Origin of the sequence: Pantoea pleuroti, assembly GCF_014156615.1 — a bacterium.
GTDB classification, from domain to species: domain Bacteria; phylum Pseudomonadota; class Gammaproteobacteria; order Enterobacterales; family Enterobacteriaceae; genus Pantoea; species Pantoea agglomerans.
In genome coordinates this window covers 1-57,671 of the sequence record NZ_SBFD01000011.1, presented here as the reverse complement: position 1 = coordinate 57,671, position 57,671 = coordinate 1, and the positions used below count along the sequence as shown (strand labels likewise).

At 55.0% G+C, this 57,671-nt stretch carries 50 protein-coding genes and 1 CRISPR repeat array (1 of these 51 running past the window's edge); of the genes, 16 read left to right on the top strand and 34 right to left on the bottom strand.

Annotation, left to right across the window (positions count from 1 at the left end):
- The 3 genes from acnB to EPG66_RS19825 form a co-directional block, all read right to left on the bottom strand.
- A protein-coding gene (acnB, locus tag EPG66_RS19835; protein WP_115064838.1) for a bifunctional aconitate hydratase 2/2-methylisocitrate dehydratase crosses the window boundary here: on the bottom strand, window positions 1–1,540 show its 5' portion. 1,058 nt of this gene lie to the left of the window's left edge; the window shows 1,540 of its 2,598 coding nt (coding positions 1–1,540); it begins with the start codon at window positions 1,538–1,540; the stop codon falls past the left edge of the window.
- Between the two features lie 425 nt (window positions 1,541–1,965).
- Window positions 1,966–2,823, bottom strand: a complete 858-nt coding sequence (locus EPG66_RS19830) for an MBL fold metallo-hydrolase (protein ID WP_064703404.1) — start codon at window positions 2,821–2,823, stop codon at window positions 1,966–1,968.
- A gap of 86 nt (window positions 2,824–2,909) precedes the next feature.
- A complete protein-coding gene (locus EPG66_RS19825) occupies window positions 2,910–3,419 on the bottom strand; it encodes a phenolic acid decarboxylase (protein ID WP_039391324.1) in 510 nt (169 codons plus the stop codon).
- A gap of 105 nt (window positions 3,420–3,524) precedes the next feature.
- Here EPG66_RS19825 and EPG66_RS19820 point away from each other — a divergent pair, with 105 nt between their 5' ends.
- Window positions 3,525–4,424 carry a LysR family transcriptional regulator gene (locus EPG66_RS19820; RefSeq protein WP_031593562.1) on the top strand — a complete coding sequence of 300 codons (900 nt, stop codon included), beginning with the start codon at window positions 3,525–3,527 and terminating at the stop codon, window positions 4,422–4,424.
- Between the two features lie 130 nt (window positions 4,425–4,554).
- Window positions 4,555–4,828: a CRISPR direct-repeat array (repeat unit 29 nt; unit sequence CGGTTTATCCCCGCTGGCGCGGGGAACAC).
- Window positions 4,829–5,133: 305 nt separating this feature from the next.
- Here EPG66_RS19820 and EPG66_RS19815 read toward each other — a convergent pair.
- From EPG66_RS19815 to pdhR, 6 genes are all read right to left on the bottom strand, one after another.
- A complete protein-coding gene (locus EPG66_RS19815) occupies window positions 5,134–5,559 on the bottom strand; it encodes a type II toxin-antitoxin system HicB family antitoxin (protein WP_083070549.1) in 426 nt (141 codons plus the stop codon).
- A gap of 26 nt (window positions 5,560–5,585) precedes the next feature.
- The gene (locus EPG66_RS19810) at window positions 5,586–5,765 is read right to left on the bottom strand and encodes a type II toxin-antitoxin system HicA family toxin (RefSeq protein WP_083070550.1); all 180 of its coding nucleotides are present in this window, start codon (window positions 5,763–5,765) and stop codon (window positions 5,586–5,588) included.
- Window positions 5,766–5,947: 182 nt separating this feature from the next.
- Entirely contained in the window at window positions 5,948–7,372 is a 1,425-nt protein-coding gene (gene lpdA, locus EPG66_RS19805) for a dihydrolipoyl dehydrogenase (protein WP_182687927.1), read from the bottom strand.
- 160 nt (window positions 7,373–7,532) lie between these two features.
- Window positions 7,533–9,434, bottom strand: a complete 1,902-nt coding sequence (gene aceF / locus EPG66_RS19800) for a pyruvate dehydrogenase complex dihydrolipoyllysine-residue acetyltransferase (RefSeq protein ID WP_039386527.1) — start codon at window positions 9,432–9,434, stop codon at window positions 7,533–7,535.
- Between the two features lie 14 nt (window positions 9,435–9,448).
- A complete protein-coding gene (aceE, locus tag EPG66_RS19795; RefSeq protein ID WP_010253944.1) occupies window positions 9,449–12,115 on the bottom strand; it encodes a pyruvate dehydrogenase (acetyl-transferring), homodimeric type in 2,667 nt (888 codons plus the stop codon).
- A gap of 103 nt (window positions 12,116–12,218) precedes the next feature.
- Entirely contained in the window at window positions 12,219–12,983 is a 765-nt protein-coding gene (pdhR, locus tag EPG66_RS19790; RefSeq protein ID WP_010253942.1) for a pyruvate dehydrogenase complex transcriptional repressor PdhR, read from the bottom strand.
- 515 nt (window positions 12,984–13,498) lie between these two features.
- On the opposite strand from pdhR, the gene aroP reads away from it, so the two are divergent.
- The 3 genes from aroP to EPG66_RS19775 all read left to right on the top strand — a co-directional run bounded on the left by aroP (window position 13,499) and on the right by EPG66_RS19775 (window position 17,421).
- Window positions 13,499–14,854 (top strand): aromatic amino acid transporter AroP, encoded by a 1,356-nt coding sequence (gene aroP / locus EPG66_RS19785; RefSeq protein WP_010253939.1) that lies wholly within the window; start codon window positions 13,499–13,501, stop codon window positions 14,852–14,854.
- Window positions 14,855–15,052: 198 nt separating this feature from the next.
- Complete coding sequence (locus EPG66_RS19780) at window positions 15,053–16,465, top strand: glycoside-pentoside-hexuronide (GPH):cation symporter (protein WP_010253935.1); 1,413 nt, start codon at window positions 15,053–15,055, stop codon at window positions 16,463–16,465.
- Window positions 16,462–17,421, top strand: a complete 960-nt coding sequence (locus tag EPG66_RS19775; protein WP_039386521.1) for a glycoside hydrolase family 43 protein — start codon at window positions 16,462–16,464, stop codon at window positions 17,419–17,421. The genes EPG66_RS19780 and EPG66_RS19775 overlap by 4 nt, the downstream gene beginning before the upstream one ends.
- On the opposite strand, the gene ampE is transcribed toward EPG66_RS19775, so the two are convergent.
- Together ampE and ampD are read right to left on the bottom strand one after the other, a co-directional pair.
- Window positions 17,403–18,257, bottom strand: coding sequence for a beta-lactamase regulator AmpE (ampE, locus tag EPG66_RS19770; protein WP_031593556.1), 855 nt, complete (start codon window positions 18,255–18,257; stop codon window positions 17,403–17,405). The genes EPG66_RS19775 and ampE overlap by 19 nt on opposite strands.
- A 16-nt stretch (window positions 18,258–18,273) precedes the next feature.
- Window positions 18,274–18,825 (bottom strand): 1,6-anhydro-N-acetylmuramyl-L-alanine amidase AmpD, encoded by a 552-nt coding sequence (ampD, locus tag EPG66_RS19765; RefSeq protein WP_010671836.1) that lies wholly within the window; start codon window positions 18,823–18,825, stop codon window positions 18,274–18,276.
- Window positions 18,826–19,021: 196 nt separating this feature from the next.
- On the opposite strand from ampD, the gene nadC reads away from it, so the two are divergent.
- From nadC to hofC, 4 genes are all read left to right on the top strand, one after another.
- Complete coding sequence (gene nadC, locus EPG66_RS19760; RefSeq protein ID WP_182687904.1) at window positions 19,022–19,918, top strand: carboxylating nicotinate-nucleotide diphosphorylase; 897 nt, start codon at window positions 19,022–19,024, stop codon at window positions 19,916–19,918.
- Window positions 19,919–20,092: 174 nt separating this feature from the next.
- Window positions 20,093–20,548 carry a prepilin peptidase-dependent pilin gene (gene ppdD / locus EPG66_RS19755; RefSeq protein ID WP_083070554.1) on the top strand — a complete coding sequence of 152 codons (456 nt, stop codon included), beginning with the start codon at window positions 20,093–20,095 and terminating at the stop codon, window positions 20,546–20,548.
- A complete protein-coding gene (gene gspE, locus EPG66_RS19750; RefSeq protein ID WP_182687902.1) occupies window positions 20,535–21,920 on the top strand; it encodes a type II secretion system protein GspE in 1,386 nt (461 codons plus the stop codon). The genes ppdD and gspE overlap by 14 nt, the downstream gene beginning before the upstream one ends.
- Window positions 21,913–23,112 carry a protein transport protein HofC gene (gene hofC / locus EPG66_RS19745; RefSeq protein ID WP_143991231.1) on the top strand — a complete coding sequence of 400 codons (1,200 nt, stop codon included), beginning with the start codon at window positions 21,913–21,915 and terminating at the stop codon, window positions 23,110–23,112. The genes gspE and hofC overlap by 8 nt, the downstream gene beginning before the upstream one ends.
- 25 nt (window positions 23,113–23,137) lie before the next feature.
- On the opposite strand, the gene EPG66_RS19740 is transcribed toward hofC, so the two are convergent.
- Window positions 23,138–24,178 carry a GMP reductase gene (locus EPG66_RS19740; RefSeq protein ID WP_182687900.1) on the bottom strand — a complete coding sequence of 347 codons (1,041 nt, stop codon included), beginning with the start codon at window positions 24,176–24,178 and terminating at the stop codon, window positions 23,138–23,140.
- Window positions 24,179–24,412: 234 nt separating this feature from the next.
- Here EPG66_RS19740 and coaE point away from each other — a divergent pair, with 234 nt between their 5' ends.
- From coaE to yacG, 3 genes are read left to right on the top strand one after another with little or no spacing between them, the layout of a single operon-like run.
- The gene (gene coaE, locus EPG66_RS19735; protein WP_031594288.1) at window positions 24,413–25,021 is read left to right on the top strand and encodes a dephospho-CoA kinase; all 609 of its coding nucleotides are present in this window, start codon (window positions 24,413–24,415) and stop codon (window positions 25,019–25,021) included.
- 4 nt (window positions 25,022–25,025) lie between these two features.
- Complete coding sequence (gene zapD / locus EPG66_RS19730) at window positions 25,026–25,769, top strand: cell division protein ZapD (protein WP_010671830.1); 744 nt, start codon at window positions 25,026–25,028, stop codon at window positions 25,767–25,769.
- 9 nt (window positions 25,770–25,778) lie between these two features.
- The gene (yacG, locus tag EPG66_RS19725) at window positions 25,779–25,976 is read left to right on the top strand and encodes a DNA gyrase inhibitor YacG (protein WP_010253903.1); all 198 of its coding nucleotides are present in this window, start codon (window positions 25,779–25,781) and stop codon (window positions 25,974–25,976) included.
- A gap of 35 nt (window positions 25,977–26,011) precedes the next feature.
- Here the strand turns inward: yacG and mutT are convergent, their stop codons facing one another.
- The 22 genes from mutT to ilvI all read right to left on the bottom strand — a co-directional run bounded on the left by mutT (window position 26,012) and on the right by ilvI (window position 51,861).
- Window positions 26,012–26,407 (bottom strand): 8-oxo-dGTP diphosphatase MutT, encoded by a 396-nt coding sequence (mutT, locus tag EPG66_RS19720; protein WP_031594287.1) that lies wholly within the window; start codon window positions 26,405–26,407, stop codon window positions 26,012–26,014.
- Between the two features lie 154 nt (window positions 26,408–26,561).
- Window positions 26,562–29,270: a preprotein translocase subunit SecA gene (secA, locus tag EPG66_RS19715; RefSeq protein WP_022625411.1), complete on the bottom strand. Its 2,709-nt coding sequence runs from the start codon at window positions 29,268–29,270 to the stop codon at window positions 26,562–26,564.
- A gap of 74 nt (window positions 29,271–29,344) precedes the next feature.
- Window positions 29,345–29,851 (bottom strand): secA translation cis-regulator SecM, encoded by a 507-nt coding sequence (gene secM, locus EPG66_RS19710; protein WP_329608306.1) that lies wholly within the window; start codon window positions 29,849–29,851, stop codon window positions 29,345–29,347.
- Between the two features lie 300 nt (window positions 29,852–30,151).
- Window positions 30,152–31,069, bottom strand: coding sequence for a UDP-3-O-acyl-N-acetylglucosamine deacetylase (gene lpxC / locus EPG66_RS19705; protein WP_010253894.1), 918 nt, complete (start codon window positions 31,067–31,069; stop codon window positions 30,152–30,154).
- 101 nt (window positions 31,070–31,170) lie between these two features.
- Entirely contained in the window at window positions 31,171–32,325 is a 1,155-nt protein-coding gene (gene ftsZ / locus EPG66_RS19700; protein ID WP_010253892.1) for a cell division protein FtsZ, read from the bottom strand.
- Between the two features lie 71 nt (window positions 32,326–32,396).
- Window positions 32,397–33,653, bottom strand: coding sequence for a cell division protein FtsA (gene ftsA / locus EPG66_RS19695; RefSeq protein WP_010253890.1), 1,257 nt, complete (start codon window positions 33,651–33,653; stop codon window positions 32,397–32,399).
- Entirely contained in the window at window positions 33,650–34,489 is an 840-nt protein-coding gene (gene ftsQ, locus EPG66_RS19690) for a cell division protein FtsQ (RefSeq protein ID WP_039386502.1), read from the bottom strand. Before ftsQ ends, ftsA begins: the two co-directional genes overlap by 4 nt.
- Window position 34,490: 1 nt before the next feature.
- Complete coding sequence (locus EPG66_RS19685) at window positions 34,491–35,411, bottom strand: D-alanine--D-alanine ligase (RefSeq protein ID WP_010253885.1); 921 nt, start codon at window positions 35,409–35,411, stop codon at window positions 34,491–34,493.
- Entirely contained in the window at window positions 35,401–36,879 is a 1,479-nt protein-coding gene (murC, locus tag EPG66_RS19680; protein ID WP_083070557.1) for a UDP-N-acetylmuramate--L-alanine ligase, read from the bottom strand. The genes EPG66_RS19685 and murC overlap by 11 nt, the downstream gene beginning before the upstream one ends.
- A gap of 70 nt (window positions 36,880–36,949) precedes the next feature.
- Window positions 36,950–38,008 (bottom strand): undecaprenyldiphospho-muramoylpentapeptide beta-N-acetylglucosaminyltransferase, encoded by a 1,059-nt coding sequence (murG, locus tag EPG66_RS19675; RefSeq protein ID WP_064703397.1) that lies wholly within the window; start codon window positions 38,006–38,008, stop codon window positions 36,950–36,952.
- Entirely contained in the window at window positions 38,005–39,219 is a 1,215-nt protein-coding gene (gene ftsW / locus EPG66_RS19670; RefSeq protein ID WP_010253879.1) for a cell division protein FtsW, read from the bottom strand. Before ftsW ends, murG begins: the two co-directional genes overlap by 4 nt.
- Window positions 39,219–40,535, bottom strand: a complete 1,317-nt coding sequence (murD, locus tag EPG66_RS19665) for a UDP-N-acetylmuramoyl-L-alanine--D-glutamate ligase (RefSeq protein ID WP_039386495.1) — start codon at window positions 40,533–40,535, stop codon at window positions 39,219–39,221. Before murD ends, ftsW begins: the two co-directional genes overlap by 1 nt.
- Window positions 40,536–40,537: 2 nt before the next feature.
- Entirely contained in the window at window positions 40,538–41,620 is a 1,083-nt protein-coding gene (gene mraY, locus EPG66_RS19660; RefSeq protein ID WP_003854755.1) for a phospho-N-acetylmuramoyl-pentapeptide-transferase, read from the bottom strand.
- Window positions 41,614–42,972 (bottom strand): UDP-N-acetylmuramoyl-tripeptide--D-alanyl-D-alanine ligase, encoded by a 1,359-nt coding sequence (gene murF / locus EPG66_RS19655; protein ID WP_083070559.1) that lies wholly within the window; start codon window positions 42,970–42,972, stop codon window positions 41,614–41,616. The genes mraY and murF overlap by 7 nt, the downstream gene beginning before the upstream one ends.
- Window positions 42,969–44,456, bottom strand: a complete 1,488-nt coding sequence (gene murE / locus EPG66_RS19650; protein WP_182687898.1) for a UDP-N-acetylmuramoyl-L-alanyl-D-glutamate--2,6-diaminopimelate ligase — start codon at window positions 44,454–44,456, stop codon at window positions 42,969–42,971. Before murE ends, murF begins: the two co-directional genes overlap by 4 nt.
- A complete protein-coding gene (locus EPG66_RS19645) occupies window positions 44,443–46,209 on the bottom strand; it encodes a peptidoglycan glycosyltransferase FtsI (protein WP_010671821.1) in 1,767 nt (588 codons plus the stop codon). Before EPG66_RS19645 ends, murE begins: the two co-directional genes overlap by 14 nt.
- A gap of 16 nt (window positions 46,210–46,225) precedes the next feature.
- Complete coding sequence (gene ftsL / locus EPG66_RS19640; RefSeq protein WP_003854764.1) at window positions 46,226–46,546, bottom strand: cell division protein FtsL; 321 nt, start codon at window positions 46,544–46,546, stop codon at window positions 46,226–46,228.
- Window positions 46,543–47,484: a 16S rRNA (cytosine(1402)-N(4))-methyltransferase RsmH gene (gene rsmH / locus EPG66_RS19635; RefSeq protein ID WP_010253859.1), complete on the bottom strand. Its 942-nt coding sequence runs from the start codon at window positions 47,482–47,484 to the stop codon at window positions 46,543–46,545. The genes ftsL and rsmH overlap by 4 nt, the downstream gene beginning before the upstream one ends.
- Window positions 47,485–47,486: 2 nt before the next feature.
- Complete coding sequence (mraZ, locus tag EPG66_RS19630) at window positions 47,487–47,945, bottom strand: division/cell wall cluster transcriptional repressor MraZ (RefSeq protein ID WP_009092149.1); 459 nt, start codon at window positions 47,943–47,945, stop codon at window positions 47,487–47,489.
- Between the two features lie 494 nt (window positions 47,946–48,439).
- Window positions 48,440–49,450 (bottom strand): catabolite repressor/activator, encoded by a 1,011-nt coding sequence (gene cra / locus EPG66_RS19625; protein WP_031594409.1) that lies wholly within the window; start codon window positions 49,448–49,450, stop codon window positions 48,440–48,442.
- Window positions 49,451–49,645: 195 nt separating this feature from the next.
- On the bottom strand, window positions 49,646–50,137 hold the full coding sequence (gene ilvN, locus EPG66_RS19620; RefSeq protein ID WP_003854770.1) for an acetolactate synthase small subunit: 492 nt from the start codon (window positions 50,135–50,137) through the stop codon (window positions 49,646–49,648).
- 2 nt (window positions 50,138–50,139) lie between these two features.
- A complete protein-coding gene (gene ilvI, locus EPG66_RS19615; RefSeq protein WP_031594410.1) occupies window positions 50,140–51,861 on the bottom strand; it encodes an acetolactate synthase 3 large subunit in 1,722 nt (573 codons plus the stop codon).
- 731 nt (window positions 51,862–52,592) lie between these two features.
- Here ilvI and leuL point away from each other — a divergent pair.
- From leuL to leuD, 5 genes are all read left to right on the top strand, one after another.
- Entirely contained in the window at window positions 52,593–52,676 is an 84-nt protein-coding gene (gene leuL, locus EPG66_RS23290; protein ID WP_099257765.1) for a leu operon leader peptide, read from the top strand.
- Window positions 52,677–52,765: 89 nt separating this feature from the next.
- On the top strand, window positions 52,766–54,328 hold the full coding sequence (leuA, locus tag EPG66_RS19605) for a 2-isopropylmalate synthase (RefSeq protein WP_031594411.1): 1,563 nt from the start codon (window positions 52,766–52,768) through the stop codon (window positions 54,326–54,328).
- A gap of 2 nt (window positions 54,329–54,330) precedes the next feature.
- Window positions 54,331–55,422, top strand: a complete 1,092-nt coding sequence (gene leuB, locus EPG66_RS19600) for a 3-isopropylmalate dehydrogenase (protein WP_182687896.1) — start codon at window positions 54,331–54,333, stop codon at window positions 55,420–55,422.
- 4 nt (window positions 55,423–55,426) lie between these two features.
- On the top strand, window positions 55,427–56,833 hold the full coding sequence (leuC, locus tag EPG66_RS19595; protein WP_010671818.1) for a 3-isopropylmalate dehydratase large subunit: 1,407 nt from the start codon (window positions 55,427–55,429) through the stop codon (window positions 56,831–56,833).
- Window positions 56,834–56,836: 3 nt separating this feature from the next.
- Window positions 56,837–57,442 (top strand): 3-isopropylmalate dehydratase small subunit, encoded by a 606-nt coding sequence (leuD, locus tag EPG66_RS19590; RefSeq protein WP_010253835.1) that lies wholly within the window; start codon window positions 56,837–56,839, stop codon window positions 57,440–57,442.
- The last annotated feature ends 229 nt before the right edge of the window (window positions 57,443–57,671 follow it).

Below are 57,671 nucleotides of genomic sequence, written 5' to 3'. Positions count from 1 at the left end.
GGCCTGAACCCGCCGGGAAAGAGATGCCGATAGGGAAACGGGTGTGCGAGTCACCACCGGTACCAACGGTATCCGGCAGCAGCATACGGTTCAGCCAGCTGTGGATGATGCCGTCACCCGGACGCAGTGACACACCACCGCGGTTCATGATGAAGTCTGGCAGCGTATGGTGCGTGCTCACATCCACCGGCTTAGGATACGCGGCGGTGTGACAGAACGACTGCATCACCAGATCGGTAGAGAAGCCCAGGCAAGCCAGATCTTTCAGCTCGTCACGGGTCATCGGGCCGGTGGTATCCTGCGAGCCAACCGAGGTCATCTTAGGTTCGCAATAGGCACCCGGACGAACGCCGGTAACGCCACAGGCGCGGCCAACCATTTTCTGCGCCAGTGAGAAACCACGGGTGCTCTCCGCGACATCTTTCGCCTGACGGAATACGGTGCTGTGCGGCAGACCCAGCGACTCGCGCGCTTTAGTAGTCAGACCGCGACCGATGATCAGCGGAATACGGCCACCGGCGCGCACTTCGTCAATCACTACTTCGGTTTTGAGTTCGAAGCTGGCCAGCAGCTCATTGGTTTCATGGTTGCGGACTTCGCCTTTGAATGGATAGATGTCGATCACATCGCCCATGTTCAGGTTGTTTACGTCCACTTCAATGGGCAGTGCGCCCGCATCTTCCATGGTGTTGAAGAAGATGGGTGCAATTTTGCTGCCCAGCACCACGCCGCCGCCTTTTTTATTTGGCACGTTCGGGATGTCGTCGCCCATAAACCACAGCACCGAGTTGGTGGCGGATTTACGTGAAGAACCGGTTCCGACAACATCACCGACATACGCCAGCGGGAAACCTTTGGTCTTCAGAGCTTCGATCTGTTTGATCGGACCGATATTGCCCGCTTCATCAGGCTCAATGCCTTCACGGGCATTTTTCAGCATCGCCAGGGCGTGCAGAGGAATGTCTGGACGTGACCAGGCATCCTGGGCCGGAGAGAGATCGTCGGTGTTGGTTTCGCCAGTGACTTTAAACACGGTAACCGTGATCTTCTCTGCCAGTTCAGGCCGTGACAGATACCATTCTGCATCTGCCCAGGATTGCATCACCTGCTTCGCGTATTCATTACCCGCTTTCGCTTTCTCTTCGACATCATAGAAGTTGTCGAACATCAGCAGCGTGTGTGAAAGGGCTTTAGCGGCAATAGGAGCCAGTTTGCTATCGTCCAGTGCCTCAATCAGCGGATGAATATTGTAACCGCCCTGCATGGTGCCAAGCAGTTCAACCGCTTTTTCAGAAGATATCAGAGGAGAGGTTGCTTCGCCTTTAGCGACAGCCGCCAGGAAACCAGCTTTGACATACGCCGCTTCATCGACGCCAGGTGGGACGCGGTTGACCAATAAATCGATCAAAAATTCTTCTTCACCCGCAGGTGGATTTTTTAGCAGTTCAACCAGCGCGGCCATTTGGGAAGCCTCTAAAGGCTTAGGTACAATTCCCTGGGCAGCACGCTCGGCAACGTGCTTACGGTATTCTTCTAGCACGACGTTATCCTCGCTCTCATTATGTAGGGCTTTCCGACCACCTTGCTCACTTATGGAGAACAATCTTCCCTTTCTCGTCCAGGTTGAGGTGCCCGGTTTCGCGGAGGGCAGAATAGCAGTATTTCGTCTGTTTGTTAATCTGTTTACAAAAATACAACATAATCCACTACGGCCATTCTGCCCGCTTAACTCCCCGCATCAGCCAGCTGAGTCGGCTGAATGGGTCTCTCTGCAGCGTACCGCATTCCGCACAAATGGCTGCAGGTTTACGTCAGCTTTGCCGTGACTTTAGCGAAGTGATTCAGTGAAATAGATAACTGACAGGAATAGAAGCCGGCGCGCATCGGGTTTATAGCGGAGGTGAGCTCAGGAGGATAACAACACCAGGCCGGAAATCAGCCTGGTCTGTTTTGCGCTTAAGAGGATTACAGCGTCGTTTTCATTTCCCGCAGGGATTCCGGCCAGTCACCCGGCCAGACGTAGTGATCTTTCAGAATCCGGGCGCTGTAGTCGAGACAGATTTTCACTGGCAGGTTGGGATAAATTCGCTCCATCTCCTGCACCAGCTCTTCGCTGTTATTGACCTTATGCAGCGTCTTAATGAAATCTTTGATATAGGTGCGGGTAAAGCCAATTGCCGACGGGCTAAGGCTTGGCGTGGTTCGCGAGTGCCCGGGAATCAGCACTTTCGGCTCCAGCGCTTCGAGCGTATCCAGACTTTCCATCCATTTCGCCATACGCTCCGGCGTACGCATATCGGCAATCCAGACGTGTGCGTCAGCGAAGACCACATCTGAGGCAATCAGCGTTTTGGTCGAGGGGATCCAGAGCGGTGTGACCCGGATACAATCGCCGCTGAGATCGCTCAGAATTTTAATCTGCTGCCCTTCCAGCCAGATTGTATCCTCTTCCAGTTCAGTAATCGGAAAGGTGGTGCGGGCACCATTCTCTTTTAATACCTGTTTACCCCAGTAATCAATTTTGAAGTCGAAGGCATCATTAACGTCTTCGGCGACCTGCTTATAAGAGAAAATTTCGGCATCCGGAAAGACGGATTTAATCACTTCAAGACCCAGAAAATGATCGGGGTGCAGATGCGTAATAAAAATGCGTTTCAGGTCGAGACCAGTTTCGATAATTTCAGCGACTAACCGATGCGCATTCGCCAGCGTAAACTGGGCATCAACTAACATCGCCTCTTTCTCGCCCATGATGAGGGTGGAACTGACACCGAAACCGTCGTGCTGGTCACTACTGATAAAAACCTTCGTCGATAAATCCATTTTTCGTCCTCGCAAGTTACACGTCAGAAGCTACAAGACAGAAACTGCTATTCAGAAGAGGTCGTCATGACCTCTTCTGTGCATGCTTAATTTTTCAGATTGTCCGGAAAATTGGCGGGCAGCTGGTCTGGCGGACAGTCGATCACGCTTTCGTTATTTTCACCCACATCGCGGATTACGGTCAGCGTCGCGAACTCATCAATCACTTCGGTTGGATAAGCCGGGCCCGCTTCGCGGAATTTTGCCATCTCTTCCAGATGATCATTCTGGAAGCAGACGGTTTTCTCCGGATTATTCATTACCCAGCGCGGGAAGAAGATGGTGCCGTGGAAAATTTTATCAGCCAGATTAACGGCCAGGCTGACATCGGTACCGGTTGGTTCAGTCCAGGAAACTTTATAGACATCCTGCGCCAGACGAACGACATAGACATGCTGATTTTTAACCCAGCGATTACCGACCATACCGCTGTGAATGCGATAGTCGATGGTGCTGGCGTTTTTAATGTAGAGCTCGTAATTCCAGCCGTTGTCATAGGTGTAAACCAGATGTTTGCCGACGATGCCAGACAGGTCATGTTTATCGAAAGTGCTCATAGTTAATTCCTCATTTGTTTTCCTTGAGAAGATTATTGCGCGTTACAAAACCGATTAATAACGCTATTTTTAGCACTAAATCATTTAATTTTTAGATGAGTTATCATGTACAAGACAACACTCGAACAGTGGTATCTGCTTGATGCCGTAGTGAATGAAGGGAGTTTTGCGCTGGCAGCGGAGAAGAACAATCGCAGCCAGTCATCACTGAGTTATCAGCTGAGCCTGTTACAACAGCGACTGGGTTTGACACTGTTACAGCAGGAGGGCCGCCGCGCTGTTCTGAGTGCAGAGGGACATCAGTTGCTCGCGCAGGTGCGTCCGCTGCTGGAGGGATTCGGCGCGCTTGAGGCGCAGGCCAGTGCACTGCAACGCGGCGAACGGTCGCGCATCGATCTGATGGTCGATGCGACGCTGCCCAAACCCTTGCTGTTTGATGTGCTTCAGACCTTTCAGCAACGCTATCCGCATGTCCGCATCTGGTTTAGCGAAATCGTCCGAAGCGAAACGCCTGACAGACTGGCGGAAAATCAGGCTGATCTCTGGCTGGTGGCACAATATGGCGACACGCCGTTAGCAGGCGAAAGCCTGATGAGTGTCGATTTCGTCGCCGTCGCCCATCGCGACCACCCGCTGCATCGTGAATCCGCCCCGCTTAGTGCTGCTACGCTGGCACGCTGGCCCTGCATTACCATTCTGGATCGTCAGCAACAGCAGCAGTCAGAGGTCAATGGCGATCAGGCGGAAAACTGGTCCTTCACGACGCTGTCGGCAGCCATTGAAGCGGTCCAGCATCAGTTAGGTTATGGCTGGCTGCCGGAACAGAATATCGCCGCACTGTTAGAGAGCGGTGAGCTCCGTCCACTGCCGCTGTTACAGGGCCGCCGACGCAGTAGTTCGCTGGTGATGCATATGAACGAAGAGAGACTGCCCGGCAACAGCGCCATTGCTGCACTGGCACAGATGTTTATTGAACGGGTGGCTGCATGGGAGATGCGTGGTTAGATGAAGGTTTAGTCGTGATTTGTGAAGGATACACTGGGCATTGAAAAATAATATCGGCGGGGAACTGCCGGTGTATTCCCCTCTGGCGTGGGGAATACCAACATGTCACAGCAGAACGCCAACACCACGGCGGTTTATCCCCGCTGACGCGGGGAACACACAGATTACGACGCTGCCGAACAATTGAGACTCGGTTTATCCCCGCTGGCGCGGGGAACACGCAAATGTCCTACCTGTCACCTGCTGAAATAGCGGTTTATCCCCGCTGGCGCGGGGAACACACATGGAATCCCTCCAGTGCATCAGTAATGGCCGGTTTATCCCCGCTAGCGCGGGGAACACGCAGTTTCAGCAGCATCGGCTGCTGCTGCCAGGCGGTTTACCCCCGCTAGCGCGGGGAACACTCTTAACATATATAGCTGTAAAATATGATGATTTTACCCTCATAAAAAATCACCACTAAATTCACGTATTTAAAGATCAGTAACTCACTGATTTATAAGAGTCAGGAAGAGAATCAGCCGCAGTCCATCCAGATTCACCGGAATATGCATTCTTACACCGGTTTTATCAATCAGGATAAAGCATCATTAAAGACATTAACCTGACCATACGTGAGAAAGATCATGGCAGCGGCTGAAGGGGTAAAAACTCATAAACTGTGCCTTTTGATTCTTCTGCCACCAATAAATTTAGCTATCGCGCAGACTTACTTTTGAGGCCTGTTAATCGGAGCAGTAATACGCTCAAGCGCTATCTGAGCCAGAAAGCCCGAGCGACTTTTGTATTCCGGGTGTGAAGCCACACAACGATCAATCCGATCAATTAGCGACCTGGGTAAAGTGACATTGATTTTTTCAGAGCCGCCCAGCAAGCGAATGACATCAACATCAACCAATGCCCAGATATAACCCTGATAGTCAGGATTCGTGGCCAGAGCCTCAATGGTGGACACGGCAGGGATCTCATGACCGAGCTCTACACATAATTCGATATGCCCCGTGATAGCCTCTTTGGCGTTTTTGATGGCTTCATCAAGAGTATCTGCGGCAGAGAAACACCCTGGTAAATCGGGAACGATTACGCCGTATGCGTGTTCGTGATCACCCGCTTCAATCGCGATTGGATAAAACATATTCATACCTCTACGGGCAAGCGGGATTAAATTCTCGCTTGTTTCCTGATGCTCTTTACCGTACCGACCGGTAAGTCTTTTTTAGGATGGGGTACTGTAACCAGCCCCGGTTTTGTCGGATGTGTGAAATGGTGATGGCTACCGTTTATCCTTGTCAGAACCCAGCCATCAGCCTTCATTTCGGAAATTAACGTGCTGCTATCCATCCCTGTGTCCTGTCGCGTCCCGATGAAAGTACGATAACTCTAATAACTCTCACAGGCAACGTTTTCAGGGTTATTGGGGTTACCTTTAATGTTAACCCAAATCGATTCTTGCCATACAGCACCAGAATCCAGGCGAAAAAAAAGCCCCCAAAACGGGAGCTTTTTTCTTTAGTAGCAGAAACTTATTTCTTCTTCGCTTTCGCGTTAGGCAGATCGGTGATGCTGCCTTCGAAGATTTCTGCCGCCAGACCGACTGACTCATGCAGGGTCGGGTGAGCGTGGATAGTCAGCGCAATATCTTCCGCATCACAACCCATCTCAATCGCCAGACCGATTTCGCCTAACAGCTCGCCGCCGTTAGTACCGACAATCGCGCCACCAATAATCCGGTGCGTCTCTTTATCGAAAATCAGTTTGGTCATACCATCTGCACAATCAGAAGCGATAGCACGGCCTGAGGCTGCCCACGGGAAGGTGGAGGTCTCGTAGCTGATGCCTTTCTCTTTCGCTTCTTTCTCGGTCAGACCGACCCAGGCAACTTCTGGCTCAGTATAGGCAATTGAAGGGATCACTTTAGGATCGAAGTAGTGCTTCAGACCGGAGATCACTTCTGCCGCTACATGGCCTTCGTGCACGCCTTTGTGCGCCAGCATTGGCTGACCGACGATGTCACCGATAGCATAGATGTGTGGCACGTTGGTACGCATCTGCTTGTCGACGCGAATGAAGCCGCGATCGTCCACTTCCACGCCCGCTTTACCGGCATCCAGACCTTTACCGTTCGGCACACGACCAATCGCAACCAGCACCGCGTCATAACGCTGCGCTTCGCCTGGTGCTTTTTTACCTTCCATTGAAACGTAAATGCCATCGTCTTTTGCTTCAACGGCGGTCACTTTGGTTTCCAGCATCAGGTTAAATTTCTTGCTGATTTTTTTGGTAAAGACTTTCACCACGTCTTTATCTGCAGCCGGGATAACCTGGTCGAACATCTCAACCACATCGATCTCTGAACCCAGCGCATGATAAACCGTCGCCATTTCCAGACCGATGATGCCGCCGCCCATGACCAGCAAGCGCTTCGGCACTTCTTTCAGTTCCAGCGCATCGGTAGAGTCCCAGACGCGTGGATCTTCATGTGGAATGAATGGCAGTTCGATTGGACGTGAACCCGCAGCGATAATGGCATTATCGAAGTTGATGGTGGTCACGCCGCCTTCACCTTCAACCACCAGGGTGTTAGCACCGGTGAATTTGCCGAGGCCGTTAACCACGGTGACTTTACGACCTTTTGCCATTCCTGACAGGCCGCCAGTCAACTGGTTGATAACCTTTTCTTTCCAGCTGCGAATCTTGTTGATATCAGTAGATGGCTGGCCAAACACAATGCCGTGCTCTTCAAGGGCTTTCGCCTCTTCAATCACTTTAGCAACGTGCAGCAGCGCTTTAGATGGGATACAACCGACGTTCAGACAAACACCACCCAGGGTGCTGTAACGCTCTACCAGTACGGTTTCCAGACCTAAATCCGCACAACGGAAGGCTGCAGAGTAACCTGCAGGACCTGCCCCAAGTACTACGACCTGGGTTTTAATCTCTGTACTCATCATGACCTCTTAATTGATATCCGGCGGGTCAGACTTTCTTATAATGCCCTTGTTCCACCGGGACTTTCACCGCAAGAGTTTACAGAATTGTTAACAAACTGCCAACCGCGGCGCGACGAATCGTTACAGGAAGGCCGGCTTCCGCCGGCCTTCTTTACATTTACATAACTAAACGACGAATGTCAGACAACATATTGCCGATGATGGTGATGAATCGCGCACCATCAGCACCGTCGATTACGCGGTGGTCGAAGGAGAGAGAAATCGGCATCATCAGACGCGGAGTAAACTCTTTACCGTTCCACACCGGCTCCATCGCCGATTTAGAGACACCCAGGATAGCCACTTCCGGCGCGTTCACGATCGGCGCAAAGTGCGTGGTGCCCAGGCCGCCCAGGCTGGATATGGTGAAGCATCCGCCCTGCATGTCGCCCGCTGTCAGCTTACCGTCACGCGCTTTCTTCGAAATCGCCATCAGTTCACGAGACAGCTCGGTGATGCCTTTCTTGTTCACGTCTTTAAAGACCGGAACCACCAGGCCATTTGGCGTATCAACCGCCACACCGATGTTGATATATTTTTTCAGCGTCAGTTTCTGCGCATCTTCAGACAGCGAGCTGTTGAAGCGTGGCATCTGCTCAAGCGCCGCCGCGACCGCTTTCATGATGAACACCACCGGGGTGTACTTCACATCCAGCTTACGCTTCTCTGCTTCAGCATTCTGCTGCTTACGGAAAGCTTCCAGATCGGTGATATCGGTTTTGTCGAAATGCGTAACGTGCGGGATCATCACCCAGTTACGGCTCAGGTTCGCGCCAGAAATTTTCTGGATACGACCCAGTTCGACTTCTTCGATTTCGCCAAACTTACTGAAATCAACTTTCGGCCATGGCAGCATGCCAGGCAGACCGCCGCCGCTGGCTGCAGCTGGTGCCGCTTCAGCGCGTTTCACGGCCTCTTTCACGTAAGTCTGCACGTCTTCTTTCAGAATGCGACCTTTACGGCCGGTGCCTTTGACTTTCGCCAGGTTAACACCGAACTCGCGCGCCAGGCGACGGATCACCGGGGTAGCGTGAACGTAAGCGTCGTTCTCTGCGAACTCACCTTTGCTATCCGCTTTAGCTGGAGCGGGTGCCGCGGCTTTAGCTTCAGATTTGGCAGCAGGAGCCGGTGCGGCTTCCTGTTTCGCGGCCGCAGGGGCAGCCGGAGCAGCACCTTCGACTTCGAACACCATGATCAGTGAGCCGGTGCTGACTTTATCGCCGGTCGCTACTTTCAGCTCTTTGACGGTACCTGCAAACGGCGCAGGCACTTCCATAGAGGCTTTGTCGCCTTCAACCACAATCAGTGACTGCTCAGCTTCAACTTTGTCGCCGACTTTGACCAGGATCTCGGTAACTTCAACTTCATCACCGCCGATATCCGGAACGTTAACGTCTTTTGCGCCTGCAGCCGCGGCAGGTGCCGATGCTGCTTCTTCTTTCACTTCTGGCTTCGCGTCAGAGGCCGGTGCTGCGCCTTCTGCTTCAAAGACCATGATGGCTGAACCGGTGCTGACTTTGTCGCCGGTGGAAATAGTGATCTCTTTGACCACACCCGCGAACGGAGCCGGGACTTCCATCGACGCTTTATCGCCTTCCACCACAATCAGTGACTGCTCGGCTTCGACTTTGTCGCCAACCTTAACCAGAATCTCAGTGACTTCAACTTCGTCACCGCCGATATCCGGCACAGCCACTTCTTTGCTGGCTGTGGCCGCAGCAGCGGCTGGCGCTGGCGCCGCGTCCGCTTTTTTCTCTTCGGCGGCGGCAGGTGCTGCTTCCGCAGCGCCTTCAGCATCAAACACCATGATCAGTGAGCCGGTCTCAACTTTGTCACCGGTAGAGATTTTGATCTCTTTCACTACGCCAGCCTGCGGCGACGGCACTTCCATTGAGGCTTTGTCGCCTTCCACGGTGATCAGCGACTGCTCGGCTTCCACCTTGTCGCCAACTTTCACCAGAATCTCGGTGACTTCAACTTCGTCAGACCCGATATCCGGTACCTTAATTTCGATAGCCATTACTCTATTACCTCTTAAGCCAGACGCGGGTTAACTTTATCGGCATCGATATTGAATCGGGTGATCGCGTCGGCCACCACTTTCTTCTCGATCTCGCCGCGTTTAGCCAGCTCACCCAGCGCGGCAACCACCACATAAGATGCATCAACTTCAAAGTGATGACGCAGGTTCTCACGGCTGTCAGAGCGACCAAAGCCATCGGTACCCAGTACGCGATAATCGCTGGCCGGGACATAGCTACGAACCTGCTCAGCGAACAGTTTCATGTAGTCGGTTGAGGCGACAGCAGGTGCGTCGTTCATCACCTGAGCGATGTAAGGTACGCGCGCTTCTTCTGTCGGATGCAGCATGTTCCAGCGCTCACAATCCTGGCCATCGCGTGCCAGTTCAGTGAACGAGGTGACGCTGTAGACATCAGAGCCGATACCGTAATCTTTCGCCAGGATCTGCGCAGCTTCACGCACATGACGCAGGATAGAACCTGAGCCCAGCAGCTGCACTTTGCCTTTGCTGCCGTCTACCGTTTCCAGTTTGTAGATACCCTTACGGATACCCTCTTCTGCACCAGCGGGCATTGCTGGCATATGGTAGTTTTCGTTCAGCGTGGTGATGTAGTAGTAAACGTTCTCCTGCGCTTCGCCATACATACGCACCAGACCGTCATGCATGATGACAGCCACTTCATAGGCGTAAGAAGGATCGTAGGAGATACAGTTCGGGATAGTCAGCGACTGAATGTGGCTGTGACCATCTTCATGCTGCAAACCTTCGCCGTTCAGGGTAGTACGACCTGAGGTGCCGCCGACCAGGAAGCCGCGCGCCTGTTGGTCGCCCGCCAGCCACATCAGATCGCCGATACGCTGGAAGCCGAACATCGAGTAATAGATGTAGAACGGGATCATCGGCAGGTTGTTGGTGCTGTAAGAGGTCGCCGCAGCCAGCCAGGATGAACCTGCGCCCAGCTCGTTAATCCCTTCCTGCAGAATCTGGCCTTTCTCATCTTCTTTATAGTAAGCAACCTGCTCGCGGTCCTGCGGGGTGTACTGCTGACCGTTCGGGCTGTAGATACCAATCTGACGGAACAGACCTTCCATACCAAAGGTACGCGCTTCATCTGCGAGAATCGGAACCAGGCGATCTTTGATCGACTTGTTCTTCAGCATCACGTTCAGGGCACGCACAAAGGCGATGGTGGTTGAGATCTCTTTGTTCTGCTCATCCAGCAGCGCACTGAACTCTTCGAGTGCTGGCATTTCCAGCTTTTCAGTGAACTTCGGCTGACGCGTTGGCAGATAGCCGCCTAACTTCTCACGCTGACCGTGCAGATACGTGTGCTCTTCAGAGCCCTTTTCAAAGGTCACGTACGGCAGGGATTCAATTTTGTCATCTGCGACTGGCACGTTGAAGCGATCACGGATATAGCGCACGCCATCCATGTTCATCTTCTTCACCTGGTGGGCAATGTTTTTGCCTTCCGCGGTGTCGCCCATACCATAACCTTTGATGGTATGCGCCAGGATCAGTACTGGCTTGCCTTTGGTATCCTGCGCTTTTTTCAGTGCCGCGTAGATTTTCTTCGGATCGTGGCCGCCACGGTTCAATGCCCAGATTTCATCATCGGACAGATCTTTAACCAGCGCGGCGGTTTCCGGATATTTACCAAAGAAGTGCTCACGCACATAGGCACCATCACGGGATTTGAAGGTCTGGTAGTCGCCATCGACGGTTTCATTCATCAGCTGAATCAGCTTGCCGCTGGTATCTTTGCGCAGCAGCTCATCCCAGCGACCGCCCCAGATGACCTTAATTACTTCCCAGCCAGCACCGGCAAAGATGCCTTCCAGCTCGTTAATGATCTTGCCATTACCGGTAACCGGGCCATCCAGACGCTGCAGGTTGCAGTTGATGATGAAGACCAGGTTATCCAGTTTTTCACGGGTCGCGATGGTGATCGCGCCTTTAGATTCTGGCTCATCCATCTCACCGTCACCCAGGAAGGCGTAAACGGTTTGAGCAGAGGTATCTTTCAGGCCACGATGTTCCAGATACTTCAGGAACTTCGCCTGATAGATAGCCGATAGCGGACCCAGACCCATTGATACGGTCGGGAACTGCCAGAATTCCGGCATTAATTTCGGGTGCGGATAAGAAGAGAGGCCTTTACCGTCAACTTCCTGACGGAAGTTATTCATCTGGTCTTCGGTCAGGCGGCCTTCAAGGAACGCACGGGCATAGATGCCGGGAGAGATGTGGCCCTGGAAATAGACCAGATCGCCGCCATCCTTCTCACTGCGCGCGCGGAAGAAGTGGTTGAAGCACACTTCATAAATCGTCGCAGAAGACTGGAAGGAGGACATGTGGCCGCCGAGTTCCAGATCTTTCTTCGATGCGCGCAGCACCGACATGATGGCGTTCCAGCGAATTGCGGAACGGATACGACGTTCAAGAGAGGTATTGCCCGGATAATCGGGTTCATCTTCAACGGCAATAGAGTTGATGTAGTTGCTGATTGCAGAAGATCCTGCAGCCACGTTTACGCCGCCTTTGCGGGCTGCACCCAGTACCTGATCAATCAGATACTGTGCACGTTCAACACCTTCTTCACGGATGACCGATTCGATCGCCTGTAGCCAGTCACGAGTTTCAATCGGATCCACGTCATTGTGTAAACGTTCTGACATGGGTGTGTTCCTTATCTGTGTCTAATACGTTGAATAATCGGGAGCCTGTTAAAGCAGATGCAGGCAGGCTCGTCGCACATGTCCGTACGATCTTTGTCGCACGTTATTCCTTACGTTGCTGTAAACGACGCAGGGAGCGTTCTCGACGGCTCTGCTCCCGACTTCTGTCCAGCAAGATTTCCTCTATGAACGCCAGGTGACGGTGTGAAGCCTCGCGCGCTTTTTCTGGCTCACGAGCCACAATCGCCTCAAAGATTCTGGCGCGGTGACCGCTCACTTTTGCCAGCATTTCCCGGCGCGAGTAGAGCAATTCGAAATTCTGGCGAACGTTTTGTTCCAGCATAGGGCCCATTGAGCGTAGCAAATGTAAAAGCACAACATTATGGGCCGCTTCTGTGACAGCGATCTGATACTGCATCACTGCGTCCGCTTCGGCGTCTAAATCGCCGCTGTCCTGCGCCTGCTGGATATTCACATGGCAGTCGCGAATGCGCAGCAGGTCTTCCTCTGTGCCGCGCAGTGCCGCGTAATAGGCGGCGATGCCTTCTAAGGCATGGCGCGTTTCCAGCAGATCAAACTGTGATTCCGGATGGTCGGCGAGAAGCTCAACGAGTGGATCGCTTAAGCTTTGCCAGAGATTCTCCTGCACGAACGTTCCGCCACCCTGTCGGCGCAGCAATAATCCTTTGGCTTCTAAGCGCTGGATCGCTTCGCGGAGAGACGGACGTGAGACATCGAATTGTTTGGCGAGTTCGCGCTCAGGCAGCAGCTTCTCTCCCGGACGCAGGGTCCCTTCCATAATCAGCGATTCGAGCTGTTGCTCGATAGCGTCGGAGAGCTTAGGTTGGCGAATCTTACTGTAAGCCATCATCCCTTCTTATTAAGCCAATCGTCCGGAGTAAATTGGTAATACCAATTGCAAAGAGGTGCCGGTAAAGTAACAAAGTATTCACCTTGTGTCTATATGGTGTCTGCGACATTCACCTGCCCCCAAAGCCTGTGCTGGCGCTAACTTGCGGTTAAAAAAATGAAAAATTCGCGTTACCGCAAATGTTAAATAATTTCACTTTTACCAAACCTTACACCCGCTTAGCGAGTTAGCGCAGCGGCAGGCATAAGTGAAACCTATTCGTCATTAACGGAATTTCATGGCAGAAGTTGCTATGGGCAGACGTGACCAGGACGGCGTTTTTTCAGTCAACTCTCAGCACGAAAGGCGAAAGCAGGTGCAAAGCGATTCGCTTATCACTATTCTTGTCGCCAGGGTAGCAGATGGCACTATTCAGCACGCCAGATACCGTAAAATAATCAATACGTTATTGTAACTACTTCATTACAGCGTCCTGCGCTGCGAACGAAGAATAAAAACATCACGAGGTTTGTATGGAACAACAGCAAGGCGAAGCGCTGAAACGTGGTCTCAAGAACCGCCATATTCAGCTCATCGCGCTGGGTGGTGCAGTGGGAACCGGCCTGTTTCTGGGCAGTGCATCGGTCATTGAATCCGCCGGACCGGCCGTTATTCTGGGCTATGCGATTGCCGGTTTTATTGCCTTTTTAATCATGCGCCAGTTAGGGGAAATGGTCGTGGAAGAGCCGGTCGCCGGCAGCTTCAGCCACTTCGCGTATAAATACTGGGGCAACTTTGCAGGCTTCGCCTCGGGCTGGAACTACTGGGTGCTCTATGTGCTGGTCGCCATGGCGGAACTCACCGCCGTTGGCAAATATGTCCAGTTCTGGTGGCCAGACTTTCCGACCTGGGCTTCGGCTGCCATCTTCTTCGTGATGATTAACGCTATCAACCTGACCAATGTGAAAGTGTTTGGTGAGATGGAGTTCTGGTTCGCCATCGTTAAAGTGGTTGCGGTGATTGGCATGATCCTGTTCGGTGGCTGGTTGCTGTTCAGCGGTCACGCGGGTCCGCAGGCTACCGTGCGCAACCTGTGGGAACAGGGCGGATTTTTCCCGCATGGCATCGGCGGTCTGGTGATGGTCATGGCGATTATCATGTTCTCGTTTGGTGGGCTGGAGCTGGTAGGTATCACCGCCGCTGAAGCGGATAACCCGGAAGTGAGCATTCCAAAAGCGACTAACCAGGTGCTGTGGCGTATTCTGATTTTCTACATTGGTTCGCTGGCGGTGCTGCTGTCACTGATGCCGTGGACGCGTGTCACGTCAGAAGTCAGCCCGTTTGTCTTTATCTTCCACGAACTGGGCGATGCCATGGTGGCGAATGCGCTCAACGTGGTCATCCTGACAGCGGCGCTGTCGGTCTATAACAGCTGCGTTTACTGTAACAGCCGTATGCTGTTTGGTCTGGCACAGCAGGGTAATGCGCCGAAAGCGCTGCTGAAGGTCGATCGTCGTGGTGTGCCGGTGTTAACGATTCTGGTCTCTGCTGTCGCCACTGCACTCTGTGTGCTGATCAACTATCTGATGCCGGGTGAAGCCTTTGGCCTGCTGATGTCGCTGGTCGTCTCTGCACTGGTGATCAACTGGGCAATGATCAGCCTGGCGCACCTTAAGTTCCGTCGTAAGAAAGATCAGCAGGGCGTAACCACCCGCTTTAAAGCGCTGCTCTATCCGGCGGGTAACTGGATTTGCCTGATTTTCCTGGCGGCGATTCTGGTACTGATGGCGACCACGCCGGGCATGGCGATCTCTGTCTGGCTGATTCCGGTCTGGCTGGTGATTCTGGGCGTGGGTTACTTTATCAAGAACCAGACACAGAAAGCCTGATGCTTTACCACGTGCTGCGACCTCCTGCGGGGTTGCAGCACGTTACTCACGCCCTCCTGCTCGTCTCAACTGCCCCGATCCAGTTCACACTTCTCTGCCTGCAACTGTTTTGTCCATCTTCATAACGAATTACTCCCGTTCATCTCGCTGATTTCCTGACAATAATTCCTGTTCACACTGGATGCGCAGGAGAAAACCATGAAAGGTACAGCCCTCCCGTTTCGGGAAAAACTGGGATATGGCATGGGCGATGCCGGATGCAACATGATTGGCGGCGCCATCATGCTGTTCCTGAACTACTTCTATACCGACGTTTTCGGCCTTGCCCCGGCGCTGGTGGGGACCCTGCTGCTCTCGGTCAGAGTGCTCGATGCGGTAACCGATCCGATTATGGGCGCGATCGCCGATCGCACCCAGAGCCGCTGGGGCCGTTTTCGTCCCTGGCTGCTGTGGGTTTCCGTGCCTTATGTCGTCTTCAGCGTAATGATGTTCACCACGCCAGACTGGACCTACCACAACAAGGTGATCTGGGCCTTCGTCACCTACTTCCTGATGTCGCTGACCTACACGGCGATTAACATCCCTTACTGCTCTCTGGGCGGCGTGATTACCAACGATCCTGGTGAGCGCGTCTCCTGCCAGTCTTATCGCTTTGTCATGGTCGGCATCGCTACGCTGATACTCTCTCTGTCCCTGCTGCCGATGGCAGAGTGGTTTGGTGGCGAAGACAAAGCGCGCGGCTACCAGATGGCGATGGCGGTACTGGCAACCATTGGCCTGGCGATGTTTCTGTTCTGCTTTGCCACGGTACGTGAACGTATCCGCCCTGCCGTGCCGAGCAATGATGACCTGAAAAAAGATCTGCGTGACGTCTGGAAGAATGACCAGTGGGTACGCATTCTCCTGCTGACCTTCTGTAACGTCTGTCCCGGCTTCATCCGCATGGCGGCCACCATGTATTACGTGACCTGGGTCATGGGCCAGTCAACGCACTTCGCCACGCTGTTTATCAGCCTGGGTGTGATTGGCATGATGGTCGGCAGCACGCTGGCGAAACTGCTCACCGATCGCTGGTGCAAACTCAAAGTCTTCTTCTGGACCAATATCGCGCTGGCACTCTTCTCCAGCGGGTTCTACTGGATCGATCCCCATGCCACCGTGATGGTCGTGGTCGCTTACTTTGTGCTGAATATCCTGCACCAGATCCCCTCTCCGCTGCACTGGTCACTGATGGCCGATGTGGATGACTACGGCGAATGGAAAACCGGCAAACGCATCACCGGCATCAGCTTCTCCGGCAACCTGTTCTTCCTCAAGGTGGGACTGGCGGTTGCCGGTGCGATGGTCGGCTTTCTGCTGTCGATCTATGGCTACAATGCAGGCGCTAAGCAGCAGTCACCTGAGGCGATTAACGGCATCATGCTGCTGTTCACCATTATTCCGGGTGTCGGCTATCTGATTACCGCCGGTGTGGTACGACTGATGAAGGTCGACCGCAAAATGATGATTACCATTCAGCAGGATCTCGCGCTGCGCCGCGAAAACTTCCATGAGTTACACACCGTTCGCCTGCGCGACGGTGTTGTCACGCCAACCGGAGATGTTAAATGACCGCAATCTTGCCGAATCCTTTTATCGAGCAGCGCGCCGACCCCTTTATCCTGCGCCATGAACAGTACTATTACTTTGTAGCATCGGTGCCAGAGTATGACCGGCTGGAGATCCGTCGCGCCACGACGCTGGCCGGCCTGCGCAGCGCCGAGCCGGTGGTCGTCTGGCGCAAGCCCGAGAGTGGCCCCTTTAGCGAGTTAATCTGGGCACCTGAGCTGCACTACATTGACGGACAGTGGGTCATCTATTTCGCGGCAGCACCGACGCGTGAAATCAAAGAGGGACTGTTTCAGCACCGGATGTATGCGCTGGTGTGTGAGGCGGAAGATCCGCTGCAGGGGGAATGGCAGCCCTGCCGCCGGGTGTTCAGCCAGTTTGACAGCTTCTCACTGGATGCCACCCACTTCGTGCATCAGGGTAAAAACTGGTATCTCTGGGCGCAGAAAGATCCATTGATTCCCGGCAACTCTAACCTCTATCTGGCTGAGCTGCTTAATCCCTGGACGCTGAAAGGCACGCCGGTGATGCTGAGCCGGCCAGAATATGAGTGGGAGTGCGCAGGCTTTAGTGTTAATGAAGGACCGGCGGTTATCCGTCACGGGGATCGGCTGTTTGTGACCTACTCTGCCAGCGCCACCGATGAGAATTACTGTCTGGGAATACTGTCGATTGCTGCTGATGCCGATCCGCTTGATGTCGCCGCATGGCAAAAGTCTGCACGGCCGGTATTTGTCTCCAGCTGGGACAACCATCAGTATGGGCCGGGTCACAACAGTTTTACCCAGGATGAGGCGGGACGCGACGTGCTGGTGTACCACGCACGTAACTACACTGAAATTGAAGGCGATCCGTTATGGGATCCGAACCGCCATACACGACTGAAATATTTCAGCTGGCGGGAAGATGGCACGCCTGATTTCGGCGTGCCACCTGCTGATTACACCAGCGTACCGTAAATCGTCAGCAACGCGACAGCGACCACCAGTACCAGTGAGGTACGTTTCGCTAACGCCACGGCAACCCGTGGCGTTTCGACTTTATCGGTGTGCGGATCGCGTGACAGTGAGAACTGCGCCAGAGTCGTCAGCACCTGATACTGAGAACGATGCCGGTCGGTCAGCGAAGCAAACCAGGCGGGCAGCGCTTTTTCGCCATGACCCAGCAGGGCGTAAGCCACACCCGCCAGCCGCACCGGGATCCAGTCGAGAAGATGCAGAATGGCATCCACGCCAGATTGTGAACGCGCCATCGGTGTTCCGTGCTTTGCCAGCCAGCCTTGCCAGGCCCGCAGAAAAGCGTAACCCACCAGCAGCACCGGCCCCCACGGACCGCCCACCACCAGCCAGAACATTGGCGCAAGGTAGAAACGGAAGTTTATCCAGATCAGGGCATTCTGCAATTCACGCAGGAACTCGCGCTCGCTGCATTCCACCGGCACGCCATGAATCAGCGTCAGTTCAGCCGCCATCGCCTGATGCGCAGCGTCGTCATCATGACTGGCCGCTTTCAGGTAGCTGTGGTAGTGCTGCCGCACCGACCCGGCACCGATACAGAGCAGTCCGGCAACAATCCAGAAGAGCAGTTGCAGCACGCCAAACAGCAGCCCTTTCAGACTCCAGATCACCAGTGCGGTCAGCGCCATCGCCAGCACGGTCATCAGCAGGGTGCGCATCATTGAGAAATGGTGGCGCTGGCGAAAGATCGGCTCCAGCCGGTGTTCGAGCTGCCAGTGCTCGCCCAGTTTAAACAGGCGCTCCCAGCCTAAAACCAACAACAAGGTAAACAACGTCATACTGACTCCGCAAAAATCAGGATTTTTGCTGCGTTAACAGCTGTTTGTAGTAGTCCCAGTCAAAAGCAGGTCCGGGATCGGTTTTGCGTACCGGTGCGATGTCACTGTGCCCCGTGATACGTGCAGGCGTTAACGGGTAGTGTTGCAGCAGTAATTGCGTCACCTGCTGCAAAGCCCGATATTGCGCCTCGCTATAAGGCTCACTGTCTGTCCCTTCCAGTTCGATGCCTATGGAGAAGTCGTTGCAGTTTTCACGTCCTTCGAACTGCGAAATGCCCGCATGCCAGGCGCGTTTATCAAAGGGGACATACTGCACGATCTCCCCGTCACGGCGAATCAGGCAGTGTGCCGCCACTTTCAGCGCGGCGATATCCGCAAAATAGGGATGGGCATCGGGCGGTAAGGTGCCGGTGAACAGTTTATCGATCCATGGCCCGCCAAATTCACCGGGTGGCAGGCTGATATTGTGGATAACCAGCAGTGAAGGTGCCTCATTATCAGGGCGTTCGTTGCAATGCGGCGACGGCACATGACGCACGCGGGTCAGCCAGCCCTGTTTGATTTTCATAGCGGTTTTCCTTATTTCACCCGGCTGAGAATAGCATGAATAATAAAGGATTCTTGTTTCTTAGTGTGCCGGTCTGATGACATTCACGCACTGCGTGTTAAGGATACTAAACAAAATGCGACCAGTTGCTGGAACCGAATGGCGGTTCAGGCTATTGTGACCGCCTCTGTCATTCCCCTTTCTGGAGAAAACGCTTATGTCATCCCGTGGTTATGATCCTGACAGCCGTCGTCAGGCATTGATTAAACGCATTGAAAGTGACATCCCTGATGCCGTTGCGCAGGCGTTAAAAGAGGATCTTGGTGGTGAGATTGATGCTGACCGCGATATTACCGCACAGCTGTTACCTGCCGATACCCAGGCCGATGCGCAGGTCATCACCCGCGAAGCCGGTGTTTTCTGTGGTAAACGCTGGGTTGAAGAGGTGTTTATTCAGCTCGGTTCGCATGCAACCCTTATATGGCATGTCGAAGATGGTGATCAGATCGAGGCTGACCAGCTGCTGTTTGAAATCGAGGGGCCTGCCCGGCTGCTGCTGACCGCCGAGCGAACGGCGCTTAATTTTGTGCAGACGCTCTCAGGCGTTGCTACCGAAGTCAGCCGCTATGCCGCGCTGCTGGCGGGAAGCCAGACGCAACTGCTGGACACGCGTAAAACCCTGCCCGGACTGCGGACTGCGCTGAAATATGCCGTGTTGTGCGGCGGTGGCAGTAATCATCGGCTGGGCCTCTCTGACGCTTACCTCATCAAAGAGAACCATATTATTGCCAGCGGCTCGATTCGGCAGGCAGTGGAAAGAGCGCAATGGCTGCAGCCCGATGTGCCGGTTGAAGTTGAGGTGGAATCGCTGGAGGAGTTACGTCAGGCGCTGGAAGCGGAAACCGATATCGTGATGCTGGATAACTTCAGCCTGGAAGCGATGCGTGCCGCCGTCGAACTTAATCAGGGTCGGGCGTTGCTGGAGGTCTCCGGTAACGTCACCGAAACCACCCTGCCACAGATCGCCCTGACCGGCGTGGACTATGTTTCGGTTGGCGCGCTGACCAAGCATGTGCGGGCGCTGGATCTCTCGATGCGCTTTAAACAAAAATAGCCTGCCTCGCCGTCACTCAACACGGCGATTTTGCGACCCTGCTTCCGGCGCAGTTTCGACTGCGCTGTAAGTCTGAAATCTGTTCACATCATACTTTCCAGTTTGCCCATCTCTGCCTGTCTTTCACTGCTCCCGATTTTTAACCTGTCGCCTTCTTAATACGGAGACGATGTGATGAATTATCAACGTGGATTTACGCTGGTTGAACTGATGATTGTGGTGGGTATTGTGGCAATCTTAAGTGCTATCGGCCTGCCCGCTTATCAAAATTATCTGCAGCGTGCTGCCCTTACTGACATGCTGCAAACCATGGTGCCCTATAAAACCGCTGTTGAGCTTTGCGCCATGGAGCGCGGCGGCCCGACGCAGTGCCAGGCCGGAGAAGCGGGTATTCCTGCTGCCAGGGGATCGCGCTATGTCTCAGCACTGAGCGTGACCAACGGGGTCATTACGCTGACCGGCCAGGAGAGCCTGAATGGGCTGAGCGTTGAAATGCTGCCGCTCTGGGACAGCACCGAGGGCGGCATCAGCTGGCAACGCAACTGCACCAGCAGCAACAATAGCCTGCGCGACAATTGCCTGCAGCAGTTCCGCTTTGCGGATAAAGGAGCCAGCGATGAGCAAGCCTGATGAGGCGATCGCGGCATTATGTCAGCGCTATCGTGCCCTGGTTTTGCACCATGATGCCAGCCAGCTGCGTGTTGCCGTCGCGGAAAGCGTGCCGCCAGGGCTGGCTGAAGCCCTCCATTTTGCCAGCCAGTGTCAGATTGAGATTGAATGCTGGCCGCAGGCCCGGCTCGACCAGCTTCAGCACGCTGACACACCGCTGGTGGCGCGCGAAGAGGCGCCCACAGAATCAGCGATCGAAGCGACACAGCTGATCCTGCGTCAGGCGCTGGAGCGTCGCGCCTCTGATGTACATATCGAACCCGGCCGTAATGGCCTGCGTGTGCGTCTGCGTATCGATGGTGTATTGCACCCTCTATCTTCCCTGCCCGCCACCCAGCCTGCTGCGCTGCTGGCGCGACTAAAGATCCTCGGCGGACTGGATATCGCCGAACGCCGGTTACCGCAGGATGGTCAGTTCAGTCTGGAGATCGCCGGTAAACCCGCCTCTTTTCGCCTGGCGACCTTACCCATCTACGGTGGTGAGAAAGCGGTGGTCCGGCTGTTGCAGAGTGAAAGCGCGGCGCTGTCGCTGGATAAGCTCGGCTTACCCGCCGCGCAGTTGCGCCTGTTCTGCGCCGCGCTGGCGCAGCCGCAAGGGCTGATTCTGGTCACCGGGCCTACCGGCAGCGGCAAGACGTTTACGCTCTATAGCGGACTCAGTGCCCTGAATACGCCGGAAAAAAATCTGTGCAGCGTTGAAGATCCGATTGAGATCCCCCTGCCCGGCATTAACCAGACGCAGATCCATGCTAAAAACGGCCTCGATTTTAACCGCGTGCTGCGGGCGCTGCTGAGACAGGATCCGGATGTGATCATGGTCGGGGAGATCCGCGATGCTGAAACGGCGGAGATTGCGGTTAAAGCGGCACAGACCGGACATCTGGTGCTTTCGACTCTGCACACCAACTCCACCGCCGAGACCCTGACCCGGCTACGACAGATGGGCATTCCCGGTTATCTTCTGGGCTCGGCACTGAAACTGATTGTTGCTCAGCGTCTGGTTCGACGCCTTTGCCCCCATTGCCGTCAGCCCGCTCAGGCGGTGGCGCACTATCCTGCGGAACTCTGGCCCGGTACCTTGCAAACCTGGCGAGCTCCCGGCTGCGACCACTGTTTTTCCGGCTATTTTGGCCGTCTGGCACTGTTTGAACTGCTGCCGATCAATGCCAGGTTGCAAAATGCGATCGCCGCCGAAATGCCGCTGGAGAATCTGCTCAGCCTGGCGAAACAGCAGGGATTACGCACTCTGCTGGTGTCTGGCCTGGAAGCAGTAAGCCGGGGCGATACCTCGCTGGAAGAGATGCAACGAGTGATTGGGCTGGACGATGGCTGATGCGTCTTTATTTCGCTGGCAGGCGGTCGATAGCCAGGGCCAGTTAGTCAGTGGCCAGCTACTGGCTATCGACAGTGATAACCTGCTGCTGATGCTGGCGCAGCGCGACCTTCTGCCGGTGAGCTGGAAACGAGAAAAAGTGTGGCGTCAGAGGGAGTGGAAGTGGCAGCACAAAACCGATCTGATTCGTCAGCTGGCAACCCTGCTCAAAGCGGGACTGCCGCTGGCAGAGAGTCTGGCTTTGCTGGCTGAGGGCCATCCGCATGCAGGCTGGCGGGCTCTGATGCTTGTCCTGCATCATCGGGTACTCAGCGGCGCCCCTTTTTCTCAGGCTTTACGTGAATGGCCGCAGATTTTTCCGGCGCTCTATCCGGCCCTGATGGAGGTGGGCGAACTGACCGGTCAGCTGGATACCTGTTGCAGTGAGCTGGCCCGGCAGCAGATCCGGCAGCAGCAGTTATGGCATCAGGTGGCGAAGGCGCTGCGCTATCCTCTGTTCATTCTGCTGGTGGCGATTGCGGTCACCTGCGGCATGCTGCTGTTCGTTCTGCCAGAGTTCGTTGCCGTCTATGACTCCTTTGATGCCCCCCTGCCCGCCTTTACGGCAGCGGTAATGCAGTTATCTGCCGCGCTTCAGGAGTGGGGAGCGGTGTTAGCCATCGGCGTATCGCTGATGCTGGCAGCCTGGCATCAGTTACGACGACGCTCTGCGGGCTGGCAACGCCGTGAGCAGGCGATTTTCCTGCGCATCCCGCTGCTTTCCGGGTTATGGCGTGGCACGCAGCTGACGCAGATCTACACCATTCTGAATCTGACACAGCGCGCCGGGTTAACTCTGCTACAGGGACTGGCAGCCGTTGAAGTCACGCTCTCATCATTGCTATGGCGGGAAGCAATGGCCGGACTGCAGCAGCACATTGCTCAGGGGAATCCTCTGCATCAGGCGCTGATGCATCATCCGCTGTTCACACCATTATGCGGTCAGCTGGTTCGCGTCGGCGAAGAGGCGGGCGCGCTGGATTTAATGCTGGCTCGTCTGGCGGAATGGCATGAGGCAGAAACCCGTGAGCGCGCTGACACACTGGCTGCTTCGCTGGAACCGATGATGATGGTGGTGATTGGCGGCATTGTCGGCACGCTGGTGATTGCGATGTATCTGCCGGTGTTCGGGCTGGGTGATGCAATGCATTAAGGGGCGCAGGCTGCGCCCCGGATAACTATCGGTTGAAAACCCGGTTTTCCTGCTCATTAACCCGGATAAAGGTGGTGCGCTTGGTCAGCTCTTTCAGCCGCTCCGCACCCACGTAAGTGCAGGCGGAACGCAGTCCACCCAGGATATCGCGCGCGGTGTCAGCAACCGGGCCACGCAATGGCAGCTTCACCGTTTTACCTTCTGCTGCGCGATATTGCGCCACACCGCCAACGTGACGCTTCATCGCCGATTCGGAACTCATGCCGTAAAACAGCATAAAGCTTTCGCCATTCTCTTCAACCACCTGCCCTTCACACTCATCATGTGCCGCCAGCATGCCACCCAGCATCACGAAGTCGGCACCGCCGCCAAACGCTTTCGCAATATCGCCAGGCACTGAGCAGCCGCCATCACTGACAATCTGTCCGCTTAAGCCATGCGCCGCATCGGCACATTCAATGACAGCGGAAAGCTGCGGATAACCCACGCCGGTTTTCACCCTGGTTGTACAGACCGAACCCGGACCAATGCCGACTTTGACGATATCCGCGCCAGAGAGAATCAGCTCCTCCACCATTTCGCCCGTTACCACGTTACCGGCACAGATGGTTTTAGCCGGGAAGGTTTCACGGGCGCGCTGCAGAAAATCAACAAAATGCTGAGAGTAGCCGTTGGCCACGTCGATGCAGATAAACTGCAGATCGTCTGACAGCGCCATAATCGCGACCAGTTTATTGAGATCGGCCTCCGAGGTGCCGGTTGAAACCATCACATGTTTCAATACCGTCGCGGGGACGCGCTGAATAAACGCGCGCCACTCATCTACTCTGTAATGCTTATGGACTGCTGTAAGGATATTGAAGCTGGCCAGCGCCTCAGCCATTGAAAATGTGCCAACGGTATCCATGTTGGCGGCGATAATCGGTACGCCGCTCCAGCTCAGGCCCGAATGTCTGAAGGTAAAGCTGCGTTCCAGCTCAACCTGTGAGCGACTTTGCAGCGTGGAGCGTTTGGGGCGGATTAAGACATCTTTAAAGCCCAGTTTTAAATCTTCTTCAATACGCATAAACAGTGTCCTGGTAAGTGGCAATGAATCGTCGTTCACGAAGTAAGCACAGCTCCAGTGACGTTATGATACGCGCCTCTCGCTGCGCGACAAGACTGCGAATTTCACTTTATTTACGCTACAATCCGTTAAATTTAATTGTGCTTTATCGGTGTGATCTGACGCGCATTTTTGCGTTTTTTATTCAGATCATTACCCTGAAGCCCTGTCGAACAGAGAAGTCAGGTGAGAAACATGCCCTATATCGTCGCGCTTACAGGGGGGATCGGCAGTGGTAAAAGTACGATTGCCCAGGCATTCGCAGCGTCTGGTGTGGAAATTATTGATGCTGACCTGATAGCACGTGAAGTTGTCGAACCCGGCACACCCGCTTTGCAGGCCATTCAGGCGCGTTATGGCGCGTCGATAGTGACTGATGAGGGGAAGCTTGACCGTAGCCGACTTCGCGACATTATTTTTCAGCAGCCGGAAGAGAAAAGCTGGTTAAACGCGCTGCTGCATCCACTGATTAATGCCCGGACGCATCAATTGATCGCCGAAGCCACCACACCTTATGTGCTCTGGGTGGTGCCGCTACTGGTGGAAAATCAGTTACAGCACCAGGCTGATCGGGTACTGGTGGTGGATGTTGATGAGGCAACGCAGTTAGCGCGCACCCGGCAGCGTGATCATCTTTCCGTCGCCCAGGCAAAACGCATTCTTGCCGCACAGGCGACGCGCCAGCAGCGCCTCGCCTGTGCCGATGACATTATTGATAACAGTGGCGAGCCCGACGACGCCTTGCCGCAGGTTGCCGAACTCCATCAGCGCTATCTCAGGCTGGCGGCAACGAAACAGGATTAATACCATGAGCACACCCGTTCTGTTTGAACACCCACTGAATGAAAAAATGCGAACCTGGTTACGGGTTGAGTTTTTGATCAATCAGTTAGATGAAATTGTCCCACTGGATAAAACCGTTAATGCGCTAACCTTTTTTCGCCTGATTAGCGAGTTGCTCGATATTTTTGAGCGGGGCGATATGCGTACTGAATTGTTAAAAGAGCTGGAGCGTCAGCAGCAAAAGTTACGTGCATGGGCTGATGTGCCAGGTGTTGATATGACGCTGGTTAATGCCCTGCGCGATAAACTCAAAATTCAGTCGACGCAGTTAATGAATGCCCCACGTATGGGCCAGCAACTCCGCGAGGACCGTCTGATTGCCCTGGTGCGGCAGCGCCTGAGCATCCCTGGTGGATGCTGCAGCTTTGATTTGCCGGGCCTGCACATCTGGCTCCATCTGCCGCAGGAAGCACGCGATGCGCAGGTCGAAGCCTGGATGCAGACGCTGGAGCCGCTGCATCATGCGCTGGCGATGATACTGGACCTGATCCGCCAGTCCGGCGCGTTTCATGTGCAGACCAGCCTTAATGGTTTTTATCAGGATAATGCCGAAGGCGCCGATCTGCTGCGACTGCAGTTGTCGCTGGAGGATGCGCTCTATCCACAGGTGTCCGGACATAAAAGCCGCTACGCCATTCGTTTTATGCCGCTTGATAGTGAGCGCGGTGAAGTTCCGGCTCGCCTTAATTTTCAACTGGCCTGTTGTTAGAGGTAAAAAATGCAGCAAGAAGTGATGACCGTTGCCTGTCCGCAGTGCGGCAAAGATGTGATCTGGGATGAGCTCAGCCCGTGGCGCCCCTTTTGCAGTAAGCGCTGCCAGCTCATCGATTTAGGTGAGTGGGCCGCAGAAGAGAAACGTATTCCCAGCCGCGACGATATGAACGACAGTGACAACTGGAGTGAAGAGGATCGCTGATAGCCGAACCGGATGGGGCGCGCAGCCCCATCCGATCAGAGTTCGCCAGCAATCAGACGCGCAATCAGCTGATGATTCGCGGGCGGAAACTCCTCCGCGACCAGCGCATGCTGATCCACCCAACGCTGCGGCTGGCCCTCTTTGCCCCACGGCTCTCCTTTCCACCCTTCAACCAGAAAGAAATGCAGCGTCACCCGCAGATCGTCATAGCTATGGTCTGCATGACCGATCGGGCGTGCCTGGGTGACTTCAATCCCGGTCTCTTCCTGAAGTTCCCTTATCAATCCCTGTTCGGCGCTTTCGCCCGCTTCAATTTTACCGCCAGGAAACTCCCACTTGTTCGCCATGTAAGAGGTCGCCGCGCGCTGGGCAAGGAAAATTTGTTTACTGGCATTGCGAATGATGCCAACTGCAACCTGCAGGTGCTTCATGGAGACTATCCGGTAGTAATGGGTGAATGAAGCCTGATTTTAGAGCATGCCGTAGCGGATGTTAACCGCTTTAGCTCAGCGGAGTCGCAGTTGCCTGGGTGGCAGAGACCATAAAAAAAGGAGCCAGCGGCTCCTTTTTTATTAGCATTCAGTCTCAGGCGATGCGGCCATGACACTGCTTGTACTTTTTACCGGAACCACATGGGCAGGGATCGTTGCGGCCGACTTTGCGTTCGCCACTCTGCTCCGCCACAGGCTCTGCTGCTGCCAGCAGATCCTCTTCAACATGGCTCAGCTGCTGTTGCTGTGCCAGACGTTCAGCTTCTTCGCGACGTTGTTGCTCCATCGCTTCAACTTCTTCTGGCATGCGCACCTGGACTTTGCTCAGCGTACTGATCACTTCATATTTCAGTGATTCAAGCATCGCGGCAAACATAGCGAAGGATTCACGCTTGTACTCCTGCTTCGGATCTTTCTGCGCATAGCCGCGCAGATGGATGCCCTGACGCAGATAGTCCATCGCGGCCAGATGCTCTTTCCACAGCGAATCCAGCGTCTGAAGCATCACGCCTTTTTCGAAGTTGCGCATCATCTCTGCGCCAACGATCTCTTCTTTCTCAGCGTAGCTTTCCATGGCATGGGTCATGATGCGCTCACGCAGCACTTCTTCATGCAGGTCAGGCTCTTTATCCAGCCACTCTGCAATCGGCAGGTTCAGATCGAAGTCAGTACGCAGACGCTCTTCCAGGCCTGGCACATCCCACATCTCCTCCAGCGACTGCGGCGGAATGTAAGTATCGATGGTAACTTTGTAGACGTCGTGGCGAATGCTGTTGATGGTTTCGCTAACGTCAGACACATCCAGCAGTTCATTACGCTGACTGTAGATGGCGCGACGCTGGTCATTAGCCACATCATCATATTCCAGCAGCTGCTTACGAATATCGAAGTTACGGCTTTCAACTTTGCGCTGGGCATTGGCAATCGCTTTGGTGACCCACGGATGCTCAATCGCTTCGCCTGGCTTCATGCCCAGTTTACGCATCATATTCGAGACGCGGTCTGAGGCAAAAATACGCATCAGCGCATCTTCCATTGAGAGGTAGAAGCGAGAAGAACCGGCGTCACCCTGACGACCTGCACGACCACGCAGCTGGTTGTCGATACGACGCGATTCGTGACGCTCAGTACCGACGATGTGTAAACCACCTGACGCCAGTACCGCATCATGACGAATCTGCCATGCCGCTTTAATCTCTTCGATTTGCGCTTCAGTTGGCTCTTCCAGTTCGGCCACTTCAGCGTGCCAGCTGCCGCCCAGCATAATATCCGTACCACGTCCGGCCATGTTGGTGGCGATAGTGACCGCACCTGGCTGACCGGCCTGCGCCACGATATCTGCTTCGCGGGCGTGGAATTTGGCGTTCAGTACGTTATGTTTGATACCGGCACGGGTCAGTTCGTTAGAGACCACTTCTGATTTCTCAATCGAGATGGTCCCCACCAGTACCGGCTGACCATTTGCAGTACGCTCACGGATATCTTCGATAATGGCATCGATCTTCTCTTTCTCGGTCATGTAGACCAGGTCAGCCAGATCTTTACGCACCATCGGACGGTTGGTCGGCACGACAATGGTGTCGAGCTTATAAATGGAGCTGAATTCAAATGCTTCGGTATCAGCGGTACCGGTCATACCGGCCAGCTTCTCGTAAATACGGAAGTAGTTCTGGAAGGTGATAGAGGCCAGCGTCTGGTTCTCGTTCTGGATCTCAACGCCTTCTTTCGCTTCAATCGCCTGATGCAGACCATCAGACCAGCGACGACCCTGCATGGTTCGGCCGGTGTGTTCATCAACAATCACCACTTCGCCATCTTTCACGATGTAATCCACATCGCGGGTAAAGAGTGCGTGCGCACGCAGCGCCGCGGTGACGTGGTGCATCAGCATGATGTTGGTCGGAGAGTAGAGTGACTCGCCCGCTTCCATGATGCCCTGGCTGACCAGCAGCTCTTCCACTTTGACCAGACCGCGCTCAGACATGTGAGCCTGACGCGCTTTTTCATCGACCCAGAAGTCGCCTTCACCCTGATGGGTTTCGGTATCTTCTTTATCCTGGCGAACCAGATGAGGGATGATCTTGTTCACTTTGGTGTAAAGCTCAGAACTGTCTTCCGCCGGACCAGAGATGATCAGCGGGGTACGCGCTTCATCGATCAGGATGGAGTCGACCTCATCCACCAGCGCATAGTGCAGTTTACGCTGTACACGCTCTTCCGGGCTGAAAGCCATGTTGTCGCGCAGGTAGTCAAAGCCATATTCGTTGTTGGTGCCGTAGGTGATGTCTGCTGCGTAAGCTTCACGCTTTGCCACCGCCGGCAGGCCCGACATGTTGATACCAATGGTTAAACCCAGGAACTCAAACAGCGGACGGTTGTTTTCCGCATCACGCTGTGCCAGATAGTCGTTGACGGTAACCACGTGAACGCCTTTGCCGGACAGCGCATTCAGGTAGGCCGGCAGCGTTGCGGTCAGCGTTTTACCTTCACCGGTTCGCATCTCAGCAATGCAGCGATCGTTCAGCACCATGCCGCCGATCAGCTGCACGTCGAAGTGACGCATCCCGAATACGCGTTTACTCGCTTCACGCACGGTTGCGAACGCTTCCGGGATCAGGCTTTCCAGCGATTCACCTTTTTTCAGGCGTTCGCGGAACAGATCCGTTTTCGCTTTCAGTTCATCATCAGAGAGCTTCTCAAAATCGGGCTCCATCTTATTGATGACGTCCACCACTTTACGCATACGACGCAGCGTACGATCGTTACTGCTACCAAAAACCTTGGTTAATATTTTGCTTAACATAATAAATATATTCTCAATTCAGCCGGAGCATTCCGGACTGCGAAATCTAAACAGAGTGAATAAAACCAAAAATATTAGCAGAACAATCGGGCAGGTCCGGCGCGTATGCCATGCACGCTGGCATGCCATTCTACCCATGAGCGGGTAACGGCCATGAAAAGAGGCGGCGTAGTGATCTGCTGCGGTGCAGTGTGCAGCGCAGAATGTGATGTCAGTAAACTATGCAGTGAGTCGATCAGCGCCAGCTTTTGTGCCGCCAGCGGTAATGTCTGTTGCTCCGCCTGCGCCTGGGGCGCCAGCGTGAAAGAGAGATGACGAATAACGGTGCGGATGGCGTGCTGATGCCAGTAATCCACGCTGAAGCTCGGGCGTCGGGATGCTTCCTGCAGCCGGATCAGGTGATCAAAGCGTGTGGCATTGCCAAGAAAGAGACTGCTGGCCGGAGATTCAGACGACGCGTTGAGTTCGGAGCTTTGCGCACAGGCTGGCAGGCCAAAGCTGGCCGCTACCATCCCTAACAGGAGATGAGGCCAGAAATAGCGTCTACCTAATTGTCGCCAGCGCAGAAGAATCCCGATCACAACCTTTCCATCGCGCATGCTCTGTTGCGCTCTTGTTTTCTGGTACCCGCCGCGAGCCGCAACGGATTTCGGCCTGTAAAAGCGCCACAGATAGTATCATTAATGTGGGGCATCCACACCTGGGATTAAAGTGATGGCGAGAGAAAACGCGTGTGATTGTTCAGCAAATCAGCAGAACAGACAACGCTTTGCGAGCGAGGTCGCAGTCATCAGGCGTGTGATAAGAGGCAATAAAAAACGGCTGGCGCCGCTGACCGGAGAGGGTGTCAGCATAACCAGCCGTTTCACGTTCCGGGGTAATTAAGCCAGAACCAGATTCGGTGCTTTGAATGCCAGCGGCAGTTCAGCTTCGTCTTCGAAGGTTGCCCATTCCCAGGCTTCCTGCTTAGCCAGAACCGCTTGCAGCAGCTTGTTGTTCAGCGCGTGGCCCGATTTAAACGCAGTGAATGCGCCAATGATGTTGTGACCACACATAAACAAGTCGCCAATCGCGTCCAGCATTTTGTGACGGACAAACTCATCCTCAAAACGCAGGCCTTCTTCATTCAGTACGCGGAAATCATCCAGACCTATCGCACAATCTAAGCTACCGCCCAGGCACAGGCCTTTAGACTGCAGATATTCGATTTCACGCATAAAGCCAAATGTACGCGCCCGGCTGATTTGGCGAACAAAGGCGTCAGCAGAGAAGTTCATCGCATAACGCTGTGAGCTGGAATCGATGGCCGGGTGTTTGAAGTCGATGGTGAAATCGAGCGAGAAGCCGTTAAACGGTTTGATCTCGGCCCATTTGTCACCCTCTTCCACACGCACGGTCTGCTTAACACGCACAAATTTCTTCGCGCTGTTGAGCTGCTCGATGCCCGCATCCATCAGCAGATAGATAAACGGTGCTGCGCTGCCATCCATGATCGGGATTTCTGGCGCATCGACTTCAACAATAATGTTGTCGATACCCAGACCCGCCAGGGCGGCATTGAGGTGTTCAACCGTGGAAATACGCACGCCTTCATCATTCACCAGGCAGGTACTCAGCATGGTGTCGCGCACGTATTTTGCATCAGCCGGAAAATCTACCGGTGGATTCAAGTCGGTGCGACGATAGATGACCCCGGTATTAGCCGACGCAGGGCGTAATGTCAGGGTGACTTTTTTGCCGGTATGTAAACCGACACCAGTCGCCTGAACAATACGTTTTAATGTCCTTTGTTTGATCATCGTATTATCTCGCAATATCACCTGTCCGACCGCCAGTATACTTTACCAGCGGACAGAGACTTTAGCACAAAGAGCGGAGAATCCCAATTATAGGGTTAATCCTAATCGGCCTGCTTACGTAAAAAGGCCGGAATATCAAGATAATCGGGCTCTTTGTTCGACTGCGCAGCCTGGTCGTTAACGACTTTGGCAGCAGGCTTCTGCTCCTGCGGCAGCGGTGACATACCGTGCTGCTGATAGCGATGATCCATCACTGGCTGACTGGCTGGCTTGTTGGTCACCAGGGTGATTTCAGGACGCTTGTCCATGCCGATACCGGTTGCCACCACGGTGACGCGCAGTTCGTCATTCATTTCCGGATCCAGTGAGGTACCGATCACGACGGTCGCGTTGTCAGAGGCGAAGGCGCGGATAGTGTTACCCACGGTCTCGAACTCATCCAGACGCAGGTCGAAGCCCGCCGTAATGTTGACCAGCACGCCACGCGCACCAGAAAGGTCGATATCTTCCAGCAGTGGGCTGGAGATCGCCATTTCAGCCGCTTCTTCCGCACGATCTTCACCGCACGCGACGCCTGAACCCATCATCGCATAGCCCATTTCGGACATGACGGTACGCACGTCAGCAAAGTCGACGTTCATCAGGCCAGGACGGGTGATCAGCTCAGCGATACCCTGAACGGCGCCTTTCAGCACGTCATTAGCTGCACCAAACGCATCCAGCAAAGAGATACCACGGCCCAGCACTTTCAGCAGCTTGTCGTTTGGAATGGTGATCAGTGAATCGACATGCTTAGAGAGTTCGGCGATCCCCTGCTCGGCAAACGCCATGCGCTTTTTGCCTTCGAAGTTGAACGGCTTGGTGACAACCGCCACCGTCAGGATACCCAGCTCCTTAGCCACTTCAGCCACGACAGGCGCTGCACCGGTACCGGTACCGCCGCCCATACCTGCTGCGATGAAGACCATGTCTGCCCCTTCCAGCGCAGAACGCAGTGCTTCGCGATCTTCTTCTGCAGAGTTACGGCCCACTTCCGGGTTCGCACCCGCACCCAGACCTTTGGTAATGTTATTACCGATCTGAATGGTCTGGCCGACAGCTGTTTTACGCAGCGCTTGCGCGTCGGTATTCACAGCAAAGAATTCCACACCTTCGATACGCTCGCGTACCATGTGCTCTACGGCGTTACCGCCGCCGCCACCGACGCCGATGACTTTAATCACCGCGTCGTTGGTTAATTCCATAGGTTCAAACATGATTTCTCTCCGTTATGTGCCTGTCGCCTGGAGATCACTAAAGAAAACAGCATGATCCCCTTTCACAAAAATTAAAACTCTTTTTTTAACCAACTGTTAATACGCTTGAACCAGTTACCTACTGAGACCCGTTTTTCGGTCTCTGCATCACCGTTCATGTGCGACTCTTTGCCGTAATGCAACAGTCCCACGGCAGTGGAGTAGTACGATTCCTGCGCATAGTCAGTCAGGCCGGTAATATTCAGCGGCTGTCCGATACGCACCTGCGTATGGAATACGCGTTGCGCACAGGCCGCCAGTCCTTCGATTTGCGCTGCACCACCGGTCAGGACAATGCCTGCGGCTAAGTGATGCTTCACGCCCTGCTGACGCAGTTGTTCCTGTAACTGCAGAATCTCGTCATTGACCAGATTCAAAAGTTCGGTGTAACGCGGCTCAATCACTTCAGCCAGCGTCTGACGTTGCAGGCTACGTGGTGGACGTCCGCCCACACTCGGCACCTCAACGTTCTCATCTTTGCCGACAATCGAGCCCAGCGCGCAACCATGGCGCACTTTGATCGCCTCAGCATCCGTTGGTGGTGTACCAAACGCATAGGCGATGTCGCTGGTAACGACGTTGCCTGCATACGGAATAACCTTAGTGTGCCGTAAAGCGCCGCCGGTATATACGGCTATGTCCATTGTACCGCCACCAATATCGACAACACACACGCCCAGCTCACGTTCGTCTTCAGTCAGAACGGCAAAACTGGAGGCGAGACCGGCAAAAATCAGCTGATCCACTTTCAGCCCGCAACGTTCAACGGCTTTAACGATGTTCTTCGCCATGTCGTTGTGGCAGGTGATCAGATGCACTTTCGCCTGCATACGCACGCCAGAAAGCCCGACCGGATTTTTAATCCCTTCCTGATAGTCAATGGCGTACTCCTGAGGAATGACGTGCAGGATGCGATGCTCGTCACGTACTCTCACCGATTTGGCGGTGTGTACGACGTTCTCTACATCATCCTGAGTCACTTCCTCTTCGGAAATCGGAACCATCCCGATTTCGTTCTGACAACTAATATGTTTGCCCGATAAAGCAAGGTAGACGGAGGAGATCTGGCAATCTGCCATCAGCTCAGCCTGATCGATGGCGCGCTGAACGCATTTCACCACCGACTCAAGGTCGTTTACGCCACCTTTATCCATACCGCGGGAAGGGCAGCTGCCCACCCCAATAATGTTGACCATACCATCGGGCAGAACTTCCCCAACCAGGGCGGCAACCTTCGCAGTGCCGATTTCGAGTCCAACTACCAGTTTTCTGTCCGTTGCCTTGATCATTGTTGTTTAGCCTGTGCCTGGTTCTGTTGCTGATTACTGTCCTGTGGCTCCATCACGATCGGTGTCCAGCCAACAGAAGCGCCAGAGTCGTATCGTAAATCCACGTAGCTGATACGTTTGCTCTCGTTCTGACCTTGCTGTTGCAGCACCGGGTAGAGCTCAATAAAGCGATTCAGTCGTTTCATGGTATCGCTGCGGCCCAGTTCGATACGAACATCATCGCTGGTGACCAGCTGCCATGAACGCCGCGCCGTCATCGACGCCACCTTCAGAGTAAACTTTCGGGCTTTCAGCACATCATCCATGCTGTGATAGCCCGCCAGGACCTCTTTCTCACTCCCTTCCGGCCCGTACAACATCGGCATTGTCTCTTTGCCGACATGACTGGCGGGTACGCTGAAGGAGACACCCTCAGCATCCACCATGTGCAAATCGTTCCAGCGCGCCACCGGTGTGTACTCCACAAGGTGGATCTTCAGTTCGTCCGGCCACTGCTTACGCACGCTGACCTGCTTAATCCAGGGCAGCCGCTCAATCTGCTGCTGCAGGATGTCCACATCCTGAGACATAAACGTACCAGGCGGACCCAGCGACAAAATCGCCTGACGAATATCATCGTGTGTGGTGTAGTGCGTCTGTCCTGTCACCACCAGTTTTGACAATGGCAGCCGGGACGCATCGTTCATCCACTTCAGTACCACCAGCCCGCCGGCAACCATAATCCCGATGACGATCAGCAGAAAAACAATGCCGAACAGTCGGGCACCGTTACTGCGCCCGGTGCGAATACGCTCCTGCGGTTCACGGTTTCGAACTCTCATCGCCGCCTGTGACATATCAGTCGGCCAGCTCCAGAATATGGGCAACCAGCTGCGGGAAGCTCATGCCCGCCTGTTTCGCTGCCATTGGCACCAGACTGTGGCTGGTCATGCCCGGTGAGGTATTGGCTTCCAGTAACTGAAAGCGCCCTTCCCCATCGGTCATTACATCAACCCGTCCCCAGCCGCGACATCCCAGCGCACGCCAGGCCGCCAGTACCAGCTGCTGTAATTCCGCTTCACGTTCAGCGCTTAAATCGGCCGGACAGACGTACTGAGTATCGTCAGAAATGTATTTAGCTTCATAGTCATAGAACTCGCTGGCGCTCTTTATTTCAATCGAGGGCAGAATACGATCGCCCACAATCGCGACGGTATACTCCGCGCCGCTAAGAAACGCCTCGACCAGCACGTCATTGTCGTGCTTAAACGCCATGTCCAGTGCCGCCGGCAGCGCGCTCAGATCGTTAACCCGGCTGATGCCCACGCTGGAGCCTTCACAGGCTGGCTTCACAAATAGTGGCAGGCCAAGCGCCGCAATTGCCGCGTTGTTCTCTGCGTCCAGACCGGCATCAAACTGCTGGCGTGTCAGCCAGACAAACTTTCCTGACGGTAAACCACGTCCCTGCCACAGCAGCTTGGTGCGCAACTTATCCATGGTCACGGCCGATGCCATCACGCCGCTGCCGGTGTACGGCAGTTGCAGGAACTCCAGCACCGCCTGCAGCGTGCCATCTTCTCCGCCCCGGCCATGCAGCGCGATAAAGGCTTTGGTAAAGCCCTGCTCTTTCAGCGTCAGCACAGAGACATCACGGGTATCGATGCCATGTGCATCAATGCCCATTTCCCGTAATCCGGCGAGGACGGCCTGACCCGAGTTCAGCGAAACCTCGCGCTCTGCCGAGGTGCCACCCATTAATACTGCAACTTTATCCGCCATGACGATCCTCCGCTTTGCGTTCCGGCTGTAGCTTAGTATCAGCCAGCTTGCGGGCAACCTTGCCGATGTTACCGGCTCCCTGCACCAGAATCAGGTCATTGCCTGACAGCAGCGGTGCCAGCATCTCTGGCAGCGCGTCATGTTCCGGCACCAGAATCGGATCCACCTTGCCGCGATTACGAATCGCACGGCACAGCGAACGACTGTCAGCACCCGGAATGGCGGTTTCACCGGCCGGGTAAACATCCAGCATCAGCAACACATCTACATGCGACAGTACGTTGGCGAAATCATCAAACAGATCGCGGGTACGGCTGTAACGGTGCGGCTGAAACACCATCACCAGTTTTTTATCCGGCCAGCCTGCGCGCGCGGCTTTAATTGTCGCGTCCACTTCGGTGGGATGATGACCGTAATCATCAACCAGCATCGCGGTGCCCGGCTGTCCATTGACCGGCTCTGTCGGGAATTCACCCAGCAGATCAAAGCGACGGCCCGTGCCCTGGAAACTCTCCAGCGCAGCCAGGATAGCATTGTCTTCAATGCCCTCTTCACTGGCGACGGCGACGGCGGCTGCCGCATTCAGGGCATTGTGGCGACCCGGCGCGTTCAGCGTAATCTGCAGCGGTGCTTTATCCTGACGGATCAGGGTGAAATGCCCCTGCGCGCCACTCTGTTCATAATTTTCAATGCGCAGGTCAGCATCATCACTGAATCCGTACGTGGTGATATGGCGTCCCACGCGTGGGATCAGGTCACGAATAACCGCATCATCCACACACATCACCGCACGACCGTAAAACGGCAGGTTGTGCAGGAAGTTAATAAACGTCTGCTTCAGGTTCTCAAAATCGCCCTGATAGGTGTCCATATGGTCAGCTTCGATGTTGGTCACAATCGCCACCATCGGCTGCAGATGCAGGAACGACGCATCGCTCTCATCCGCTTCAGCAATCAGATACCGGCTGTGGCCCAGACGGGCATGGGTGCCTGCTGCTTTGACCAGTCCGCCGTTAACAAAGGTCGGATCGAGACCCGCTTCCGCATAAATACTCGACACCATCGCCGTGGTGGTCGTTTTGCCATGGGTACCCGCAACGGCGATGCCGTGACGAAAACGCATCAGCTCAGCCAGCATCTCCGCGCGACGGATCACCGGGATACGCTGTTCACGTGCCGCCACCAGTTCTGGGTTATCCTGCGAAACGGCGCTGGAAACCACCACAACGCTGGCATCGGTCACGTTTTCGGGGCGATGGTTAAAATAAATGGTGGCACCCAGCGCAATCAGGTTCTGCGTCACCGGGTTAGGAGCCAGATCTGAACCGCTGATATGGTAGCCTTCATTTGCTAACACTTCGGCAATACCGCCCATGCCAGCACCGCCGATGCCGACAAAGTGGATGTGCCGGACGCGACGCATCTCGGGCACGATAGAACGCAGTTTTGCCAATTGTTGTGTATTCATCGCTCTCAGTTACCTGCTATTTCAGTTTGTACCCAGTCCGGGTACAGGTCAGACGCGCTGACCGGAATGATTACTTTGCGGCGCGAGCCACTTCCTGAGCGACCCGTTCAGTCGCATCGGGGATCGCCACCTGACGGGCCTGCTCAGCCATCGTCAGCAGTGTTGCGCGATCCCAGTGGCGTAGCTGATCCGCTACAGCCTCCGCAGTAAATTGCGGCTGCTCAAAAATTCTGGCGGCGCCCGCTTTCTCCAGCGGCAGCGCGTTCCAGTACTGCTGGCGATCTTTGTGCTGAAATGGCACGAAAATCGCCGGTAAACCAGCGGCAGCGACTTCGCTCACGGTTAACGCGCCGGAGCGGCACACCACCACATCAGCCCAGGCGTAGGCGGCAGCCATGTCATCAATAAACTCGGTCACCTTGTGCTGCGTCTGCCCGACCTGCTGATAAGCTTTCTCTGTTTCGGGCAACGACCCTTTACCGGTCTGATGCCACAGAGTGATCTCATCACCCACCAGCGCGGCAACCTGCGGCAGCGTCTGGTTCAGTATCCGCGCACCCTGACTGCCACCGATCACCAGCACCCGTATCGGGCCATGACGATCCGCCAGACGCTGCGCGGGTAAAGGCAGTGCCAGTACATCAGTGCGAACCGGATTTCCCACTACATCGGCGGCGGGAAACGCGCCCGGAAACGCCTGCAAGACTTTAGTGGCGATTTTCGCCAGCCATTTGTTAGTCAGCCCGGCAATGCCGTTTTGCTCATGCAGTACCACCGGAATACCGCAGCTCCAGGCCGCTAAGCCGCCAGGACCGGACACGTAGCCACCCATGCCAAGCACGACATCCGGCTGCCAGGCCTTCATGATGCGACGGGCCTGACGCCATGCATTAAAGATGCGCAGCGGTGACAGCAGCAACGCCTTCATGCCTTTACCACGTAATCCGCTGATGCGGATGAAGTCGATGTCGATGCCGTGCTTTGGCACCAGATCGGCTTCCATACGGTCGGCAGTGCCTAACCAGCGGACCTGCCAGCCCTGTTCCATCAGATGATGGGCGACAGCCAGACCGGGAAAGACATGTCCGCCGGTTCCGCCTGCCATCACCATCAATCGCTTACCGCTCATCGACCACCTCGGGTAAACGCCTGCGCTTTCGCCAGGCGCGTTTCATAATCTATGCGTAATAAAAAGACGATGGCAGTCGACATAATGATCAGACTTGACCCACCGTAACTGATCAGCGGTAAGGTCAGACCTTTGGTCGGTAACATACCGGCTGCCGCACCGACGTTAACCAGCGCCTGGAAGCTAAACCAGACTCCGATTGAACAGGCTAAAAAACCGGAAAAACGCTGATCCAGTTCCAGAGCACGACGGCCAATCGACATCGCACGAAAAGCGACGAAGAATACCATTAAAAGTGCCATTACCACACCGACGTAGCCGAGTTCTTCCCCGATGATGGCGAAAATAAAGTCGGTATGCGCTTCGGGCAGATATTCCAGCTTTTGCACGGAGTTACCGAGCCCCTGGCCCCAGAATTCCCCGCGACCAAATGCCATCAGTGACTGGGTCAGCTGGTAGCCGCTACCAAAGGGATCTTCCCACGGGTTCCAGAACGAGGTCACACGGCGCATACGGTAGGGTTCTGCAATGATCAGCAGAATCACCGCAAAGATGCCGGAACCGATGATTGCCAGGAACTGCCACAGTTTGGCCCCCGCCAGGAACAACATCGCCAGGGTCGTCACAAACAGCACAACCACCGTACCGAGATCCGGCTGCGCCAGCAGTAATACGGCCAGCACCACCATCACGCCCATCGGCTTACAGAAGCCCCAGAAGTTGTTACGCACCTCTTCCACTTTGCGCACCAGATAACTGGCGAGATAGCAGAACAGAGAGAGCTTCGACAGCTCTGCAGGCTGAATACGCAGCGGACCCAGCGCGATCCAGCGCGATGCACCGTTAACCGAGCTACCGACTACCAGAACAATCAGCAGCATCGCGACCGTGACCATCAGCATCACGTTGCTGTAGCGCTGCCAGAAATCCATCGGCACCCGCAGCGTGACCAGCGCCATACATACAGCCAGCACGATGTAGAAGGCATCGCGCTTGGCAAAATAAAAGAGATCGTCATTCAGACGCTGACCCACCGGCATTGAAGCCGACGTCACCATCACGAAACCAATCACCGCCAGGCCCAGCGTCAGCCATAGCAGTGTGCGGTCATAGAGCACCAGCGAAGAGTCATCACTTTCGCGTGCGCCCATGACCCAGTCTTTCAGGCGTCCTGAGAAATATCCCGCCAGTCCGGCGCCAGGAATACGCATCAGCTCAGCTCCTTCGCCAGTTGCGCGAACTGCTCACCGCGCTGCTCAAAGTTACGGAACTGGTCAAGGCTGGCGCAGGCTGGCGACAGCAGAACCATATCGCCTGCTTTAACCTGCGGCGCAATCTGCTCCATCGCCTGGCGCATGGTTTCAGTGCGCACGGCGATCTCTGGACGCAGCGCTGCCAGCGCATCGCCATCGCGACCAAAGCAGTAAAGGCGCACATTGTCGCCCTGCAGCCAGGGGATCAGCGGCGTAAAATCGGCCGACTTGCCATCACCACCCATCAGCAGCCACAGCGTTCCCTTCACCTGCAGGCCATTCAGCGCCGCTTCGGTGCTGCCGACGTTGGTCGCTTTGGAGTCATTGATCCAGCGCACGCCCTGATGCTCATGGACCAGCTGGAAGCGATGCGCCAGACCGTTAAAGTGCGTTAAGGCAGCCAGGCTGGAGGCACGTGGCAGACCCACCGCATCGGCCAGCGCCAGCGCAGCCAGCGCATTGGTGTAGTTGTGCTGTCCCACCATCTTCATTTCGGCCGTGTTCAGGACTTTCTCACCTTTCACCCGCAGCCAGATACTGCCCTGCTGCTTGTTAAGGTGGTAGTCTCCGAAATCGACACCAAAGCTGACGCAGCGGGTGTCCGCGCCGCGTACCGGCATCGTCAGGGCATCATCGGCGTTAACGATGCAGACCTGTGCATTCTCATAAACCCGCAGCTTAGCGGCGCGATACTGCTGCATACCCAGCGGATAGCGATCCATATGATCTTCGCTGACGTTAAGTATGGTTGCCGCCGCGGCTTTCAGACTGTGCGTGGTCTCCAGCTGGAAACTGGAGAGTTCCAGTACATAGAGTTGCGCTGGTGACTGCAGCAGGCTCAGCGCGGGCAGACCAATATTGCCACCGACGCCCACCTGCCAGCCTGCGGCTTTCGCCATTTCACCCACCAGCGTCGTGACCGTGCTTTTACCGTTGGAGCCGGTGATCGCCACGATCGGCGCCTGCGCCTCGCGGCAAAAGAGCTCAATGTCACCGACAATTTCGATGCCGGCTTCGACGGCTTCGCTGAGAATCGGATGCGCCAGCGCGACGCCAGGGCTGGCAACAATCAGATCGGCCGCCAGTAGCCATTCACCGTTGATACCGCCCAGATGGCGTTCAACCTGCCCGGGCAATTTATCCAGCCCCGGCGGCGAGACACGGGTGTCCATCACGCGAGGCGTCACGCCCTGCGCTAAAAAGAAATCAACACAGGAGAGCCCGGTTAGGCCCAGCCCGATGATGACGACTTTTCTACCCCGATAGTCAGCCATGATTAACGCACCTTCAGCGTGGCCAGGCCAATCAGCACCAGCATTAGCGAAATAATCCAGAAGCGCACAATGACGCGCGGTTCCGGCCAGCCCTTAAGTTCATAGTGGTGATGGATCGGCGCCATGCGGAAAATACGCTGGCCGCGCAACTTAAACGATCCCACCTGCAGGATGACCGACAGCGTTTCAACCACAAACACGCCGCCCATAATCACCAGTAAAAATTCCTGACGCAGCAACACCGCAATGGTGCCCAGCGCGCCGCCCAGCGCCAGCGAACCCACGTCGCCCATAAAGACCTGAGCCGGATAGGTGTTGAACCACAGGAAGCCCAGCCCTGCCCCGACGATGGCGGTACAGACAATCACCAGCTCACCGGCGTGACGCAGATAGGGAATGTGCAGATATTCAGCAAACTTCACGTTACCGGTGGCCCAGGCAACCAGCGCAAAGCCCGCGGCGACAAAGACGGTTGGCATAATTGCCAGCCCATCCAGGCCATCGGTCAGATTGACCGCGTTACCCGTTCCGACAATCACAAAGTAGGCCAGCAGCACATAAAACAGACCTAACTGCGGCATGATATCTTTGAAAAAGGGCACGACCAGTTGGGTCGCGGGGGTATCTTTGCCCGCCGCATAGAGCCCGAACGCGACGCCCAGCGAAATCACCGACATCCAGAAATATTTCCAGCGGGCGATCAGGCCTTTAGTGTCTTTGCGTACCACTTTGCGGTAGTCATCGACAAAGCCGATGATGCCAAAGCCGATTAACACGAACAGCACGCACCAGACATAGGGATTCGACGGATATGCCCACATCAGCACCGAAATGGTGATGGAGGTGAGAATCATGATGCCGCCCATGGTCGGCGTGCCGCGCTTACTGAAATGCGATTCCGGGCCATCGTTACGGACGACCTGGCCAATCTGTAATTTCTGCAGCCAGGCGATCAGGCGCGGCCCCATCCAGAGAGAGATGAATAACGCGGTCAGCAGGCTGACAATGGCGCGAAACGTCAGATAGGAAAAGACGTTAAATCCCGAATAAAAAGCGACCAGATGCTCGGCCAGCCAAACTAACATGTTCCTTTCTCCTTTAAGTTCTGTACTACCTGCTCCATGGCGGCACTACGTGAACCTTTTATCAGGACGGTAATTTCTGAGTGTTCGGACAACAATTGACGCAAACGTTCAGTCAGCGCCGTCTTATCGCTGAAATGTTCGCCAACTTCACTGCTTTCACTGATGAAATGGCTGAATTTTCCGGTGCTCAGCACGCGATCAATGCCTGCGTCACGTGCCGCCTGGCCGACTTCGCGGTGACAATTTTCTGTCTCTTCACCCAGTTCCGCCATATCCCCCGTGACCAGCACACGGTAACCCGGCATTTCTGACAGGACCTGAACGGCCGCAGTCATCGAACCGACGTTAGCGTTGTAGCTGTCATCCAGCAGCAGCTGATGCGCAGAGAGGCGAACCGGGAACAAGCGACCTGGCACCGACTGCAGGTTTTTCAGCCCCTGCTGAACGGCGCTAAGCGGTGCATCCACTGACAGGGCCAGTGCCGCCGCCGCCAGGGCGTTGGCGATGTTATGCCGACCCGGCAATGGCAGCACGATCTCAGCTTCGCCACGCGGCGTTTTCATCACAAAATGGGTGCCGTCCTGAGCAATGCGGATATCACGGGCGGAGAATTCACACTCTGCCGCCTGCGGTGAGAAACGCCACACGGTTTTATCCTGCAGCGTGCTCTGCCAGCTGGGCCAGTCATTGCTCTCTGCATTCAGAATCGCAATGCCGTGAGCCGGTAAGCCCTGGAAGATCTCGCCCTTGGCCTTAGCGACACCGGCCAGCGAACCAAAGCCTTCCAGATGCGCCGCGGCCAGGTTATTCACCAGCGCGCTTTCCGGTTGAACCAGATCGGTGGTGTAAGCGATTTCGCCCTGATGATTAGCACCGAGTTCGATGACCGCATACTGATGTTCTGCAGTCAGCCGCAGCAGCGTCATCGGTACGCCATAATCGTTGTTGAGATTACCTGCGGTGTAGAGCGTCTCGCCGCACTGACGCAGAATCGCCGCCGTCATCTCTTTAACCGAGGTTTTGCCGGAGGAGCCGGTCAGCGCCACTACACGGGCGGTCGACTGCTGACGAACCCATGCGCCCAGCCTGCCAAAGGCGAGCCGGGTATCTTCAACCAACACCTGTGGCACAGCGACAGGTAAATGCTTACTTACCAGCAGCGCCTGCGCGCCATTCGCAATGGCATCGCTGGCGAAGTCGTGCGCATCAAAGCGTTCGCCCACCAGCGCAACAAACAGGCTGCCCGCCGTCACTTTGCGGGTATCGGTGGTCACGTCACTCAGCGTTAAATCGCTGCCGTGCAGCGTGCCGCCGGCGATTTCCGCCAGGGTTTTTAATGAAACCGGAATCATGCAACGCCTCCCAGCAGTGCCGCAACGGTGGCACGATCGGAGTAGTCGAGACGGCGGTTGCCAATGATCTGATAATCTTCGTGGCCTTTGCCAGCCACCAGCACGATATCGTCGGGCTGCGCCTGCATAACGGCGTTAGTAACCGCCTGCGCACGACCAGAGACCACGCGGGCGCGGCCTGGGTCCAGCAAACCGGTCAGAATATCTTTTACAATCGCCTGCGGATCTTCGCTGCGCGGATTGTCATCCGTAATCACCACCACATCCGCATATTGCTCAGCAATCGCGCCCATTAACGGGCGTTTGCCTTTGTCACGGTCGCCGCCGCAACCAAACAGGCACCACAGTTTTCCTTTGCAGTGCAGACGTGCCGCTTCCAGCGCTTTTTCCAGCGCATCCGGGGTGTGGGCATAATCCACGACGACCATCGGTTTTCCTGCGGCGCTGAACACTTCCATACGGCCGTTGACCGGCTGCAACTGCGGTGCAACGCTGATTAGCGCCGCCAGCGGATAATCCAGTGACAGCAGCGTTGCCAGTGCCAGCATCAGATTGCTGACGTTGAAGGCACCCATCAGCGGACTGTCGATTTCGCCGTTGCCCCAGCTGGAGCTGAAACGAATATGTGCGCCGTTATCGTGGTAATCCACCGCATCGGCTTTAAGCCAGCGCCCGTGACAGCCCGGCTGGAGGTTATCCTCCATGGTGACCGCAACGGCATCAGGTAAGCGTGCCAGCCAGCGACGGCCGACTTCGTCATCCGCATTAAGAATCGCCTGCCCGACCTGATGCTCAGAAAAGAGCAGCCATTTAGCTGACTCATAGCTCTGCATATCACCGTGGTAATCGAGGTGATCGCGACTGAGATTGGTGAAGACCGCCGCGGCAAACGGCAGCGCAGCGACGCGATGCTGAACCAGTCCGTGTGACGAGATTTCCATTGCGGTCAGGGTCGCCCCTTTTTCAGCCAGATCGTGCAGCAGATGCTGAACATCAACCGCTGAACCCGTGGTATTTTCTGCCGCCGCTAAGTGACCTACCAGCCCATTGCCGACGGTGCCCATCACCGCGCTGGTCTCACCCAGTAGCGTCGCCCACTGCGCCAGCAACTGGGTGGTGGTAGTTTTACCATTGGTGCCGGTGACGCCAATCAGCTTCTGTTTTTCGCCCGGTTGCTGATAAAAACGGCCAGCCAGGGCCGAAAGGCGCTGATGCAGCTGCGCCAGATAGATAACCGGTACGCCGTGCATTTCACGGATTTCGCCGTCGGACGCCTCACCCTCAGCTTCCGCCACCACAGCGGCAACGCCCTGCGCAATTGCCTGCGGAATGAAACGGCGTCCATCAACCTGATGGCCTGCAACAGCGACAAACAGATCGCCAGAAGCCGCAATGCGGCTATCCAGGGTCATGTCACGCAGTGGGCGCGCCGGCGCGCCTGGCACCCAGGGGCCGAGTAAATCGCGCAGGTTACGATCTGTCACTTGATTCCTCACTTCTGTTAGTCACCAGCTCATTCTTGTCATTGGTCGGTAACGCGTCCGGCTCGATGTTCATGGTACGCAGTACGCCACCCATGATGGCACCAAATACCGGTGCAGAGACCGCACCACCGTAATACTTGCCGGCCTGGGGATCGTTGATCACCACCACCAGCGCGAATCGTGGATGACTGGCAGGCGCGACGCCTGCGGTGTAGGCAATGTATTTATTAACGTAGCGTCCGTCCGGCCCGACCTTTTTCGCCGTACCGGTTTTTATCGCAATGCGATAACCCTTGATTGCCGCTTTGACGCCCCCGCCACCGGGCAGCGCCACGCTTTCCATCATGTGCATCACGGTTTTCACCAGTGACTCATCGAAAACGCGTTGTCCCGCGACGGGCGGATCCACTTTGGTGATCGACAGCGGGCGATTAATGCCATAGCTGCCAATCGTTGCGTAGACTCGCGCTAACTGTAACGGCGTTACCATTAGCCCGTAGCCGAAAGAGAAGGTGGCCCTCTCTATGTCAGACCACCGTTGTTTTTTAGGGTATAAGCCACTGCTTTCCCCGACCAGCCCCAAATTGGTCGGTTTGCCCAGTCCAAAGCGCGCGTAAGTTTCTACCAGCGCTGAGGAAGGCATCGCTAACGCCAGACGTGAAACACCGACGTTACTCGACTTCTGTAAAACCCCTGTCAGGGTCAATTCGTTGTAGCGCGCCACATCTTTGATCTCATGACCATTGACGCGGTACGGCACGGTATTCAGGACGCTGTTCTCTCTCACCACACCACGCTGCAGCGCCGTCATCACCACCATCGGCTTCACGGTAGAGCCCGGTTCGAAAATGTCGGTAATGGCGCGGTTACGCATCAGATCTTTTGGCGTGTTGCCGAGATTGTTCGGGTTGTAAGCCGGGCTGTTGGCCATCGCCAGCACTTCACCGGTATTGACATCCACCAGCACCGCCGTACCCGATTCCGCTTTGTTAAAGGCGACGGCGTTATTCAGTTCACGATAAACCAGCGCCTGTAACCGCTCATCAATGCTCAGCGTCAGGTTATGAGCGGCCCGGCTGTCCACCGAAGAGATATCCTCGATGACCCGACCGTACCGATCTTTACGCACCGTCCGCTCGCCGGGGGCACCGGTCAGCCACTTATCAAAGCTCTTCTCGATGCCTTCAATGCCCTGCCCGTCGATGTTGGTAAAGCCAATCAGATGGGAGGTGACCTGCCCGGCAGGGTAGTAACGGCGTGACTCTTCGCGCAGATGAATACCGGGGAGTTTTAGTTTTTTGACGTAGTCGCCGATGGCCGGATTGACCTGGCGCGCCAGATAGACAAAGCGGCCTTTGGGATTGGCATTCACGCGGGCGGCCAGCTGATCAAGGGGAATAGAGAGCGCATCGGAAAGCGCCTTCCAGCGGCTGTCCAGCGTCACGCCGCCACCGGCGTGCAACTCTTTGGGATCGGCCCAGATAGCGTTGACCGGCACGCTGACTGCCAGCGGACGTCCGGCGCGATCGCTGATCATGCCGCGTGAGGTGGGCACCGCCTGAACACGCAGCGAGCGCAGATCGCCCTCTTTTACCAGCTTGCCAGGATTGATCACCTGCAGCCAGGCCACACGTGACAGCAATCCACCCAGCGCCAGTAAAATACAGCCGCACAGCAACGCAAAACGCCAGCTTACAAAGCTGGCTTTATCTTCCGGTTTCTTCAATTTCAGCGTTCTGCCTGTGCCGCTCATTCGCTATCTGAGGTCCTTATTTCTGCACCACGATATTTTCTTGTGAAGGATCAACGTGCTGCAACTGCAGCTTCTCGGTGGCGATGCGTTCAACGCGGCTGTGATCGCCCAGTGCATTCTCTTCCAGGATCAGGTTGCGCCACTCAATATCGAGTGCGTCACGCTCCAGCACCAGCTGTTCGCGCTGCGCGGTTAACAGTCGTGTTTTATGGGTGGTGGTCACCACCAGCACGGCAGAAACCACCACAGCGATCAGCAACAGCACCGGAATCTTGCCCTTTCGCAGCAGATCCCCGCCGATAACGGCAGGCAGACTGTGACGCTCATTACCGATCATGCGTCGGTTTTCTCCGCGATACGTAATACCGAGCTGCGCGCGCGTGGGTTCTCAGAGACTTCAGCGTCACCCGGCGACATTTTGCCGAGCAACTTCAGTTCACGCCCACCCAGGGCACGCAGCTGATGTTCAGTCATAGGAATCCCAGGCGGCACCTGCGGCCCGCGACTCTGATCGCGCATAAAGCGCTTCACCAGCCGATCTTCCAGTGAATGGAAGCTGATGACAGAGAGGCGGCCCTGCGGGGCCAGCACTTCAACAGCGCCTTTCAGAGCAATATCGATCTCTTCCAGTTCGCTGTTAATCCAGATACGAATCGCCTGGAAGCTGCGCGTGGCCGGATGCTTAAACTTATCTTTTACCGGCATGGCGATTGAGATCACCTCAGCCAGTTCACGGGTCCGGGTCATCGGCTGTTCGCGATTACGCTCGACAATGGCCCGGGCGATGCGTTTGGCGAATCGCTCTTCACCGTAGGTCTTCAGGACAAAAGCGATATCCGCCTCTTCTGCGTGCAGCAACCATTCTGCGGCGGAGTGCCCGCGCGACGGGTCCATTCGCATATCCAGCGGTCCATCACGCATAAAGGAGAAGCCACGTTCGGCGTCATCCAGCTGCGGTGATGAAACCCCCAGGTCCAGCAAAATGCCGTCAATCTTTCCGACCAGATCCCGTTCAGAGACATACTCTGCCAGCGCGGAAAAAGGGCCATGAATAATTGAAAAACGCGGGTCGGTGATCTCTGCTGCAGCGGCGATAGCTTGCGGATCACGATCGATGGCGATCAGCTTTCCCTTCTCTCCCAGCTGCGAAAGAATCAGGCGTGAATGGCCACCACGACCAAAAGTGCCGTCGATGTAAATACCGTCTTCCCTGATATTGAGGCCGTTAACCGCCTCATCCAACAGCACGGTGGTATGTTTGAAATTTTCCTGCATAGCTATAGCGACAAGTCCTGCAACCGCTCAGATAAAGGCTCCTGAGCCGACTGTTCTGCGTCAATATCGTCCCTGACTTGTTGATACCAGGTCTGTTCATCCCACAGCTCAAATTTATTGAACTGTCCAACCAGCATCACTTCTTTGGTTAATTTTGCGTGCTGCCGAAGCGTATTCGCCAGCAGCAGGCGGCCTGCATTATCCATCTGACATTCACTGGCATGCCCCAGCAGCAAACGCTGCACGCGGCGCTCAAGTGGATTCATACTGGAAAGGCGTGCCAGCTTTTTTTCAATGATTTCCCATTCGGGCAGGGTATAAAGCAACAGGCATGGCTGGTGGAGGTCGATGGTACAGACCATCTGCCCCTGAGACTCCCCAATCAGCAAATCGCGATATCGCGTGGGTACGGCGAGCCGCCCTTTGCTGTCGAGATTGACTAACGTTGCTCCGCGGAACATGCCAGTCTCTTCTCCTCATCACCCATTTACGCCACTTTATCCCACTTTTTACCACGAAACGAGTTTAAGGATCCCATGAAATCCTTGTCAAGCCGGAGCGGCAGGTGAATATCACTATTTACAGAGTGAAGAATTAATCTCAGGCGACGATATAAACGAATAAAAGGGGGAAGTAAAAAATAAGCCGATGAATACCTGAATAAAAAAAACTGCCCGGGAAAAAACGACTAAAAATGAAACAATGTAAAGGGCTAAATATTAATCGTGGTTTCTGAGACAGCGGCGGCATTTTAGGGGATTTCCGAAAGGAAGCCCAGCGGCTTCAGGCCAGACGGGAAAGTAAGTTTGTTGAAGTTGTAAGCAGATAATAAAAATAACCCTTTCTGCTTTGTTAGATTTGATGAGCAGAATTTACGCTTTTTTACGTCGACCTGTTTATTTAATCAGTTAAATCGTTAAATAAAATGGGCGGGCAGCGTAATACTGCCCGTGACTCATTTAACTTTTCGGCTTAATTGTCCGCGACGGTATAAATTACGGCGAATGCGGGTTAAGCCAGGTTTTGGTTTTCTGGGTTCATCCAGCGAGGCTAAAACTAATTCCAGCACGCGCTCTGCCACGTCGCGATGACGCTGACCTACCGCCAGCACCGGACACTCAAGAAAGTCCAGTAATTCGTGGTCGCCAAAGGTGGCGATGGCCAGCTCGGTCGGAAGCCGTCCGTCTCGTTTCAGCGTCACATCCATCACACCCTGCAACAGACCAAATGAGGTGGTAAAAAGCGCCTCCGGCATCGGGTGATCTTCAAGGTATTGTTCAAACAGTGCCGCGGCGGCTGTGCGTTCGAAGCTATTGCAGTAGATGTAGTCAATCGGCCGGGGATCGTCTTTCCATGCATCGCGGAACCCCTGCTCGCGCAGGAAACTCACTGACAGCTCGGGTAACGCACCGAGGAACAGCACATTTTTGACCTCAAGCTGACGCAGTTCAGCCGCCAGCATGTGGGCATCATCCTGATCGGCACCCACTACGCTGGTGAAATGTTCACGATCCAGGGCGCGATCTAACGCAATAATCGGCAGGGGATCGTTGATCCAGCGCTGATAAAAGGGATGCTCTGGCGGTAACGAGGTGGAGACGATGATCGCATCGACCTGGCGCTGTAACAGATGCTCAATGCAGCGCATCTCATTATCGGGCTGATCTTCAGAACAGGCGATCAGCAGTTGATAGCCGCGCTGACGGGCCTGCCGCTCAAGATAGTTCGCAATACGGGTATAACTGGTATTTTCCAGATCGGGGATCACTAACCCAATTGAGCGCGTACGCCCGGCGCGCAGCCCGGCAGCCACCGCATTGGGGTGATAATTATGCTCACGTACCACCGCCATGACTTTCTCAACGGTTTTGTCGCTGACACGATACTGCCGCGCTTTGCCGTTGATCACATAACTGGCCGTGGTGCGCGACACGCCTGCCAAACGCGCAATTTCATCCAGTTTCACGATAACCCCACCATCAAATCCGCTTTTACGGCAGAAATAGCCGCAGTTAAGCTATGGATAACTCATGGCTATCATCTAACAGCAGAAAAGTGCGCGGAGCAACCGCTTTTCTGAATGTAACTCGTCTGGCGCATAAAAAATAAAAAACCCGGCATTTCGCCGGGTTAGGTGAGGATTGATGATGACGCAGCGTGATTAACGCATGATGCGATCGCCGCGTGAAACGCCGACGATACCGGAGCGTGCCACTTCAACAATTTCGGCAACATCGCGGACGGTACTCAGGAAGGCATCCAGTTTATCACTGGTGCCGGCTAGCTGAACCGTGTACAGCGTCGGCGTCACGTCGATGATCTGACCGCGGAAGATCTCGGCGTTACGCTTCACCTCTTCGCGGCCATAACCGCTCGCCTGAATCTTCACCAGCATGATTTCGCGCTCAACATAGGCGCCCTGCCCCAGCTCGGTGACGCGGAGCACATCCACCAGCTTGTGCAGCTGCTTTTCAATCTGCTCCAGCACCTTCTGATCGCCCACCGTCTGAATGGTCATCCGCGACAGCGTAGGATCATCCGTTGGTGCCACGGTCAGGCTCTCAATGTTATAGCCGCGCTGCGAGAACAAGCCGACGACACGGGATAATGCGCCGGATTCGTTCTCCAGCAGAACTGATAAAATACGACGCATAATTATGTCCTCTCCGTTTTGCTCAACCACATTTCATCCATGCTGCCACCGCGAATCTGCATCGGGTAAACATGCTCGCTACCGTCAACGGTGACATCCACAAATACCAGACGTCCCTTCGCCAGGGTTTCCAGCGCCAGCGTCAGCTTCTCTTCCAGCTCAGCCGGATGCTCAATCGCGATCCCGACGTGGCCGTAGGCTTCCGCCAGACGCACGAAGTCAGGCAGCGACTCCATGTAAGACTGTGAGTGACGGCCGGAGTAGATCATATCCTGCCACTGTTTCACCATACCCAGCACCCGGTTATTCAGGTTCAGCACCAGCACCGGCAGATCGTACTGCAGCGCGGTGGAAAGCTCCTGAATGTTCATCTGGATACTGCCATCGCCGGTAACGCAGATGACTGTTTCATCCGGCAGCGCCATCTTCACGCCCAGCGCAGCAGGCAGGCCAAAGCCCATGGTGCCCAGACCGCCGGAGTTGATCCAGCGACGCGGTTTGTCGAAGGGATAATAGAGCGCAGCAAACATCTGGTGCTGGCCCACATCCGAGGTCACATACGCATCGCCTTTGGTCAGACGGCTGATGGTTTCAATCACCGCCTGCGGCTTGATTTTGTCGCTGGTGCGATCAAATTCCAGGCAGTGACGACTGCGCCAGCCCTCAATCTCCTGCCACCAGTCGTGCAGGCTCTCAGCGCGCTGGCTTTCGCTTTGTGCCAGTAACTCCAGCATCTGCTGCAGCACCTGCTTCGCATCACCCACAATCGGAATATCCGCCGCCACCGTCTTGGAGATAGAGGTCGGGTCGATATCAATATGCATCACCGTGGCGTTGGGACAATATTTTGCCAGGTTGTTGGTGGTGCGGTCATCAAAGCGAACACCAATACCAAAAATCAGGTCGGTATTGTGCATCGTCATGTTGGCTTCGTACGTGCCGTGCATACCGAGCATGCCAACGCACTGACGATGAGTACCAGGAAACGCGCCCAGGCCCATCAGCGAGGTCGTCACCGGAATATTCAAGCTTTCGGCCAGCTTTAACAGTTCTGCTTCGCAGCCTGCGGTAATGGCACCACCACCGGCGTAGATCACCGGCTTCTTCGCGGCCAGCAATGTGGTCAGCGCACGCTTGATCTGACCTTTATGGCCCTGAATAGTCGGATTGTAGGAGCGCATGCTCACCGTATCCGGCCAGTGATAAGGCAACTTGTTGGCCGGATTCAGAATATCTTTTGGCAGATCGATTACCACCGGCCCCGGACGTCCGGTGGAAGCCAGCCAGAACGCCTTTTTCAACACGGTTGGGATCTCTTCGGTACTTTTCACCAGGAAGCTGTGCTTCACTACCGGACGAGAGATGCCGACCATGTCGCACTCCTGAAAGGCGTCATAGCCAATCAGCGACGAGGGAACCTGACCCGAGAGGATCACCAGCGGAATCGAGTCCATATAGGCGGTGGCGATACCGGTAATCGCATTGGTTGCGCCGGGTCCGGAGGTGACCAGCACCACGCCGACTTCACCGGTGGCGCGCGCCAGGCCGTCAGCCATGTGCACCGCACCCTGCTCATGACGCACCAGAATGTGATCGATACCCCCGACGGTTTGCAGCGCATCATAGATATCCAACACTGCGCCACCCGGATAACCGAATACCTGCTTAACGCCCTGATCGATTAACGAACGGACGACCATTTCGGCTCCTGACAACATCTCCATCTTCTGCCTCCAGGCTTGAGGACCCGGCTCTGTTAATACGCCCGTTAACGCGTACCACATTGCCCTGGTGCCTGCTTTGCCAATCAAAATCTTATGTTTATGCATGACAGCGGAAACAACTGCCGCTGTCCGGTTACAGAGAAATCTGTTGAGTTTATTTTTCTGAGAGTAGGTCGATTACCATAACCGCAGTTAACCGGGCAGGCAAACCGCAAACCCACGTAAATTAAAAGGCAGGGGCGTAAAGGCTCTGCCCGATAAGAATTGGCTGCGCGGATTAAACTAATTACGCGGCAGAACCGCAGAGGAAAATGCTGATTAAGAAATTATTTTCAGCGTGATCTAAGAAATAACGAAAACTTATTACCCGGCTGCCCTGGCCCACAATCGCCTGACACTTTTCTTTTCTGGCGTAATTAACCATTAAATCGTTGAAGCGCATTCGATTATGCTAAAGAGCAGGTGATATATCCTGTATCCTCGCGAGACAACTTCCAGATAAAGTCGTTTATTTTCAATATAATAAAATCAAACTTCCGCAAAATCAGTGCTCATTCCCGGGTTGTTCACTTCCGCAGCCACTACGGCGCTGTTCATTACGCTGCCTGACCGTTAAATAACAGAATATCTTCCTCTGGCACCACTAAGAATACCCCTGCATTGAAGGTTGACATCCCTGAGTGATTCCAGTACCAATATGTACAGCACAACATTTTATAAGGTTTGAATCCATGTTTCGTTCTGTTCGCCTTCTCGGTCTACTACTAAACGCACTCAGCTTGCGCGGTAGACTTGTGGGCGGAATCAAACACTGATTCAAACCTGCTGAAAGTTAAAAACCCGCGCCTGTCGCGGGTTTTTTTATGCTCGTTGCCAGGCCAGAAAAAGCATAAGGATGATTACGATGAGCCAGCAAGTCATTATTTTCGATACCACTCTGCGCGACGGTGAGCAGGCATTACAGGCCAGCCTGAGTGTGAAAGAAAAATTGCAGATTGCTTTAGCGCTGGAGCGCATGGGCGTGGATGTGATGGAGGTCGGTTTCCCTGTCTCCTCACCGGGCGACTTTGAGTCTGTGCAGACCATTGCACGCACCATTAAAAACAGTCGGGTTTGCGGTCTGGCACGCTGTGTGGAAAAAGATATTGATGCGGCGTACGAATCACTGCGCGTTGCTGAAGCCTTCCGTATTCATACCTTTATCGCCACCTCGCCGATGCACATCGCCACCAAACTGCGCAGCACGCTGCCGGAAGTGATTGAGCGTGCGGTGCATATGGTGAAGCGTGCGCGTAACTACACCAGCGACGTTGAGTTCTCCTGCGAAGATGGCGGCCGCACCCCGATTGATGACCTGTGCCGGATGGTGGAAGCCACGATTAACGCCGGTGCCACCACCATTAACATCCCGGATACCGTTGGCTACACCCTGCCAGGCGAGTATGCCCACATAATCAGTGAGCTGATGAATCGCGTTCCTAACATCGACAAAGCGATTATCTCTGTTCACACCCACGATGACCTGGGTATGGCAACGGGCAACGCCCTGGCTGCCGTACAGGCGGGTGCGCGTCAGGTTGAAGGAACGATGAATGGCCTGGGTGAACGTGCCGGTAACTGTGCACTGGAAGAGGTGATCATGGCGATTAAAACCCGCCAGCAGATCATGAACGTGCATACCAATATCAATCATCAGGAAATCTACCGCACCAGCCAGATGGTCAGCCAGATCTGCAATATGCCGATCCCGGCGAACAAGGCCGTGGTCGGCTCTAACGCCTTCGCTCACTCCTCGGGTATTCATCAGGATGGCGTGCTGAAGAACCGCGAGAACTATGAAATCCTGACGCCGGAATCGATCGGCTTACACAAAATCCAGCTGAACCTGACCTCACGTTCTGGCCGCGCGGCGGTAAAACATCGCATGGAAGAGATGGGCTATGCCGAGCAGGATTATAATCTGGATACGCTGTATGACGCCTTCCTGAAGCTGGCCGATAAAAAAGGTCAGGTCTTCGATTACGACCTGGAAGCGCTGGCCTTCATCAACAAGCAGAATGAAGAGCCGGAACATTTCCAGCTGCACGAATTTAACGTCCAGACCGGTTCCAGCATCACCGCCACCGCCTCTGTCAATCTGGGCTGCGGCGATGTCGCTAAATCGGATGCAGCCACCGGTAATGGCCCGGTTGACGCGGTCTACCAGGCGATTAACCGTATCACCCAGTTCGACGCTGAGCTGGTTAACTACAAGCTGACCGCGAAAGGCCACGGCGAGAATGCGCTGGGTCAGGTCGATATCGTCGTGAGCTACAACGGCCGCAAGTTCCACGGCATTGGTCTGGCGACCGATATTGTGGAGTCCTCCGCCAAAGCGATGGTCAATGCTCTGAACAATATCTGGCGTGCCCGTCAGGTTGAACAAGAATTGCAGCGCAAATTTAAAGATCAGAAGGAAACCGTATAACCATGTCCAGCTCATCTCATATCGCAGTTTTACCCGGTGATGGTATCGGCCCGGAAGTGATGGCGCAGGCTATGAAAGTGCTGGATGCCATTCGTCAGCGCTTTGATATGCAGATCACCACCCAGGAGTATGCGGTCGGCGGCGTTGCTATCGATCAGCATGGTGAACCCCTGCCACCCGCAACGGTTGCAGGCTGCGAGCAGGCCGACGCGATTCTGTTTGGTTCCGTTGGCGGCCCGAAATGGGAGCACTTACCGCCGGCATCGCAACCGGAGCGCGGTGCGCTGCTGCCGCTGCGCAAACATTTTAAGCTGTTCAGTAACCTGCGTCCGGCTGCACTCTACAGCGGACTGGAGGCGTTTTGCCCGCTGCGCGCCGACATTGCTGCCAAAGGTTTCGACATTCTGTGCGTGCGTGAACTGACCGGCGGCATCTATTTTGGTCAGCCGAAAGGACGTGAAGGCAGCGGCCCGGAAGAGCGTGCATTTGATACCGAGGTCTATCACCGTTTCGAAATTGAGCGTATTGCCCGCATCGCGTTTGAATCGGCGCGCAAACGCCGTAACAAAGTCACCTCGGTTGATAAAGCCAACGTGCTGCAGACCTCAGTGATGTGGCGTGAAATCGTCAACGAAGTGGCCAAAGAGTATCCGGACGTGCAGCTGAGCCACATCTATATCGACAACGCCACCATGCAGTTGATCAAAGACCCGTCGCAGTTTGACGTGCTGCTCTGCTCCAACCTGTTCGGCGATATTCTCTCTGATGAGTGCGCCATGATTACCGGCTCGATGGGGATGCTGCCTTCCGCCAGCCTGAATGAAGCGGGCTTTGGCCTGTTCGAACCCGCGGGTGGCTCGGCGCCGGATATCGCCGGTCAGAATATTGCCAACCCGGTCGCCCAGATCCTGTCGCTGTCGCTGCTGCTGCGTTACAGCCTGAATGCTGATGAGGCTGCCGACAGTATCGAACGCGCCATCAGCCGTGCGCTGGAACAGGGCTACCGCACCAAAGATTTAGCCGGTAATGGCCCAGCGGTCAGCACAGATGAGATGGGCAGCATCATTGCTCGCTTTATCGCCGAGGAAAAATAAAAAAATGAAAACCTTATACCAGAAGTTATTTGATGCACATGTCGTCCACGAAACGCCAGAAGAGACGCCGTTACTCTACATTGATCGCCATCTGATCCATGAAGTGACCTCGCCCCAGGCCTTTGATGGTCTGCGCGCCCACGGACGTAAAGTCCGTCAGCCGGGCAAAACTTTTGCCACCATGGATCACAACGTCTCAACCCAGACCAAAGATATCAATGCGTCGGGCGAGATGGCGCGTATTCAGATGCAGGAGCTGATGAAGAACTGCGCTGAGTTTGGCGTACAGCTGTATGACCTGAATCATCCGTTCCAGGGCATCGTCCACGTTATCGGTCCTGAGCAGGGCATGACGCTGCCGGGTATGACGATTGTGTGCGGCGACTCGCACACCGCGACTCACGGTGCGTTTGGCTCGCTGGCCTTTGGTATCGGCACCTCTGAAGTTGAACATGTGTTTGCGACGCAGACCCTGAAACAGGGTCGCGCAAAAACCATGAAGATTGAAGTGCTGGGCCAGGCGTCAACCGGCATTACGGCTAAAGATATCGTGCTGGCGATCATCGGCAAAACCGGCAGCGCAGGCGGAACCGGCTATGTGGTCGAATTCTGCGGTCCGGCGATTCAGGCGCTGAGCATGGAAGGTCGTATGACCCTGTGCAACATGGCGATTGAGATGGGTGCGAAAGCGGGCCTGGTGGCACCGGATGAAACCACCTTCAACTATCTGAAAGGTCGTCAGTTCTCGCCGCAGGGTGAGAAATGGGAGCAGGCCGTTGATTACTGGCGCACCCTGAAGTCTGACGAAGGCGCGAAATATGATGCGGTGGTAACGCTGCATGCTGAAGAGATTGCACCGCAGGTCACCTGGGGCACCAATCCGGGTCAGGTTATTGCCGTTGATCAGGTGATCCCGAATCCGGCCTCGTTCGCCGATCCGGTTGAGCGCGCCTCAGCCGAAAAAGCCCTGGCCTACATGAACCTGCAGCCAGGCATCAAACTGACCGATGTGGCGATTGATAAAGTGTTTATCGGCTCCTGCACCAACTCACGTATTGAAGATCTGCGTGCCGCCGCCGCCATCGCCAAAGGCCGCAAAGTCGCGCCTGGCGTGGTCGCCATGGTGGTACCGGGTTCCGGCCCGGTGAAAGCGCAGGCCGAAGCGGAAGGTCTGGACAAAATCTTCCTGGAAGCGGGCTTTGAATGGCGTCTGCCAGGCTGCTCTATGTGTCTGGCGATGAACAATGACCGCCTGAATCCGGGTGAGCGTTGCGCGTCAACCAGCAACCGTAACTTTGAAGGCCGTCAGGGCCGTGGTGGACGTACTCATCTGGTCAGCCCGGCGATGGCCGCGGCGGCTGCCGTAACCGGCCACTTTGCCGACATCCGTGAACTGACGACAGGAGCTTAAGTCATGGCGAATAAATTTACTCAGCACACCGGCATTGTTGCGCCGCTGGATGCCGCGAATGTCGATACGGACGCGATCATTCCCAAGCAGTTTTTGCAGAAGGTTACGCGCACCGGTTTTGGACAGCATCTTTTCCACGACTGGCGTTTTGAAGATGACGCCGGCACCGTGCCAACGCCCGGCTTTGTGCTGAACAAGCCTGAGTTCAAAGGCACCAGCATCCTGCTGGCGCGTGAAAATTTTGGCTGCGGCTCTTCACGTGAGCATGCGCCCTGGGCACTGACCGATTTTGGTTTTCACGTGGTGATTGCGCCGAGCTTCGCGGATATCTTTTATGGCAACAGCTTCAACAACCAGCTGCTGCCGGTGAAGTTAAGCGAAGAGGAAGTGGATGAGCTGTTCAGACTGGTTGCGGACCAGCCCGGCATCAGCTTCACGGTAGACCTGGAAGCGCAGACGGTCACCGCTGGCGATAAAGTCTATTCGTTCGAGCTCGACAGCTTCCGCCGCCACTGCATGATTAACGGCCTCGACAGCATCGGTCTGACGCTGCAGCACGAAGCGTCGATTTCGCAGTATGAGCAGAATCAGCCCGCCTTTCTGCGCTGATTGAGTTAAAGCAGGGCGACATCGGGTCGTAATGCTGATCAGTTAAGATTAGATTGGTAAAGGCTGTCACGGTCAAACGTGGCAGCTTTTTTTCTTGGCGAGCCAGCCGCAGTGCGGGCCTGAGCACCTCTGCTCTCGTGCCCTTTCTGACAACATGCACTCAAGCTTCAGAGCAGGCAGGTGCCGGGCAGGGGCAGGCAATCCGCAGCGCTGAACAGAATGAGTCTGC

What these genes read in the sequence shown, in the direction of transcription:
- ampE (WP_031593556.1), bottom strand. Translation starts at nt 18,257, where the DNA reads ATGACGTTGTTTACCTTGTTGTTGGTTTTAGGCTGGGAGCGCCTGTTT.
- ftsQ (WP_039386502.1), bottom strand. Translation starts at nt 34,489, where the DNA reads ATGTCACAGGCGGCGATGAGAGTTCGAAACCGTGAACCGCAGGAGCGT.
- mraY (WP_003854755.1), bottom strand. Translation starts at nt 41,620, where the DNA reads ATGTTAGTTTGGCTGGCCGAGCATCTGGTCGCTTTTTATTCGGGATTT.
- murG (WP_064703397.1), bottom strand. Translation starts at nt 38,008, where the DNA reads ATGAGCGGTAAGCGATTGATGGTGATGGCAGGCGGAACCGGCGGACAT.
- EPG66_RS19645 (WP_010671821.1), bottom strand. Translation starts at nt 46,209, where the DNA reads ATGAGCGGCACAGGCAGAACGCTGAAATTGAAGAAACCGGAAGATAAA.
- ppdD (WP_083070554.1), top strand. Translation starts at nt 20,093, where the DNA reads ATGAATTATCAACGTGGATTTACGCTGGTTGAACTGATGATTGTGGTG.
- murD (WP_039386495.1), bottom strand. Translation starts at nt 40,535, where the DNA reads ATGGCTGACTATCGGGGTAGAAAAGTCGTCATCATCGGGCTGGGCCTA.
- ftsW (WP_010253879.1), bottom strand. Translation starts at nt 39,219, where the DNA reads ATGCGTATTCCTGGCGCCGGACTGGCGGGATATTTCTCAGGACGCCTG.
- mutT (WP_031594287.1), bottom strand. Translation starts at nt 26,407, where the DNA reads ATGAAGCACCTGCAGGTTGCAGTTGGCATCATTCGCAATGCCAGTAAA.
- nadC (WP_182687904.1), top strand. Translation starts at nt 19,022, where the DNA reads ATGTCATCCCGTGGTTATGATCCTGACAGCCGTCGTCAGGCATTGATT.
- leuC (WP_010671818.1), top strand. Translation starts at nt 55,427, where the DNA reads ATGAAAACCTTATACCAGAAGTTATTTGATGCACATGTCGTCCACGAA.
- murF (WP_083070559.1), bottom strand. Translation starts at nt 42,972, where the DNA reads ATGATTCCGGTTTCATTAAAAACCCTGGCGGAAATCGCCGGCGGCACG.
- ftsL (WP_003854764.1), bottom strand. Translation starts at nt 46,546, where the DNA reads ATGATCGGTAATGAGCGTCACAGTCTGCCTGCCGTTATCGGCGGGGAT.
- ftsZ (WP_010253892.1), bottom strand. Translation starts at nt 32,325, where the DNA reads ATGTTTGAACCTATGGAATTAACCAACGACGCGGTGATTAAAGTCATC.
- yacG (WP_010253903.1), top strand. Translation starts at nt 25,779, where the DNA reads ATGCAGCAAGAAGTGATGACCGTTGCCTGTCCGCAGTGCGGCAAAGAT.
- ilvI (WP_031594410.1), bottom strand. Translation starts at nt 51,861, where the DNA reads ATGGAGATGTTGTCAGGAGCCGAAATGGTCGTCCGTTCGTTAATCGAT.
- lpxC (WP_010253894.1), bottom strand. Translation starts at nt 31,069, where the DNA reads ATGATCAAACAAAGGACATTAAAACGTATTGTTCAGGCGACTGGTGTC.
- EPG66_RS19810 (WP_083070550.1), bottom strand. Translation starts at nt 5,765, where the DNA reads ATGGATAGCAGCACGTTAATTTCCGAAATGAAGGCTGATGGCTGGGTT.
- EPG66_RS19780 (WP_010253935.1), top strand. Translation starts at nt 15,053, where the DNA reads ATGAAAGGTACAGCCCTCCCGTTTCGGGAAAAACTGGGATATGGCATG.
- EPG66_RS19740 (WP_182687900.1), bottom strand. Translation starts at nt 24,178, where the DNA reads ATGCGTATTGAAGAAGATTTAAAACTGGGCTTTAAAGATGTCTTAATC.
- gspE (WP_182687902.1), top strand. Translation starts at nt 20,535, where the DNA reads ATGAGCAAGCCTGATGAGGCGATCGCGGCATTATGTCAGCGCTATCGT.
- hofC (WP_143991231.1), top strand. Translation starts at nt 21,913, where the DNA reads ATGGCTGATGCGTCTTTATTTCGCTGGCAGGCGGTCGATAGCCAGGGC.
- leuD (WP_010253835.1), top strand. Translation starts at nt 56,837, where the DNA reads ATGGCGAATAAATTTACTCAGCACACCGGCATTGTTGCGCCGCTGGAT.
- EPG66_RS19825 (WP_039391324.1), bottom strand. Translation starts at nt 3,419, where the DNA reads ATGAGCACTTTCGATAAACATGACCTGTCTGGCATCGTCGGCAAACAT.
- coaE (WP_031594288.1), top strand. Translation starts at nt 24,413, where the DNA reads ATGCCCTATATCGTCGCGCTTACAGGGGGGATCGGCAGTGGTAAAAGT.
- ilvN (WP_003854770.1), bottom strand. Translation starts at nt 50,137, where the DNA reads ATGCGTCGTATTTTATCAGTTCTGCTGGAGAACGAATCCGGCGCATTA.
- leuB (WP_182687896.1), top strand. Translation starts at nt 54,331, where the DNA reads ATGTCCAGCTCATCTCATATCGCAGTTTTACCCGGTGATGGTATCGGC.
- pdhR (WP_010253942.1), bottom strand. Translation starts at nt 12,983, where the DNA reads ATGGCTTACAGTAAGATTCGCCAACCTAAGCTCTCCGACGCTATCGAG.
- EPG66_RS19685 (WP_010253885.1), bottom strand. Translation starts at nt 35,411, where the DNA reads ATGGCGGATAAAGTTGCAGTATTAATGGGTGGCACCTCGGCAGAGCGC.
- mraZ (WP_009092149.1), bottom strand. Translation starts at nt 47,945, where the DNA reads ATGTTCCGCGGAGCAACGTTAGTCAATCTCGACAGCAAAGGGCGGCTC.
- EPG66_RS19830 (WP_064703404.1), bottom strand. Translation starts at nt 2,823, where the DNA reads ATGGATTTATCGACGAAGGTTTTTATCAGTAGTGACCAGCACGACGGT.
- EPG66_RS19775 (WP_039386521.1), top strand. Translation starts at nt 16,462, where the DNA reads ATGACCGCAATCTTGCCGAATCCTTTTATCGAGCAGCGCGCCGACCCC.
- ampD (WP_010671836.1), bottom strand. Translation starts at nt 18,825, where the DNA reads ATGAAAATCAAACAGGGCTGGCTGACCCGCGTGCGTCATGTGCCGTCG.
- aceF (WP_039386527.1), bottom strand. Translation starts at nt 9,434, where the DNA reads ATGGCTATCGAAATTAAGGTACCGGATATCGGGTCTGACGAAGTTGAA.
- lpdA (WP_182687927.1), bottom strand. Translation starts at nt 7,372, where the DNA reads ATGAGTACAGAGATTAAAACCCAGGTCGTAGTACTTGGGGCAGGTCCT.
- rsmH (WP_010253859.1), bottom strand. Translation starts at nt 47,484, where the DNA reads ATGCAGGAAAATTTCAAACATACCACCGTGCTGTTGGATGAGGCGGTT.
- secA (WP_022625411.1), bottom strand. Translation starts at nt 29,270, where the DNA reads ATGTTAAGCAAAATATTAACCAAGGTTTTTGGTAGCAGTAACGATCGT.
- ftsA (WP_010253890.1), bottom strand. Translation starts at nt 33,653, where the DNA reads ATGATCAAGGCAACGGACAGAAAACTGGTAGTTGGACTCGAAATCGGC.
- EPG66_RS19820 (WP_031593562.1), top strand. Translation starts at nt 3,525, where the DNA reads ATGTACAAGACAACACTCGAACAGTGGTATCTGCTTGATGCCGTAGTG.
- leuL (WP_099257765.1), top strand. Translation starts at nt 52,593, where the DNA reads ATGTTTCGTTCTGTTCGCCTTCTCGGTCTACTACTAAACGCACTCAGC.
- murC (WP_083070557.1), bottom strand. Translation starts at nt 36,879, where the DNA reads ATGAATACACAACAATTGGCAAAACTGCGTTCTATCGTGCCCGAGATG.
- EPG66_RS19815 (WP_083070549.1), bottom strand. Translation starts at nt 5,559, where the DNA reads ATGTTTTATCCAATCGCGATTGAAGCGGGTGATCACGAACACGCATAC.
- aceE (WP_010253944.1), bottom strand. Translation starts at nt 12,115, where the DNA reads ATGTCAGAACGTTTACACAATGACGTGGATCCGATTGAAACTCGTGAC.
- aroP (WP_010253939.1), top strand. Translation starts at nt 13,499, where the DNA reads ATGGAACAACAGCAAGGCGAAGCGCTGAAACGTGGTCTCAAGAACCGC.
- leuA (WP_031594411.1), top strand. Translation starts at nt 52,766, where the DNA reads ATGAGCCAGCAAGTCATTATTTTCGATACCACTCTGCGCGACGGTGAG.
- zapD (WP_010671830.1), top strand. Translation starts at nt 25,026, where the DNA reads ATGAGCACACCCGTTCTGTTTGAACACCCACTGAATGAAAAAATGCGA.